This is a genomic window from Roseateles sp. UC29_93 (genome assembly GCF_042695725.1).
In the GTDB taxonomy this organism is placed as follows: Bacteria; Pseudomonadota; Gammaproteobacteria; order Burkholderiales; family Burkholderiaceae_C; genus Roseateles; species Roseateles noduli_A.
In genome coordinates, this window is record NZ_CP170545.1 from 4807486 (window position 1) to 4864004 (window position 56519).

Genomic DNA, 56519 nt, shown 5'->3' on the forward strand with positions numbered 1-56519 from the left:
CGTGACGTCGCAGGTCGCCTTGCCGTCCGGCTACTGGCTGGGCTGGGGCGGGCAGTTCGAGAACCTGCAGTCCGCCAGCGAGCGTCTGCGCGTCGTGGTGCCGGTGGCGCTGGGGCTGGTCTTCGTGCTGCTGTTCGCGATGTTCGGCAACGCGCGGGACGGGCTGCTGGTGTTCTCGGGCATCCCGTTCGCGCTGACGGGCGGCGTGCTGGCGCTGTGGATGCGCGGGATACCGCTGTCGATCTCGGCGGCGGTGGGGTTCATCGCGCTGAGCGGCGTGGCCGTGCTGAACGGGCTGGTGATGATCTCCTTCATCCGCCAGTTGAGGGAGCAGGGCCGGCCCTTGGGGGACGCCATCCATGAGGGGGCGTTGACACGGCTGCGGCCGGTGCTGATGACGGCGCTGGTGGCGTCGCTCGGTTTCGTGCCGATGGCGCTCGCGACCGGCACCGGCGCCGAGGTGCAGCGACCGCTGGCGACGGTGGTGATCGGCGGGATCCTGTCCTCGACGGCGCTGACCCTGCTGGTGCTGCCGGTGCTGTACCGGTGGGCGTATCGCCGCGACGAGGCCGATGCCGGGACCGGCATCGCGCGCGGCCGGGGCGAGGACGTGATGTCGGTCGCGACGTGATGTCGGCTGTCCCGCCCGGATGCGGGGGCGCCCCGGGGAGGGGCGCCTTCCCCTTTTTCCTAGAATCGCGCTTTCAAAAAGGACGAGTCTCCAGGAGGGAGCATGAAGAAGTTGGGAGTGGCCGCCGTGGCGGCCTTGGCGCTGAGCGGTTGCGCGATTCATCAGAACGTGACGCCGGTGCAGGTCCGTGTGGAGGATCGGCAGATCTGCGTGATCGACAACCCGTCGGTGCGCAAGGGCTTCAGCGACGGCTACAAGCGCGCCTTGGAAAGCAAGGGCTACGTGGTGCGCACGCTGCCGCAGGTGGCGGCAATCACGGACTGCGCGGTGACGAGCACCTACAACGCCACCTGGCGCTGGGACCTCGCGCTGTACATGGCGTATGCCGAGATCCGCGTCTTCAGCGCGGGCAAGCAGGTCGGCGAAGCGAAGTACGACGCCACGCACGGCAGCGGCAGCATGAACAAGTTCATCGACGCCGACAAGAAGGTCGTGGAGCTGGTGAACAGCCTGTTCCCGGGCGGCGCCGCCACGGCGGCTGCACCCACGGCTGCGGCCGCGGCTGCGGCGTCCGCGCCGCAATGAACGGACGCTGACCTTCGGGTCGGCAGGAAGGCGGAGCGGCCCGCGTCGCTCCGCCGGAACCTCGGGCGTCGGGAGACGCTCGCGGTTGTCATGCGGATCCACTCATCCGCGTGAGGGCGCTGCCTCGTGAAAGTGACGTCGACGCGATGTCGACAAGTCGAGGTCATGGAACCCGGATCGAGGTTTCCCTAGAGTGGCTGCATCGCCTCGCGAGGAGAGTGGTGTGCCGATGTCGAAGATGGAAATGAACGGGCGGATCGTCGTCCCCAAGGACATCCGCAAGGCCACGGGCGCCAAGCTTGGCACGCGCTTCATCTGGACGTTGATGGAGGACGGCAGCATCCACGTCGTTGCGAAGTCGAAAGGACCGGTCGCGGAAGAGATGCCGCAGCCGGATGCCGGTGATTCACTGAATGGAGAAGGCAATGCATGAAACGTTTCTGAGCGAGCAAGGCACCCTGCAGGTGCCCGCAGAGATCTTGAAAGAGCTGGAAGCAAAACCTGGCACCCCGTTCGTCTGGGATATCCGCGGCGATGGCAGTCTCTATGTTCGAGCCAAGACGACGTCGTTGGCGGAGTTGGCGGGGATGCTGAAGCCGCCCAACGGCAAGTCGGTTTCCATTGAAGAAATGAATCCGTTCCGTTGAGCAGGCCCGCGGAATCTCCCATCGCAGTGGTGATAAGGTCACTCACCATGACCCGCAAGCCATCAAGACCGACTGCCGTGGCGCGCAAGGGTGACCATGACGTGGTCCTGCTCTCCGGCGGCAACCCGCAGATCCCGAAAGGGCATGGCGACGCGCCGGTGCAGGCCTATATCGCCGCGCTCCAGGACTGGAAGCAGGCCGTCGTTCGGCGCATGGATGCGCTGATCGTCGAGGCCGTGCCCGACGTGCGCAAGGCCGTGAAATGGAACTCGCCGCTGTATGGCGTCGACGGCACGACCTGGTTCCTCGGCCTCCATGTGATGACGCGCTATGTGAAGGTCGCGTTCTTCAACGGCAAGTCGTTGGATCCGATGCCGCCCGTCGATTCGAAGACCGCCCACGCCCGTTATCTGCATGTGAGCGAGCAGGAGTCGCTCGATGAGGCGGCCTTCGTCGCCTGGGTGAAAGCGGCCAGCGCGATCCCCGGCGAGAAGATGTGAGTGGACTGAACCTGCTGAACCTGCTGAACCTGCTGGGCCTGCTGATGCGCGTCGCTCAGCTCGCGGCGCGCCATTCGAGCAGATCCTCGTAGGTCGCGCCGGCGCCGCCGCAGAGGATCACCAGCACGTTCCTGGCGTCCCGCAGCGCGGGTACCTCCCGCTTGAGCGTCGCCGCGACCGCGGCCCCGCACGCGGGTTCGACGATCAGCCGGTGTTCCTTCGCCACGTCGAGGCAGGCCTGCACCGCTTCCGCATCCGTCACCGTCGTGGCGACGACCGGATGCTGCTTCGTCCACGCGAAGGCCCGCTCGCTCACCCGACGGGCCCCCAGCGAGGTGGCGAGGCTCGTGATCGCGTCGAGCGTCACCAGCTCGCCCGCAGCGATCGCCGCTTTCAGCGAATCGGCCCCGAAGGTTTCCGCCGCCACCAGGGGCACGTCCTGCCACCCGACCGCGTGCATGCCCTGCAGCACGCCACTCATCAGCCCGCCGCCGCCGACCGAGAGCACCACCGCGTCCGGCTTCGGGCCTTGCGTGGCAGCCTCCGCGATCATCGTCGCGTGCCCGTCCCACAGCAGCGGATCGTCGAACGGGTGGATGAAGGCGTCGGTGGGCTGGCGCAGCGACATCAGGTGGTCGTTGGCTTCCATCCAGCTCTTGCCGTGGACGACGACCTCGGCGCCCTGGCGGCGGATCAGCGTCTTGGGCCACTCGCGCGTGGTCTCCGGCACGACCACGACGACCGGCAGTCCGAGCCGGCGCCCCGCATAGGCGACCGCGATCCCCGCATTGCCGCCCGAGGACGACAACAGCCGCGTCGCACCGCGCGACGCATGGACTTCGCAGGCGTGGCCGATGCCGCGCAGCTTGAACGAGCCGCAGGGCTGGAGGGCTTCGAGCTTCAACCAGACGCGCTGGTCGGGGGTACTGAAGGCATCGGACTCGACGGTCGGCGTGGTGATGTGGATGGCCATGCGGGAATCGTAGCCTGAGGTGGCCCGGGGGCCGCCAGCCGCTACCATCCAGCGCACATGAATGCTCTCTTCGAACGATCCTGGCAGCGTGCCTGGTCCGCACTCATCGGCGCAGGCCCCGGCGAACGCGACGGGCACGCGCTGCGCGACGACCTGCTCGCGCGCTACGCGGAGCCGCCACGCAAGTACCACACCCGTCAGCATCTCGAGGAATGCCTGGCGCTCTTCGACGAGGTCGGCGCGCTGGCCGTCCATCCCGCCGAGGTCGAGATGGCGCTCTGGTTCCACGACGCGATCTACGACGTGAAGGGCTCGGGCAACGAGGAACGCAGCGCCGAGTGGGCGCAGGAGGCGCTGCTCGCCGCCGGCGCGGAGCGCGACGTCGCCGATCGTGTCCGGCGACTGGTGCTGGTGACGAAACACGACGGCGTGCCGGCCAGCGTGGACGAGCAGGTGCTGGTCGACATCGACCTGGCCATACTCGGAGCCGGCCGCCCGCGCTTCGACGAGTACGAGCGCCAGATCCGCGATGAATACGCGTACGTGCCGGGTTTCCTGTTCCGTCGCAAACGCAGGAAGATCCTCAGGACCTTCCTGGAGCGGCCGGTGCTGTACAGCACGCCGGCGCTGCGCGAACTGCTGGACGCGCGCGCCCGGGAGAACCTGCGGCGCGCGATCGGCTGATCAACGCGACGCGGCCACGACCGCCTGCGGCACGTTGCGGAAACTGATGGCCAGCCGGTTGTACGTGTTCATGAGGCCGATCGCGATCGTGAGGTCGACGAGTTCCTTCTCGCCGAACACCGCGACGGCGGCGGCGTAGTCGGCATCGGGCACGCCGGTCGTCGCGACGCGAGTGACCGACTCGGCCCAGGCCAGCGCCGCGCGCTCGTGGGCGTCGAACAGCGCGCCGCCTTCCTGCCAGGCCTGCACCAGGGCGAGCTTCTCGACGGGCACGCCCTTCTTGAGCAGGTCGCGGGTGTGCATGTCCAGGCAGTACGCGCAGTTGTTGATCTGCGAGACACGCAGGAACACGAGGTCGACGAGCGCCGGCGGCAGGCCGCTCTGGGCGACGTAGGCGTAGACGCCGCCGAGCGCCTTCACGCCGGCGGGAGAGATCTGGCTGTAGTCGAGACGTTGGGTCATGGGGGGCTCCTTGGGATCGATGACTGGATTCTTCTCCCGCCGTGGTGCAAAGTGGAGTCCCAAGAATCGCAAAAATCGCTGTACCACGATGAGCCTGCCGCTGAGCCTGCCGCTCGACAAGTCCTCCGCCGTCCCGCTGGCGGACCAGATCCATCGGGGCATCGCGACGGCCATCGAGCAGCAGGTGCTCCTGCCCGGCATGCGATTGCCGTCCTGGATCGACCTGGCGGCGCAGGTGGGCGTGGCGCGCGGCACGGTGCGCGTGGCCTATGAGAAGCTGGCCGCCGCGCAGATGATCGAGGCGTCCCGCGCCGCCGGGACGCGAGTCGCGGAGCGGCCCGCCGCCTCACGTCGCGGCGAGGCGGCCCTCGACCCCGGCCCCTTCATCGCGATGTACCGCGAATTGACGGCCGGGCCGGGGATCTTCCAGCCCGGCATTCCGTCGCGCGACAACCTGCCGTCCAAGCTGATGCATCGTCTTCGCGCGCGGGCGCTGCTGGCGGAGACGACCGGCGCGGCGCTGTATCCCGACCCCCGCGGCGAGCTGGCGCTGCGGCGCGAGATCGTCGCTTACCTCGCGGTCGCGCGCGGCGTGGTCTGTTCGCCGGACCAGGTGCTGGTCACCGGCGGGTACGCGGCGGGGCTGGGGATCACGCTGCGCGTGCTCGGGCTCGACGGCGGGTCGGCATGGATGGAGGAGCCCGGCTTCTTCTTCACGCGGCACGCGCTCCTGGTCGGCAGGCTGACGCCGGTCCCGGTGCCCGTGGACGAACAGGGGATCGATGTGGAGGCCGGCTGGCAGCGCGCGCCGGACGCGGCGCTCGCCGTCGTCACGCCGGGGCAACAGGCGCCGCTGGGGGTGACGATGTCGCTGCAGCGCCGGCTGCGCCTGCTCGACTGGGCTGCCAGCACCGGCGGCTGGATCGTCGAGGACGACTATCTGAGCGAGCTGCAGCTGCAGGGGCGCGCCGCCCCGGCGCTCGCGTCGCTGGACCGGCACGGGCGAGTGATCCACATCGGCTCCTTCAGCAAGACGATCGATCCGCGGCTGCGGCTCGGGTTCGTCGTCGTGCCGGCGGCGATGGTGTCGCGCTTCGCGGAGGCGGTCGCCTGCCTGGCGCCGCCGCCGGGGCCGGCCACACAACAGGCGATCGCGGCGTTCATGCGCGACGGGCACTACCTGCGCCATCTGCGACGCACCAAGCGGTTGTACCTGGCGCAGCGCGACGGCCTGCTGAAGCGCTTGCACGAGCGGGGCCTGGAGACCCTGCCGGCGGCCCTGGCGGTGCTGGTCCGGACGCCGTCGGGGGTTTCGGACCTCGCGATCGCGCGGGACCTGTTCGCCTACGGCATCTCGCCGGCGCCGCTGTCGGTCTGGTTTGCCGAAGCCGGGCGGGCGCAATCGGGGCTGATGCTCAGCGTCGCGACGGCGCCGCAGTCGCAAGTCGCGCGCGCCTGCGACCGCCTGCAGGAGGTGATCGCCCGGCACGCGCCGCGCTGAAGGCGCCCTCGCGGCAGAAGGCGCCAGCGCTGCGATGCGAATACCGATCCGGCGCCAACGCTGTGGCCGATGCCGGCAACACGTCATCCCGGGAGGAACGACCCTTGCCACAAGGGCGGCTCCACTCCGACCTTGACGGGACTGCCATGGACCTCCACCACCGCCCGCCGCGCGACCTCTGCGTGGGCACCGCTTCCGGACTGCTCGGCGGCCTGATCGGCGCCGCCGCGATGACCGCCTTTCAGGCGGGGCTGGCGCGAGTCGGCATTACCTCGGGGGTGCGCGGCATGCCGTCGACCGAACGTGCCGCCGATCGTCTCGCGGCATTCACCGGCCGCCGTCTGCCGTCCCGCGAGCGCGCTGTCGCCGGCGAAGCCGTCCACTACGGGATGGGATCGCTGGTCGGCGGCCTGTACGGCGCGGCGGCCGAACTCGATCCCCGCGTGACCTGCGGGCGCGGCACCGTGTTCGGCGTGGCGGCGGCGACCGTCGTCGACGAGACGCTCGTGCCCGCGTTCCGCTTCGGCGACCCGGTCACGCGGGCGCCGCTGCCATCGCATCCGTACTCGTATGCCTCGCACCTGGTCTACGGCGCCTTCACCGAGTCGGCCCGCCAGCTGTTCCGCCGCTTCTTCGGCCGGGTGCGCGCGGGGGCGCAGGTCGTGCGCGAGGCGAGGGCGCAGGGCGTGCCGGTCGTCGCGGTCAAGCCGGCCGATTCCCGGCGCACGCTGCTGATGGCCTTCCTGCTCGGCAGCACCGCCGGTCCGCGGACCAGCGCGCCGCTCACCGTCACGAGCTGGGCCGCGAAGCTCGGCTGGATCGACGTGAAGGACTCGCCGCTGGCCTTCCTGGCGTCGACGCACGCGGTGGCGGTCACCACGCCGATGGCGATCGGGGAACTCATCATCGACAAGCTGCCGTCGACCCCCGATCGCACCGACCCGCCGGGGCTCGCGGCGCGTGCCGTCAGCGGGGCGATCTCGGGCGCGGCGCTGGCGGGCGGACGCTCCTGGCCGGCCGCCCTCGCGGGTGCGATGGGCGCCGTCCTCGCCACCTATGCGGGGTACACGCTGCGCGAGAAGCTGTCCGACGCACTCGGCCACGACTTCCCGGTCGCGGCCGTCGAGGACCTGATCGCCTTCGGCGGCGCGACGATGGTGTGCCTGGCGCAGGTGGGCAGCAGTGAGGAGGCGACGTCCTCATCGGCGGGCACGGCGGCGGCTCATGACGACGCCTACGACGACGCGCTCTCGGCGCTGGGCTGGCCGCACAGCTGAAGCGCTGCGCCATCCGTCCCCGCGGGGCGCGCAGGAGATGGTCGACGTGGCAGCGCGTCAAGCCATCAGGTCAGGTCCATCTGATCAGGGTGACGATCATCGCCACGCAGAGCGCCATCGCGCCGAGGTAGAGCCCCCAGCCGCGCAGGCGACGGCGACGGAGAAGACGCTCGCCGCGGTCGTCGCGAAGGACTTCTTCGTCGTCGCTTCGCGCCAGCAACGCGCCCGCCGCATAGAGCCCAGCGGCGATCACCGCTGCCGCGATCAGGTTGCGGCCTTCGCTCATGTCGTCGCTGACATCGAGCCAGATCGCCGACGCCACGCCGGTCATCACGACCACACTGACCGCGCGCCAGCGGTCCAGCCGGCTGACCGCCGGATCGAAACGCGGCTGTCGCAGCCGATCGCCGTCCGGCTCGGCGGTGGTCGACGTGCCCGGCGGCGACCAGCCGGGCGACTTGAACAGCACGCGGATCCGGTCCGACCAGCGCGGCGTGGCGCGGGCGCGGTCGAACAGCTCGCCGTAGAACTGGCCCACCGCCTTCAACGGGTTCCAGCTGTGCAGCGGCTTGACCGTGCCGTAGACGCAGGGCTCGGTCTCCTCGGCGAAGGTGCCGAACATCCGGTCCCAGATCACGAGCACCGCGCCGTAGTTCCTGTCCAGGTAGCCCGGATTCACCGCATGGTGGACGCGGTGGTTGGATGGCGTCGAGAACACCCGGTCCAGCCAGCCCAGTCGCCCGATGTGCTCGGTGTGGATCCAGAACTGGTACAGCAGCACGAACAGCCCCGCCGCGACGTACTGCTCCAGCGGCAGGCCCAGCAGCGCCATCGGCAGGAAGAACGGCCAGCCCATCACCGCGTAGAAGCTCTCCTGGCGCAGCGCGGTCGTCAGGTTGAAGTGCTCGCTCTGGTGATGCACGGTGTGGGCCGCCCAGAAGAGGGCGCTCTCATGGCTGACGCGGTGCAGCCAGTAGTCGCAGAAGTCGTAGACCACGATCGCGACCACCCAGCCCCACCAGCCGTCCCAGGCCGTGGTCGGAACGAGCGCCAGATGCGGCTGCAGCCACGCGTACATGCCGTTCTGGAACAGCGGCGTGATCGCGGCGACCGCCAGGCTCATCAGGCCCTGGCTCAGGCTGCTGAGCGAGTCGGACAGCCCGTAGGTGTCGCGCCCCTTCAGCCGTCCCCACAGCCATTCCAGGGCAATCAGGAGTCCGAACAGCGGGACGGCGATGAGGAGGACACGGTGCATGAAGGACGGCCGGGAAGGAGAGGGTCAGGACTTGCCTGCTCAGAACCGATACCAGAGGCTGGCGCTGAAGGTCTGCTGGGTCTTGGCGGTCGTCAGCGGGGACCGCGACGCGTCGCCCACCAGCCGCGCATTCAGCCATTGGCCGCTGACGGACCAGTGCTCGGAGAACTTGTGCTCGCCGCTGAGGGCGATGCTCCAGTCCATCAGGCCGGCGCGCGGACGCCATTCGGGCAGGCCGCTCGCGCGGGATTCGCCGGGACCGATGCCGTAGCTGCTGCGCAGGTGCGCGCCATTGGCCGCCGTGGCCCCCAGCGTGATGGCGATGAGGTCGTCGCCGACCGGGATGCCGGAGGTCAGACCCAACTCGAGCTGCTCGCCGTCATGCCGTCGGCCGCTGCCCCACGAGAAGCCCGACTGCAGCATGAGCCAGGAGGTCGCCTGGACGTTCGCGAACGCTTCCGTCGTGACGCGCGAGCCCAGCCGGTCGATGCCCTGGGGCGTGACCCGCGACGGCCGTCCGAACTGCGGCCACAGCCGGGCGCCGACCTGCCAGACCGAGGCCGTGGCGGCATCGGCCAGCACGGGCACGAGGTTCCAGCCGATGCCGAGGTCGGTGGAGACGAAGGCGCCTTCGGGCGTCAGCACTTCCAGGGCCGGCAGCAGGTCATTGCTCGCGCGCGCGGCTGCCGGGCGCGGAGGGCCAACTGCGCGTCGACGCGCCACCGGACCAGCTCGTCTGCGCCGGCGGCGCGTCCATCAGCACCAGGCTGCCCGCCGCCCAGGCCGGTACCGCACCGCCCGCCAGGCCGGCGCAGAGGAGCGGGATGAAAGACCGTGCGGCGCCGCGGGCCGCGGCGGGGCGGCGCGTGCGAGGCAGGGGGAGGGTCGGATGGACGGCGCGGCGCATGGGGACGGAAGCTGCCGGAATTCTAGGGAGCGGTGTCCGCCGCGACCTTGCAGGAATCTGTCGGTCCGCACTCCAGGTCCCGTGCGGAGTACGTTTGCAACTCCCACCAGATGGGGGATAGCGCATGCACCTGGGGCCCTATAAATAGGGATGGCGGGTGACAACGTTGCCGATCTATATCGGCAACATGTCGTCACAAGTGTTTCAGGCATCCCCCCTCAGGGTTCCCCCTGAAGAGGGGGCGACGCAAGTGACCATCGGCCTATTATCCGGGCCTTCTCCGGCGTGCAGTGAGGGGTAGCGACGACCGAGCCGGAGACCCATCGGTCAGTCGAAAAAATGGGAGGCCCTATGGAAACAGTGTCCGTTGCCCGCACGTTCGAGGCGGCTGGAAGTGGTGGCTATGCGATGCCGGCGGTGAAACGCCGGGTACTGCTGGTCGACGACCATGAACTGGTGAGGGCGGGGATCCGCACCCTGTACCAGTCGCTGGATGAGATCGACATCGAGTGGGTGGAGGCGGCGTCGCTGCAGGAAGGTCTGCAGGCCTACGTCGGCGGCGGCGCGGTCGACGCCGTGCTGCTGGATCTGAACCTGGGGGACTGCAAGGGCCTGCAAGGGCTGCGGCAGTTCATGGAGGCCTATCCCGAGGCCCGTGTCGTCGTCTTCAGCGGCACGCAGGATGAATTCGTGGTCCGTCAGGCGCGGGCGCTGGGCGCCGTGGGCTACCTGCCCAAGGGCGCGCTGATGGCCGAGATGCGCAGCACGCTGCGTGCGCTGCTGGCCGAGGGCCAGCGCCACCGGCAGTCGCAGTCGGGCACCTTGTTCCCGCGCTTCCCGTCGTCCGCGATGTACGACCGCGTGGCCGAGCTCGGCCCGCGCCACCTGGAGATCCTCGAACTGGTGCTGTCCGGTTGCAGCAACCAGGAGATCAGCAACTCGACGCAGCTGTCGCTGGGCACGGTGAAGAACTACGTCTCCTCGCTGCTGCTGGCGCTGGACGTCAAGTCGCGCTCGCACATGATCAGTCTCTTCCGCTGACGAGGTGGCCACGGTCCACCGAGGCGATCCGCGGGGCGATCACCGGGGCGAGGAACAAGCCCCCGACACCACCTTTCCGCCGACCGAGATCTTCATCGACTCGCCGGACGTCCCCGACGTGCCGGCGAGCGCCGTTTCTGGCGTGCCGTCAGGCGCTGCATCGAACGGCGGCCCCGCTGCGTCCGGCGCGGAGCGTTCAGTCGCGCCGCCGGCGTCCGGCACGCCAACGGCGCCGGGCCTGCGTCCGGGTGAGGCCGGTCCCGGCCCGTCCACGCCGTCGGGCGCGGGCGCTCCGCCGCCCGCCGACGGCATGGGCGCCCGTCCGAAGCGGTCGCGCCGCCCGCCGCGACCGAGCCTCTTCGTGGCGGTCGCCGGCGCGGTCCCGGAGAACGACGAGTCCGTCCAGGAAGGACGCCGCCGCGAACGGCGGGCGATCGCACGCCGGCTGCAGGATGCGGGCTTCGACGAAGCCTGGAGCCATTGGCCCTGGCTGCTGACGGCGGTCGCCGTGCCGCTGGTCTCGGCGCTGCTGCGCGGCATGCCCGCGACGGGCCTGGTGGTCTGGGTCTTCGGCGTCATCGCGCTGGCGGTGGGCTGTGTCTTCACCGCGCGGTCGCTCTCCCACCGCGGATCCCGGGTCGACAGCAGCCGCATGGCCTTCTCCGACCGCGAAGGCCGGCGCCTGCTCTACCTCCAGGCTGCGGGCTGCCTCGCGCTGCTGAGCCTGCACCCGTGGCTGGCCGAATCGCCGGGCGCGCGCGGCTTGCTGACCGGACCGCTGCTGGCGGCCACGGCGGCGGTGGTCGGCGTGCTGCTCGCGCCGATGGGGCGCTGGTCGGCCGTGATCGCGGTGCTGCCGGCGTCCGAGGGCCTGGCGCGGCTGTTCGATCCCGCCGCGCGGCCGGGGGCCGGTCCGGTGTGGTTCCTTGCCGCGGCGGTGGTCGGCGGGCTGGCCCTGCTCGAACACCATCGCTGGCAGCGGGCCAAGCGTCTGCTGATGGAGCAGGACCTGCACGTCAGCACGCTCGAACAGGACCGTGACGGCGCCATCCGGGCCGACCAGGAGAAGAGCCGTTTCCTCGCGATCGCGAGCCACGACCTGCGCCAGCCGGTGCATGCGCTGGGGCTCTTCGCCGCGAGCCTGGAGCGCCGCCTGCAAGGCACGGAGGAAGAGCCGCTGATCCGCAACGTGATGCGCTCGATCGAAGGCCTGGAGCGTTCCTTCAACGCGATGCTCGACATCTCCCGGCTGGACGCCGGCACGGTCGAGCCCAACCTCCAGCACTTCCCGCTGCGCGACCTGTTCCGGCGCCTGCACATGCACTACGCCGGCCAGGCGGAGGGGGCGGGGCTGGGGCTGCGCTTCTCGCCGGGCGGCAAGTCCGTCACCAGCGATCCGCAGCTGCTGGAGCGCATCCTGGGCAACCTGATCCAGAACGCGATCAAGTACACGGAGGAGGGCGGCGTGGTGGTGGTCGCGCGGTCGACCTCGACCCACCTGAACCTCGAGGTGTGGGACACCGGCATCGGCATCAAGTCCAGCGACCTGCCGCGCATCTTCGCGGAGTTCTACCAAGTGGGCCAGAGCGAGCGCAGCCGCACGCAGGGCCTGGGCATGGGGCTGGCGATCGTCAAGCGGCTGGCGCACCTGCTGGGGTACCGGCTGATGGTGGCCTCGCGGCCGGGTCGGGGGGACGATGTTCCGGCTCAGCATCCCGCTGGGCGGGCTGCCCGAGATCCCGGAGTTCACGACGGCGGCCGACACCGTGCCGATGCCGGTCATGGAGCCGCGCTCGGTTCTCGTCATCGACGACGAGGAGCCCATCCGCATCGGCCTGCAGCTGCTGCTGGAGGAATGGGGTTATGAGTCCATCATTGCCGCCACCGCGGCCGAGGCGGCAGAGGCGGTGCGCGCGCGGGCCGAGCCGCCGGACCTGATCCTGTCGGACCTGCACCTGGGCGACGGGCCGGACGGCATTGCTGCGATCCGCGCGGTGCGTGAGCTCTGCCGCACCGAGGTGCCGGCGATCCTCGTCACCGGCGACACCAGCCGCGAGGAACTGCGCCGTGCCACCGAAAGCGGCCACACGGTGCTCTTCAAGCCCCTGCAGCCGCGCAAGCTCTTCAACGCCCTGCGCGGCATGGTCTCCTGACGCAAGACCTGACCCCAGCCCGACAGCGACAGCGACAGCGACAGCGACAGCAACAGCGACAGCAACAGCGACAGCAACGTCGCATGTTCCAGCGTCAAGCGCAGGAGCGGTGTCAGCGAGCGCGAGTGGGGCCGGAATGAGGCTTGGGGTCCCTGGAGGGGTGCCCCATGCCTCGTGGAGAGCCCGCGCCTGGCCAACCGGGGGCGACATCCGCGCGAGGTGCGCCCGGTGGGGCCTACAGTAACGAGCCCTTCACGCCGTTCCACGATGACCACGATCTCTGACTCCTTGACGCCACGCCGCCTGACTTCGGCTGCCTGGGCGCTGCGCATCCAGTTCTTCGTGTCTGGGGCGTTGTTTGCGACCTGGGGTGTGCATGTGCCGACGGTGAAGGCGCATTACGGTCTGGGCGAGCAGTCGCTGGCGATTGCGATGCTGGCCTCGGGTGTTGGCGCGTTGCTGGCGTTGACGCAGGCGGGGCGCGTCGTGGCGCGATTCGGGCCTCGGGGCGTGGCGGGGCTGACCGGCGTCCTGTGTGCTGCCGGCGTATCGATGCTGATCGCGCCCAGCGTGTACCTGGGGCTTGTCCTGCTGCTGATGCTTTTCGGCGCGACGGCCAGTCTCTTCGACGTCGCCATCAACGCTGAAGCGACCGAGATCGAGCACCTGGCCGGCCGCCCGCTGATGAGCGGTTTCCATGCGATGTTCAGCCTCGGCGGCATGGTCGGCGCGGGTGTGGGCAGTCTGCTGCCGTTGCTGGGCTGGACGCCGCAGACGCATCTGCTGGTGGCCTGCGGCACGGGCATGGTGCTGATCCTGGGCGCCTGCGCCGCGATGCTGAAGATGAAGACCGATGCCGGCGAGTCACAGCCGCTGAGCCTGCCGCGCGGCGTGCTCGCGCTGATCGGCACGCTGGCGGCGCTGGGTCTGATCGCCGAAGGCGCGATGTACGACTGGAGCGTGCTGTTCATGAAGCAGGAGCGCGCCAGCGACGCCAGCCTGTCGGCGCTCGGTTATGCGAGCTTCAGCCTGGCCATGGCGCTGGGGCGTTTCGGCGGGGACTGGGTGCGGGCGCGCGTCGCGCCGGTGCCCTTGATGGTCGCGAGCGGGTTGCTCGCCGCTGCGGGCATGGCGACCGCGCTGCTGGTGCCGATCGCATCGGCGGGACTGCTGGGCTTCGCGCTGGTCGGGCTGGGCCTGTCGAACGTCGTGCCCGTGCTGTTCAGCGCGGCGTCGAAGGTGCCCGGCGTCAGCGCCGCGCACGGCATCGCGGCGGTCTCGTCGCTGGGCTACCTGGGCATGATGGCCGGCCCGCCGCTGATCGGCATGATCGCGGAACACACCTCGCTGACGGCCGGTCTGTCCTGCGTCGTCTTCTTCGCGCTGTTCATGGCCGCCAGCGCGCAACGCGCGTTGGGCGGCACGGCCCGAACGGCCGCGCCCGCGGCCGCTGATTGACCTCGCGTTCCGAGACCGCCTCGGACCGACTGCGAGAGGCCGGACAACCCGTGCGAGGTGTGTAGGCGAACGCCCGACACGGGCATCGGGCGATCACCGAGGCGACGATGCGCCGTTGGCCTCGTGTCGCCGAACGCCATCGTCCCTACAGTTGATCCTGACAACGGAATTCGAGCTTCCGTTGTCCATGCTTCTCTCTCGCATGGTCCGCCTTTTCCCTCTGCAGGCGGACGACTTTTCGGCCCCGGTCTCACGACCGGGGCCTTTTCTTTTTTGGGCCAGCCCGCCACGGCCACGGCCAAGGCGGTGGCGTCCGGCGCGGCGCGTCTGTGCTGACCTTGCCTAAGATGCGTGCCCATGAACAGCACGACTTCGACGCCGCGCCTTCGTATCGAATGGCGCGGCAGGGCCACCGACATCGAATACACCTGGGTGAATGGCGGGGTCGACGACGCAGCCGATGCCTCAGCAAGCGCCGCGCCGGTGATGGTCTTCCTGCACGAAGGCCTGGGCTCGATCGCCATGTGGCGGGACTTTCCGGCGCGCCTGTGCGCGGCGATCGGCATGCGCGGCCTCGTGTACTCGAGGCCCGGCTACGGGCGCTCGACGATGCGCGCGCCGGACGATCGCTGGGGCGTCGACTACCTGCATCGCCAGGCGCATGAGGTGCTGCCCGCCGTGCTTGCGGCATTGGGCGTGACGTCGCCGCCCTGGCTGTTCGGGCACAGCGACGGCGGCTCGATCGCGCTGCTGCATGCGGCGAAGCTGCCGACGGCGGGGGCAGTCGTTGCCGCGCCGCACATCGTCGTCGAGGATCTGTCTCTCGACGGCATCCGCAAGACCGTCGAGGTCTACGAGGCGGGTCCGTTGCGCGAGCGCCTGGCGCGCTTCCACGACGATCCGGATTCGCCGTTCGGCGGATGGAGCGGCACGTGGCTGAGCGCCGCCTTCCGCGACTGGTCGATCGTCGAGGAGATCCGCGCGATCCCCTGTCCGGTGCTCGCGATGCAGGGCGTCGACGACGAGTACGGCACGCTCGAGCAGATCCGCGGCATCGCGCGCGAAGTCCCCCAGACGCGTCTCTTCGAGATTCCCGCCTGCGGCCACTCGCCGCACAAGGACAAGCCCGCCGAAGTGATCAACGAAGTCAGCGACTGGTTGGGGACGGTGGTCCTTGGGGTTCCGGCCCTTGCGGCCGGGGCCCCATGGTCCAGCGGCCGACGCCCGAACGACGGCAGGTAGGCGGTCTCAGACCGTCAGCAACCCCATCGTCATCGCCTTCAACGTCGCCGCGGCCCGCGTGCTGCATTCGAGCTTGCGAAACGCGCTTTCCAGATGCGTCCGCACGGTCGCCGGGCTGATGCCCAGCACCTTCGCCGCTTCCTTGTTGCTTTCGCCGATGGCGATGCGGCCGAGCACCTCGGTCTCGCGCGCGGAGAGCGTGATCGCTCCGGGCGAGAAGGGCGGTGCGGCAATGCGGCGCCGTTCCGCGCCGCAGACGGCGTCGGCCGCTTGCGGGTCGAGGCGTCCGGCGGCCACTTCCTTGCCCATGGCGACGCGTGCCGCGTCGGTGTCGAGGGCCGGCGCTCCGGGGCGTGGTGTCCGCACGGTCACCCACGCGGCCGCCGCGGCCAGCACCCGGGCGGGCATCGGAATCGCGGCGCCTGCCGCGCTGCGGAACGCACCGGAGCCATCCATGCGTTCGTCGACATAGGACGCGAGCTCCGCTTCGGCGTGCAGCGCGGTCAGGCGCCGCGCTGCACGTCCGGTCCAGTACGGCATCAGGCGAAGCTTCTCGCGGTCGGCCTCGCCGAGCCGGCGGCCTTCGCTCCAGATCGCGTTCGGCACCGACGCGCGGCCGATGCCGTGCAGCAGCCCCGCGCGATGGAGCCGCTCCTGCGCCGCGGCGTCGAAGCCGAGCACGGCGCCCGCCTCGCGGGCTGCATCGGCCACGCGGCGTGACAGGCCGGTCATCCACGGCAGCTTGAGGTCGATGACGTCCGCGACCAGTTCGAGCGGTGTGTCGAGGGCGGCCAGCGCGGCATCCAGGTCGGCGGCCTCGTGGCGCGGGGCGCTGCCATGCCCGCTTTCCTGTGTGCTGCTTCCCTGCGCCCCGCCTTCATGCGCGCCGGCCTCCAACGCAACCATCCACGCCTGCGCGTTCCTCGTCACCAGGTCCACCAGCGCTTTCGGATACTTCGCCTCCGAGCGCTCGCCGATGTAGCGCAGGGCCGCGGACACGCCGTGCACGCGCGAGAAGATCTCCAGATCCCCCGCCAGCGCCACATGGAAGACGACGGCCGGGATCTCGTCGCCGCGCAGTCCGGCGGGTTTGCCGTGACCGTTCCAGGTCTCGAAGAGATGGCGCATCGCGCGCTCGATGTTGGCGGGCAGACCCAGCAGCCGGGCGATCTCGCCCGCGACCTCGCAGTGGATGAGCGCCGCCTCGCCGAGCGTGCCGGCCAGCGCCGACGCTGCTTCGGCCGATCCGTTGGAGAGCATCGCGTCGCGCCCCCCGACGTCGTCGCCCATCAGCACCGAGAACTCCGGCGCGTTGGCCGTGCAGCCGGACCATCGCAGCAGCGCCACGCAGGCGGCGTGGCCGGGCGCCTCGTCGGCATCGCGACCGAGCGCGAGGCCCTCGGCGCGGGCCGCCGCGGCGATGCGCGCGGCGAGCCACGCCGTCCGCGTCGAATGGTCGACCGGCTGGCCCATGCTGAGGTCGCCCACGAATGCGAGCGCGCGCACGGCGTCGAGCACCGGTACGCGCGAGGCCGCCGGGCCCGCCGTCGTGGCGGAGGGCGCGGAGGAAGTCGAGGGGATCGGAAGGAGCGGGGAGGAAGAGTCGGTCACGGCGTCCCAGGGGCAAGGTCGAGCGCGCCGCGGGCACCGCGCCATGGGTGCCCGCGGCCGGCGCGGACCTTACCGGGATTGCCGGACCGCGTCCAGGATGACCTTGGCGACCGCTTCCGGCTGGGACTGCTGCGGCACGTGCGAGCTGTCGACCTTCGTCACCTTCGCGCCGGCGCGCTGCGCCATCGCGGCCTGCGCCTCGGGCGCGATCATGTGGTCGGCGGTGGCCAGCAGGTAGTACGAGGGCTTGGTCTTCCACGCCGCGGCGGACACCGTCTGCTCGAAGGCCTTGGCCTGGATCGGGCCTTGCGTCGCCGTCATCACGGCGGTCGTCGCGGCGGGCAGGTCCTGCGCGAAATGGTTCTTCATGCCTTCGGCAGTCAGGCTGAGCCAGCCTTGCGCGTCGGCCTTGAAGTGGGCCGAGCCGGACGGCGTCGGGAAGCCCTTGCCCTGTTCCGCGGTGTTCTGGCCGACGTTGGGTGCGAACGCGGCCACGTAGACCAGCGAGGCGACCTTGTCCGAGGTGCCGGCTTCGGTGATCACCGTGCCGCCCCACGAGTGGCCGACCAGCACGACCTTGCCAGGCTGGGCGTCGATCCGCGCGGCGCGCGGCGGCGACGTCGTCGGCCAGCGAGCTGAGCGGGTTCTGCACCGCGGTGACCTGCACGCCTTCGCGCTGCAGCAGCGGGATGACCTTGGCCCAGTCGGAGCCGTCGGCGAAGGCGCCGTGGACGATGACGACCGAGGGCTGGGCCGAGGCCGCCGGCGTGGCAGCCAGTGCGGCGGTCGACAGTCCGGCCGAGGCGGCGAAGGCGCTGGCGGCAATGGCGGTGGCGATGAGGCGGCGGGTGATGTTCATGGTCTGGCTCCTGGTGGTTGGGAGGGTGTCGGGACAGGGCTCTACTGTCGCGATTGACGCCCCGCACCGGTATCGGACGAATGTCCGAGGGCCCGACCGCCGGAACGCCGGAGGCGGTCGACCCTGTGACACGGCAGGGGACAGCGCGCCGCCTTGCCCATCGGTATTTACGCTGAGGCCGCCACAGTCCCTGCGGGCGATGTCGTCATGGCGTCAAGCGCCCATCGCCCTGCGTGGGCGGAGCTCGCCACCGTCGAGCGACCGGCGCGCGGGGACATGCCTTCCCGCATCCCCAATGCGGATGCGTTTGCGCGGCGTTTGCGTCCCGCCGCGGGGGGCGCCTCCCGGCAAGTCCTGACCCCACCCCCTGCGCGGCGACTGCCTCCAAAGGGTGATCCCTTAGGGAAAGAACCACCCCCGCACCGAGGGGGAAACGCGGCCCGACCCCCTCGTGCTCTCCGTGACAAGAGTCACAGAATCGACACGCCCGAAGGTCGTCCTCCCGCCGGCCATCAGCAGTCGAGACGGCGCCCCGCATCACGGTGCGCCGTCGTCCAAGTCCAGGTGGACATCCCACCTTCATCCTGAAAAGGACGCAGCAATGTTCAAGAAGACCTGTCTGGCCCTGGCGCTCGTCGGCGCCGCGGCCGCGGCCCACGCGGGGCCCACCCTCATCAACGAGGGCTTCGACGACGTCACCGCACTCCCAGGCTGGATCATTTCCAACCAGGGCACGCCGGGCGGAACGACCCAGCCGTGGGTGCAGGGCGATCAACAGATCTTCACCGCGCTGAGCGGTGCGGCCAATTCCTACATCTCCTCCAACTACAACAACGCGCCCGCCGGCGGCACGTTGTCGAGCTGGCTGGTCAGCCCCGTGTTCTCGACCGCCGAGAACCTGGAAGTGTCCTTCTGGGCGCGCGGCGACATCCAGCCCGGCTTCTTCGACCAGCTGACCTACGGCCTGGTGAATGCCGCGGGCGTCTTCAGCAGCTTCGTGCCGCAGGCGACGGTGACGGTGGCGGGCGCATGGACCCAGTACAGCTTCCTGCTGGCGGGTCAGGGCGCCGGTTCCACCTCGCGCTTCGCGATCCAGTATTTCGGTGACGCGGACAGCGCGAACTACGTCGGCGTCGACAACGTCAGCGTCAACGTGCCCGAGCCGTCGACCTGGGCGCTGGCCGGCGTGAGCCTGCTGGGCCTGGTGGCCGCGCGCCGCCGCCGCGCACAGTCTTGAGCCGCGTTTCGAGTCATCGGAACCTCCGAGTCATCTCCGCAAGGACAACGACCATGATCACCCGCATTTCCCTGGGCCTGGCGATCGCCGCGGCCCTGCCGCTGGCGGCGCAGGCTCACGAAGCCGCCGCTCCGGCATCGCTGCCCGTGGCCGACGCGGCCGCCATCGCGGCTGCCGACACCAACCAGATCGTCATCGTGCGCGACGCCGATACCGGCCGCCTGCGTCCGGCGACCCCCGAGGAGCACAACGCCCTCAAGGCGCTGCCCGCCAACGCCAACGCCCGGGCGCGCGTCGCCTCGCGCGCGGCCGCGATGACGCCGCTGCTCAAGCAGCATCGCAGCGGCGCTGTCGGTGTCCGCCTGACCGACGACATGGTGAGCCAGTCCGTCATGGTGCGCGGCGCCGACGGCAAGCTCATCGAAGCCTGCTTCGCCAGCAAGGAGGAGGCCGAGGCCTTCATGAAGAACGGCGGCGCGGTCGCCAAGTCGGCCCTGCCCACGGAGTAAGCCATGCAGACATCCTTCAAGAAGACCGTCCTTCGCACGGCCCTGCTGGCCGCGCTGTGCGGCGCCGGCGTCGCGCAGGCCGCCACCATCGTCATCCAGAGCCGTGACCCCGCGGGCGTCGGCTTCAACGACACCACGCCGGTCGCGCCCGTCGGCGGCAACCCCAAGACCACGTTGGGCGAGCAGCGCATGTACGTCTACCGCTACGTGGCGGACGTGTGGGAAAAGGCGCTCGACAGCGACGTCACGATCACGGTGAACGCCGGCTGGGAAGCGCTGACCTGCACCTCGTCGCAGGCGGTGCTGGGCAGCGCCGGCGCCTGGAACATCTGGCACGACTTCCCCGGCGGCACGCCCGGCACCTGGTACCCGCAGGCGCTGGCCAACAAGCTGGCCGGCGAGAACCTGAGCGCGGATCAGCCTCCCGGCCCTTCCGGCTACGACAACGTCGACATCAAGACCCAGTTCAACATCAACCTCGGCAAGACGGGTTGCCTGGACGGCTCGCCGTTCTACCTGGGGCTGGACGGCAACTTCGGCACCGGCGTGAACTTCGTCGAAACGCTGCTGCATGAACTGGGCCACGGCCTGGGCTTCTCGGTGCTGACGGTCTACACCGGCTCGGTGGCGTCCGCGGTCGGCTACCGCCTGAATGCGGACGGCACCGCCTACGTCGCCAACGGTGGACTGCCCAGCGTCTGGGAGCAGTACATGTATGACAACACGGCGGGCAAGAGCTGGCTGACGATGACCAGCGCCGAGCGCCGTGTGTCGGCGGTCAACCCGCTGGGTCTGGCGTGGACCGGTCCGAACGTGCTGGCAGGCGCCGGCATGCTGTCGGCGACGCCGGTGCTGAAGGTCGCGTCCTCGGCGCCGGGCCAGTCCGGTCAGTATGCGTATGGCACGGCCTCCTTCGGTCCGGCGGTGAGCAGCGGTCTGACGCTGGGCGCGCTGGCGACGGTGTCGGCGGATGCGGTCAACGGCGCGGGTTGCCTCCCGTTCAGCCCGGCCGACACCACGGCGGTGGTGGGCAAGGTGGCGATCATCGATCGCGGCACCTGCGGCTTCGCGGTCAAGGCCAAGAACGCGCAGAACGCAGGCGCGATCGGCGTGATCATCGCCAACAACGCGGCCGGCGCTGCGCCGGGCCTGGGGCGGCGCGGACCCGACGGTGGTGATCCCGACGGTCAGCGTCTCGCAGGCCGACGGCGTCAAGCTGCGCGCGGCGATCATCGCGTCGGTGCCGTACGGTACCCGCGGCAAGCCGGGCCTGGCGACCTCGTCGTTGTCCACCGATCCGAGCAAGCGTGCCGGCGCTGACGTGCTGGGCCGCCCGCTGCTGTACACGCCGAACCCGATCGCCTCGGGCTCGTCCGTGTCGCACTGGGATGTGTCGGCCTCCCCGAACCTGCTGATGGAGCCGAACATCAGCCCCGACCTGGGCCTGATCCTGGTGCCGCCGAAGGACCTGACCAAGCCGCTGCTGAAGGATCTGGGCTGGTAATCTGCCCTTGTCCTGACGCCGGACCGGCCACCGACCGTTGAGTGGGTGGCCGGCGCGGTAGGATCCCCCTCGAAAGCCTGGTGCGCGAGCGCCAGGCTTTTTTCTTGCAAGTGGCCGCCCGAAGTGGGCTTCGATTCGCTCGAAGGTCGTCAGCAGGCGCGGAGATGTCGCTCAAACGGGCGATGAAATCCGCCATGCGGACGTTTGAGCGGGGTGAAGGGGGCGGCTGGTTGCGTCTTCAAACAGGCGGGTGGTCAGGACTGACTGATAATCGCCGGCCCCGGCTAGCCGGACCCTGGTTTTTTACTGGAAGCATTGATGAACAAGAGTGAACTGATCGAAGGCATCGCCACCAAGGCTGGCGTGACCCGTGCCGTGGCCGCGACCGCCCTGGACGCGACCCTGGAAACCATCACCGAAGCGCTGGCCGCTGGCGACCAGATCGCCCTGGTGGGCTTCGGCACCTTCAAGGTGAGCGACCGTGCCGCGCGCACCGGCAAGAACCCCGCCACCGGCGAAGCGCTGGACATCCCGGCCTCGAAGGTCGCGAAGTTCACCGCCGGCAAGGCGCTGAAGGATGCGGTGAACAAGTAAGCCTCCCGGCTTCTTGTCACTCAGGCGGCGCCCGCTCCTGCGAAAGCAGGGCGGGCGTTGTCGTTTGTGGTTCAGCCCTCGCGGAAGAACTTCAGCGCCGCCAGATCCGGAAACGCCGTCGGCCTTTTTGCCTGAGCGGCCGCGAACGCCTCCATCAGGTTCTTGTTCTGCCAGATCGCCGCCTGCAGCCAGCCCATCTGCTGGAGGCTGTCCTTGACGCCGTGATCGCGGGCGTAGTGGATCGCCTGCTTGCTGCCCCAGATCGCGACGGGCGGCTTCTGCGCGATCTCGCGCGCGCATTGCAGCGCGGCTTCGACGCATTCCGCCTGCGTCGCGAAGACGTCGTTCACCAGGCCCACCGCCTGCGCCCGCGCCGCGGGCATCCGGCGGCCCGTGTAGGCCAGTTCCTTGACCACACCCAGCGGCACCAGCTTCGGCAGCCGTTGCAGCGTGCCCAGGTCCGCGACCATGCCGATGTTGATCTCCTGGATGCAGAAGAACGCGCCGGTCTCCGCATAGCGGATGTCGCACGCCGCCACGAGGTCCACCGCGCCGCCGATGCAGCCACCGTGGATTGCCGCGATCGTCGGCACGCGCAGGTCGTCGAGCTGGTTGAACGCCCGTTGCATGTCCGCCAGCAGATCGACGATCGCCGCGCGGCCTTCGGCGCTGCGGTCGTCGAGCTGGATGCCGCCGTTCTGGAAGACCTCCAGCGACATCCCCGCGCTGAAGTGCTTGCCCGTCGACGAGACCACCAGTGCTCGCAGCGTCGGGCTGCGATGCAACTGCTCGAGCACCGCTTCCAGCTCGCGCCACAGCTGCGGCGACATCGTGTTCATCGCATCGGGCCGGTTCAGCACCAGGTGGCCGACGCCGGCTTCTTCGGTCAGGGTGAGGCAGTCCATTCGAGTCTCCTGTTGTTGTTCCGATCGTTCCCGGCGTCCCGGTCTTCGTGTTGAAGCGGGCGGGGGATCGGACGATGCTAGCGGGAGACCGATGGACGCCGCGTCAAGGACGCGACGCCCGATGCCGATTGGAGAGCGCTCTCAAGCGCCGACCAGCTCCTCCGCCGGGCCGAAGAACTCGTAGCGGAGCTGCTCCGTCGGCACGCCCAGCGAGCGTCCCGCCCGGTATACCGCCTGCATGAACGGCTTCGGGCCGAGCAGGTACAGGTCGACGTCGCGATCCTCGGGCAGGTGTCGCGCGAGCAGCGCATCGGTGACGTAACCGATCTCATGCGGTTCGTCGCCGTCGCGCGGCGCGTCGTAGACGTAGAGCGCCTCGACGTTCTCGTGCGCGGCGGCGAGCACATCCACGCGCTCCCGGAACGCATGCACGCCGCCGTGACGCGCCGCATGGATGAAGCGGATCGGCCGCCCGCTGGCCGCGGCCGATTCCAGCATCGCCATCGCCGGCGTGATGCCCACGCCGCCCGTGACCAGCACCAGCGGGCGGGTGGCCCCGGCGTCGAGCGTGAACTCGCCCGCCGGCGCTTGTACGTCGATACGGGTGCCGACCTCGGCCACGTCATGCATCCAGTTGGAAACCAGTCCGCCGTCCTCGCGCTTGATGCTGACGCGGTACCAGGGCTTGCCCGGCGCGTCCGACAGCGAGTAGTTCCGCCGCACCGTCCTGCCGTCGATGGTCAGCACCAGGGTCAGGTATTGCCCAGGGTGGAAAGGCGGCAGCGGCTGGCCGTCGACCGGCTCCAGGTAGAACGAGGTAATCAGCTCGCTCTCGCGTTCCTTGCGCGCGACGACCATCTCGCGCTGTCCGCGCCAACCGCCCGGCAGCGCGGCCGTGGCGGCGTAGACCTGCTCCTCGGCGTCCATCAGCAGTTGCGCCAGGGCGCCGTAGGCCTCGGCCCACGCGTCGATGATCTCGTCGGTGGCGACGTCCGCGCCCAGCACCTCGCGGATCGCGCCCAGCAGGCATTGACCGACGATCGGGTAGTGCGCGGGCTGCACGCCCAGCGCCACGTGCTTCTGGATGATGCGGGGCAGGGCAGGGGCGAGTTCGTGCACGCGGTCGATGTGGCTCGCGTAGGCCAGCACCGCGCCAGCCAGCGCGCGCGCCTGCGTGCCCTCGGCCTGGTGCGCTTCGTTGAAGAAGGCCTTCAGCTCAGGATGGTCGGTCAGCATCACGCGGTAGAAGTGCCGCGTGATGTCCTCGCCGCGCGACTTCAGCAGCGGCACCGTGGCCTGGATCAGGGCGATGGTCTGGGGCTTGAACATGAGCTTCTCTACTCCGGATTCGTTGAGGATGGCTTCCTCTACTCACGTTCCATGCCAGCGCGATTCGACTTTCAAAATCATCCATAACCCATTGATATGAAAAGTGACAAATGACCCTGATGTCAAATCGATGTCGAAATGACCGATGATGCGCCCATGTCCGATTGACAACACGCAGGTCGAAGTGACTCCAGATTCCCGCTACCGCCAGCTGCTCGCCGCCGTGCGCGGCCTCGTTCGATGCGACGCCGCCGCGCTGCTGCGGCTGCTGCCCGACGAGGGCGCTCCGGTGCTGCAGCCCGTGGCCGTCGACGGACTGGCGGAAGAGGCCCTCGGCCGGCGCTTTCCGGCCGCGGCGCATCCGCGTCTGGCGCGCCTGCTGGAGAGCGGCCACGGCCTGCGCTTCCCGTCGGATGCCGGTCTGCCCGATCCCTACGACGGGCTGCTGGAACACCAACAGGAGCTCGAGGCCGTGCACGACTGCATGGGCGCGCCCTTGCGCGTCGACGGACGGATCTGGGGCCTCGTCACGCTGGATGCGCTGGATCCCCACGCGTTCGACGGCGTCGACGACGGCCGCCTGCAAGGCATCGTGCGATTGCTCGAGGCCGGCGTCGTCGCCGAGGAAACCATCGCCGAGATGGCGCGTCGCGCCGAGCAGGAACAGGCCCTGGCCCGCGCCGCGTCACGCGGCGGATCGCGCGAGCTGCTCGGCCGCAGCGCCGCGATGGTCCGGCTGCGCGAGGAGATCGACACCGTCGCCGGCTCCGACCTCACCGTGCTGATCCTCGGCGAGACCGGTGTCGGCAAGGAACTGGTCGCGGAGCGGCTGCATGCGCGCTCGCCGCGGCGCGATCGACCGCTGGTGCAGATCAACTGCGCGGCGCTGCCGGAGACGCTGGCGGACAGCGAGCTCTTCGGCCACAAGCGCGGCGCATTCACCGGCGCGGTCGCGGATCGCAGCGGCAAGTTCGAGCTGGCCGACGGCGGCACGCTGCTGCTGGACGAGGTCGGCGAGCTGCCGCTGCCGGTGCAGGCCAAGCTGCTGCGCGTGCTGCAGAGCGGCGACGTGCAGCGGCCCGGCAGCGATCGGGTGCAGAAGGTCGACGTCCGCGTGATCGCGGCGACCAACCGCGACCTGCGCGAGGAAGTCGCGCGGGGCCGCTTCCGTGCCGATCTGTATCACCGGTTGTCGGTCTACCCGTTGCGCGTGCCGCCGTTGCGCGAGCGCGGCCGCGACGTGCTGGCGCTCGCCGGCGGCTTCCTGGAGGAGAACCAGCATCGCCTCGGCGCGCGCAACCTGCGCCTGTCGCCGGCGGCCTCGCAGGCGCTGCTGGCCTACGACTGGCCGGGCAACGTGCGCGAGCTGGAGCACCTCGTCAGCCGCGCGGCGCTGCGCGCCTTGTCGTCGGCCACAGGGGCCGGGCGAGGCGGGCGATGGATCGCGATCGAGCCGGAGCATCTCGGATTGAGCCTCGCTCCAGGCGCGGGCCAGGGCCTGGGACCAAATCCCGGCGTCGGCGTCGGCGTCGGCGTTGGATCGGTCATTCCTGCTCCCGGCGCCGGGGTCGGGGAGGCATCCGGTATGCCCCTGGCAGAGACACCCGCCACGCAGCCGGTAATCGCTGCCGGTCCCGGGCTGCGCGAGGCGACGGACCGCTTCCAGCGCCAATGGATCGAGGACGCGCTGCGACGTCACGACGGTGCCATGGCCGCCGCGGCGCGGGACGCCGGCATGGATCGGAGCAACTTCCTGAGACTGCTGAAACGGCTCGGCGTGCACGCGCCGTCGCGATAGCGTCGTCCGCCCGGGGCGGTCAGGACTCACGGTACAGTGGGACGGACAAGGGACGACATGACGGCTGACAGGCGAGAGGACGATCAGATACCCGGCGAGGCCGACGACGTCAGGCGTCTGCAGCAGGCCGGTGACGCGGTCTACCGCCGCCTGGTCGAGGGCGTGCTCGACTACGCCATCTTCCTGCTGACGCCCGCGGGCCGCATCGCCACCTGGAATGCCGGCGCGCAGCGCATCAAGGCTTACGCGGCCGACGAGGTCATCGGCCGCCACTTCTCGATCTTCTACACGCCCCCGGACATCGACCGCGGCTGGCCCGCGGAGGAACTCAAGCTGGCCCGCGCGCACGGCCACTTCGAGGATGAAGGCTGGCGCGTGCGCAAGGACGGCTCGACCTTCTGGGCCAACGTGGTGATCACCGCGATCATGAATCCGGACGGCGAGCTGCTCGGTTATGCCAAGGTCACCCGCGATCTCACGGCCCGCATGCAGCAGGAGGCCGAACGTCTGCGCATGGTCGAACTCGTCGACGAAAGCCGGCGGATGACCGAGTTCATCGCGATGCTCTCGCACGAGATCCGCAACCCGCTCGCGCCCATCATGAACGTGCTGTCGATCATGGGCCGCGAGGCGCTCAGTCCGCGCGGCGAGTGGTGCCTGTCGGTCGCCAACAAGCAGGTGCGTCAGATCAACCGGCTGGTCGAGGATCTGCTCGACGTCAGCCGCGTCACGACCGGCAAGGTGCGCTTGAGCGTCCAGCCGCTGGAGCTCGGCGTCGTCGTCGATGAAGCCGTCGAAGGCATGCGGCCGGCGGCGGACGCACGCGGGCATCTGCTCCACGCGACGCTGCCCGGCGAGCCGATGCGCCTGAACGGCGACCGCACGCGGCTGATCCAGCTGGTGTCCAACCTGCTCAACAACTCGATCAAGTTCACGCCGGCGGGCGGGCGCATCGACCTGAGCCTGCGCCGCGAGGAGGACGTTGCCGTGCTGACCGTGTCGGACAACGGCATCGGCATGACCGAGGACACGCTGAGCCACGCCTTCGAGCCGTTCTCGCAAGGCGAGGACCACGCGCGCGGGCACGGGGTGCACGGCGCGCAGGGTGTGCAGGGCGGGCTGGGCGTCGGGTTGGCCCTGGTGCGCAGCATCGCGGAACTGCACGGCGGCATCGCCGTCGCGAGCAGCGCGGGGACCGGGCAGGGGAGCTCGGTGACGGTCCGGCTGCCGTTGCGCGGTGGCGAGCGGCCCCAGCATCACGCGTGACTTCAGGGCTTGCCCAGGTCCGGCGCCTATAACGATTTCAGCCAGGCCAGCAGCGCGTCGCGATCCGCCTTGGACAGCTGCTCGAAGCGCTGACGCGACTTCTCGCCTTCGCCGCCGTGCCACAGGATGGCTTCGGTCAGCGTGCGGGCGCGGCCGTCATGCAGATAACCGACCGGCTGCGACTGCGCGATCTTCGCGGTGTAGCCGATGCCCCACAGGGCCGGGGTGCGCCACATCGCGCCTTGCGCCTGGCCTTCGGGCAGGTTGTCCGCCAGGGCCGGACCCATGTCGTGCAGCAGCAGGTCGGTGAAGGGATGGATCGTCTGGTCGCGCAGTTCCGCGAACGGATGGTTCCTGCCCGTCTTCATCTCCGGCGTGTGGCAGGCCGCGCAACGCAGCGCGTCGAACACCTTGCGGCCATTGGCCACCTGGACCGCGTCCACGCGATGCTCTTGCGTCGGCGCCACGCCCTTCGGGAATCCGCTCGGGAGGCTCCGTTGAGCCGGCACCGACAGCAGCTGCAGGTACTGCGTCAGCGCGCTCAGGTCCGCTTCCTGGATGCCCTTCTGCGCGGGCGCCGTGCGACAACCCACCGGGTCGGTCGTGCAACTGCGGTTCGGATACACCGGCGAGGTCACCGACATCTCGTTCAGCAGCGCATGAGCCACCTGGTGACGGACGCTGGCCTTGGACGCCTTCCAGCCGAAGCGGCCCAGACGCGTCGCGCCGGTTTCCGGATCGAAGCTGAAGTTGGCCTTGCCGAGCACACCGTCCTGATCAGGGGCCGATCGCACGCGAGCCAGGATGTCCGCTTCAGGCACCGCTTCCAGCAGGCCGACGCCGATCAGCGCTTGAGCGGCGCGCGCCGACCACAGCTGCGGCATCGGGCCGTCGAACCTGAATCTCGGCTTGCGCAGCTCGACCTGGGTGCCGTCCGCCAGCGTGACGCTGCGGGTCTCGAAGCCCACGACCCGGACGACATAACCCCCTTCCTCCGGCGCGCCGGAGGACGACATGGCGTTCATCTGGATCGACGCGCCGTAGAGCGGGTCGGGACGGAGGCCGCCGCCGGCGTCCTTCATGGCCACGCGGAAGGCCATCCGGTCCAGGCGCTGGTGCAGCGTGGACGGCGCCGGACCGCGGCCGTTGTTGACGTGGCACTGGACGCAGGTCGTGGCGTTGACGTGCGGCCCCGCCAGGCCGGCGATGGCGGCCATCGGTTCGTTGCCGGGCTCGATGTGCGCCCCCGTCATGAAGCTGCTGTGGGCCGTGCGGCGACCTTCGACGAATCGCTGCATGTTCCGCATGCCGGTGTTGTTGGCCGGCTGCTGGAACATCCGGAAGCCTTCGTCCGAATAGTTGTACGAGACGGACCCGAGGCCGCCCGACAGCGTGGAGGCCGGCAGCGGCGCGCTGTTCAGGCGCGGTGCCACGCCGTACCACGGGGTCAGGCCTTGACCGACGACGTAGACCCATTCGTTGGCGTAGTAGCGGGTACCGCCGTTGTCGCCCCTGGCCTGCATCGACGCCGTCGTCGTGAACATCGACGGCGCCATCTCGATCGGGTCGCCGACCTTCAGCGGCCGTGCGTCGACGCGCGTGCCGTCGGGGAATCCGTCGGCGCCCAGGCCCGCGTGTCCCGGGTAGTCCCTGATCACGACCGTGCAATGGTCGGTGCCGGGCTGACCGTTGGCCGGATAGTCCACCGGCGAGCAGACCGAACCCGTCGTGTCGAGCAGTTCGCCGTTGTCCATCCACCCGTAGCCGGTCACGCCGACGCGGTCGAAGGCGCGGAAGAACGCGGTGCCGCCCGGCAGGAAGTCCACCGTGGGGTTGTAGGTGTTGACCTTCAGCGAGGGCCTGGCGATGCCGGCCACGCGGCTGTTATCGATGATCTCCATGCCCCAGGTGCGATTCCTGAAGGAGTTCGGCACGAAGCTCAGGTAGGCCCCCTGACCCTTGTCGACGGGGGCGCCCGACGCATCGACGGTCTCGTTGGGGCCTTGGCCGATCTCGTTCCACTCCTCGCCGCGCTCGCGGGCGTGGTGTCCCACGCCGCGGTTGCCGAAGCGCGTGATCAGCGTGCCGTCGGGCAGCGTGAACTGCAGCGTCTCGATCGGCGACTGCGGCGCGAACAGCGGCGCCAGGTGCGCGCCGTCGGCGGGCGCGAGGAAGGGCGTCGTGGTCGTGGTGTCGCCCGGTACGGTGTCCGAGGCGATCTGGATGCCGCCGTCATGCGGCCCGTGGCCGCCATCGCCGCCGCAGGCGGCCAGCAGCGCGCTGCCCAGGAGGGCGCGGACGAATGCCTTGCCCATCGTGGTGACTCCCTCCCGTGTCCGTGCCTGTGTCCGTGCCTGTGGGTGTGATTGGTGATGTCCCTCCTGGGGAGGGTCAGGCGGCAGGAGTGTCCACGTTTGTTTTGCCGGTCGGCAAGTTTTAATGTGTGTCGAATTGATGCGCCGTCATGCGCGGCTCATGCGCGGCTCATGCGCGGCTCATGCGCGGCTCATGCGCGGCTCATGGGCGGCCCATGAGCAGTTGATGGGCGTGTCAGGCATGGGAGAGCGCCGCCGGATCCGGCGCCCTGGGGCCTCCGACCGCGCCGAGCGCGCCGCCCCACACGTGATAGAGCGCCTGCAGCACCACGTACTTCAGCATCTGCGTGGTGATGTTGGCGTCCTTCTCGCTGAGGCCGTGCTGCTGCATGAGCGTCGTCGGCAGGCTGGCCACCATGGCCGTGAGGCCGCCGAACCCGGCGCTGAGGATGGCGTGGGAGGTCCAGCCGACCTTGCTCGCGAAGACATCGCCGAGCGCCTCGGGGAAGGTGTCCTTGAGGTTCTTCACGTGGGCGCCGACGCGCGCGGCGGCGCTGAAGATCTGCTCCGCCGCCGGCTTCTGCAGATGGTCGAGGCAGGCGCCGAGATCGTCGCGCGCCAGGAAATGCTGGAAGCCCGCGCGGCCGGCGCTGACGTCGAAGTCGTTCTTGATGACCCGCATGCCGCCGCCGCCCACCGGCATGCCGAAGGCCGGATCGAGGATCCCGTCCATGGCGGCGCGCTGCTTCGGCTGACCCTTGAGTTCGTAATTGAGCATCGCCGGGATGCGCACGAGGCCGTTGCGCGCGGCCCCGTAGCTGAGGCCTGCGGCGATCGAGTTGTCCGCGGCCAGGCTGGCCTTGGTCGGCGGGTTGGCGCTGGCGATGGGTTCGGGCAACTGCTCGCCCGGCGGGCGGGTGAAGTAGGCGTCCTGGAAGGTCTTGCCCGCGGCGGCGCCGGAGGCGACATCCAGCATCGACAGCGCGAAGCCCATCACCGCGCCGGTGATCAGCGCCGGCACGGCGACCGGCAGGGTGGGCATGGCCTTCATCAGACCGGCCAGGGTCAGGTCGGCGAGCTTCAGGTTCGCCGGAATCGTCCCGAGGTTGAAGCCGCTGGCCGAGGCCATGCCATGCATCATGGCCGTGCCCTGGTCGCGCCACTGCACCTGCTTGAGCACGGAGACGAGATCGTCGCGGGTGTGGATGCCGCGCGATTCCAGCACGGCGGCCTGCTGCGTGGCCAGGCGCTCGAGCGCGGGGATGTCGTCGGGCTCTTGCGCATTGCGCTGAGCATGTAGGCGACGCAACCGGTGATGTCGTCGGGCAGCTTCTGCGCGAGCGAGTCGATGTCGATGCGCGGGTTGACGTCGCGCGGGCTCGGCACGGTGGCCGCGTGCAGCGACGCGAGCCCGCCGGGCGCGCGGGGGCCGCGATCCGGCGCCGTGCGGGCAGGGGATCGAAAGAGCCCGGCATGCTGCGCGTGAGCTGGGAGATCTCGTCATGCGCGTCGTGGCGTGGGAGCGCGGCCGAGTGTTCGGTCTCGGTGGCCACGGAGCGGCGCTGCTCGGCGATGGAAGGCGCGCCGCCGGCCGGCCGTTGCGCGTCGCTGGACACCGAGCTGCTGTTGCCGTTGAGGTTGGGGGTCAGCGGCGTCATGGGGATGTGTTCGCCGCTGCCCTGCGGATCCGGCAACCGCCCGGCGCCGCCGGTGCTGTTCGTGGACGACGTCCGGCTGAGGACCTTCGGCGCCGACTGGCGCGGCGCAGAGGACGGCCGGGAGCGGACCGGCGCGGCGTCGGCGCCGCCGTCGCTCTTCGCCGCATCCACGGAGGAACGACGCGAGGACAGCCCCTCGGGGACGATGTGCTCGCTCGAGGGCTTGAGCTGCGGATCGACGGCCGGCATCACGGGAAGCGTCGGCGTCTGCGGGCCCGACAGCGTCTCGGCCGACGGGGGAGGGACGCTGATCGCGCGCCCGGTGGGAATGGTGCTGCTCATGACGCCTTGAGTGCCGTTACATCAGGGCGATATCGTCGGCAGGACGTCCCTTGTCGGAGTGCCACGTCCGAAACCGTGCGCGGGGATGCGAATCAGGCGGGCTCCGCTGGAAGCCCGCCCGTCCATGTGCAGTCGGCTGGACTCAAGCCGCGAAGCCGCCATCGATCAGCAGGTCCGCCCCGGTGACGAAACCCGCCTCCGGCCCGGCCAGGTAGGCCACCATCGCGGCGATCTCATCCGCCTTGCCGTGACGCCGCAGGGCCATCAGGTCGTGCAGGCTGGCGCCGAACTCGGTGTCCGCGGGATTCATGTCGGTGTCGACCGGACCGGGCGCCACGTTGTTGACCGTGATGCCGCGCGGGCCGAGGTCGCGCGCCAGGCCCTTCACCAGTCCGATCAGCGCGGACTTGCTCATCGCGTAGACGGCGCCGCCGGCGAAGGGCATGCGCTGGGCGTTCGTGCTGCCGATGTTGATGATGCGGCCGCCGTCGCCCATGTGCCGGGCTGCCGCCTGCGAGGCGACGAAGACCGAGCGCACGTTGACGGCGACGGTGCGGTCGAAGTCCTCCAGCGTGAACTGGTCCAGCGGCGCAACGGCCAGCACGCCGGCGCTGTTGACCAGGATGTCCAGGCGGCCGAAGCGTTCGGCGACGCCGTCGATGGCGCGGGTGAGGGCGGCGGCGTCGGTGGCGTCCGCCTTGACGGCGATCGCCTGGCCGCCGTTGGCCTTGATCTCTTCGACCAGCGCTTCCGCGGCGATCGCGGACGACGCGTAGCCGATGGCCACGGCCGCGCCTTCGCGGGCCAGGCGTCGCGCGGTGGCGGCGCCGATGCCGCGCGAACCGCCGTGGATGAAGGCGACCTTGCCGGTCAGGCGGGCGGTCGAGGCGGTGTTGGTCGTGTTGCTCATCATGTTTCCTTTCGAAGCGGGGTGGTTGATGAGCTCAACTATGGTCGTCGCCACCTGATTACGGTAGTTGGAAAGCGGCGTGTTCAGTTTCAACCACTGGTATAAGCTGAACGCATGTCGACCGAACTCCGCAGCCACCTCGATGCCTTCATCACCGCTGCCGACGAGGCAGCTTTTCTGCTGCCGCGCGCCGGCTGGGGCTGACGCCCGCCGCGGTCAGCAAGAGCGTGGCGCAGTTCGAGGCGAGGCTCGGCGTGCGCCTGTTCCAGCGCAGCACGCGGAGCCTGGCGCTGACCACCGACGGCGAGCGGCTGCACGGCCAGGTGAGGCGCCCGTGGAGCGAGATCGGCGACGCCTTGACGGATCTGCGCCAGGGCGCCGGCAAGCCGGCCGGCACCTTGAAGGTCGCTTTGGCGCACACGGTGGGCCGCGAGTACTTCGTGCCGATGATGGACGGCTTCGTGCGTCGCTATCCGGACGTCGTGCCGGACCTGCATTTCGACAACCGCCAGGTCGACCTCGTCGCCGAGGGGTTCGACGTCGCCATCGGCGGTGGCATCGAGTTGACGGACGCCTTGATTGCCAGGGAGCTGGCGCGCCTGCGGATCGTGCTCGTGGCGGCGCCGGCGTATCTGGCGGCGAATCCGGTGCCGAAGCATCCATCGGATCTGGCGCGGCATCGCGGGTTGCTGCGCCGATCGCTGGGGTCAGGGCGGCTGGCGCCGTGGGCCTTGAAGAACAAGGCCGGCGAGCAGGTGGTGGCGAGCGTGCGTCCGGTGATGGTCCTGGACGATCCGGAGGCCATGGCTCGCGCGGCGGCGAGCGGCATGGGCATCGCTTTGCTGCCACTGCCGCATGCCTTGCCACAGCTGGAGCGCGGCGAGCTCGCGCGCGTGCTGCCGGCCTGGTATGCGGAGGCGCTGCCGCTGTCGATCTATTACTCGAGCCGAAGGCTGCTGCCGGCCAAGGTCCGCGTGTTCGTGGACCACGTCGTCGAGGAATTCCGCGCGCAGGGACACGCGGCGAGGTTCAGCCAGGGCTGAGGCTGCTCAGGTGCGGGACGAAAAAAAACCGACTCCGGGGAGTCGGTTTCTTTTCACGGGGCGCTGCCGGGTTCAGTAGCGTCCGCCGCCGAAGCCGCCCGAGCCGTAGCCGACGTCCGAGCGCTTGGTGGAACGGAACTCACCCGTGCTGTGACCGCCGCCCGAGCCGCTGCCTGCCTCGCGAGGACGCGCCAGCGTGACAACGATCGAACGTCCATCCACCGACACGCCATTCAAGGCGGCGATGGCGGCCTGGGCCACTTCGGCCGACGCCATTTCCACGAACCCGAAGCCCTTGGAATTGCCGGTTTCCCGGTCCATCATGACCCGGGCCGAGGAAACACTGCCGAACTCCGCAAAATTGCTTTTGAGGCTGGAATCGGTCACCGAATAGGCAGATTGCCCACGTAGATTTTGCTGCTCATGGAAGAGCCTTTCTGGATGGTGGCGCACCGTCGACGGAGGGATGCGCAAATCGGGGGGCGCGGCGCGGACGCGGCGCGGAGAAAACGCGGACTGAATCTGGCGTGGCGCAGATTAGTCACTACGCCGGGGACTGCGGCATGGAGGTTTCCAGCCAGCCCTGGGTGACTGCGAAGAGCCGGGCGGCGTGACAGGAGGCGAAGGTCCTGTCGAAGCGGAACACACGGCAGTAGGTGCCGTTGCCCTCCGAGCGGCGAACCGAGAAGGAGGCGCTGAAGCGGCCGCAATCGGTTCGGTGTGTCGCGGGCGAAACGACGTAATCTGCCCATGGAAATGGCGTTGTTCGGAATCTTTTTCAATCAGTGTCGCAGGCTCAAGCTCGACCTGCGGGAGCGTGGTGCTGCTCAATCGACTGCAAATTTGCAGGCCAAAAGAGCAAATTGAGGTCACAAAATCGTGACCCTTGAGAGGGGACCAGTTTCGTAAAACGTCTGGTCGCTTATCCCGAAAATGGTTATACCACTTCGGCGGTAAGCGAGTCAATTTATATAAACTTCATATCTGGATTCAACGCGAAAATCCCGCGCCCTGCGACGCATGGGAAGCGGTCAAGGTAGTGACCAGTTCCGCGACGAACGGGTTGTGCAGCGTCTGCTCCCGCAGGCACACCTGCAGGTGACGCAGGGCCCAAGGCTCCACGAGCCGTAGCACGGCGACACGCGGCAGGTCCGTCGCTTCCAGCGCGGACCGGGGCACGATCCCCAACCCCGCGCCGGTGGCGACGAGCTGGGCAATGGCGCGATACCCCGAGACCTGGACCCGCACGTCCAGTTGCCCGCCCAGCTGGGCGGCGTGGTTGACCAGGAAGGTGTGCAGGGCCATGCCGCTCTGCAAGCCGACGAACGGCTCGTCCAGGCAGACCTTGAAGCTGGCCTGCTTGCGCCGGGCCAGGCGCGATGACGTGGGGACCAGCAGCACCAGCTCGTCTTCACGGTAGGGGAGGTAGAGCAGGTCCGGATGCGCCTGCTCGACGGCCACGACGCCCAGATCGGCGCGGCCGGCGACCACCGCGCTGACGATGTCCTGGCTCGGCCGCTCCTCCAGTTGGATCCGCACGCCCGGATGCAGCACGAAGAAGCGCGCGAGGTCCGGGGGCAGGTGGCTGCTGATGGCGTTGTTGTTGGCGAAGAGGGTGATGTGCCCCGCGAGGCCCTGTGAGAACGGCAGCAGATCCGCATGCATCTGCTCCAGTTGCGCCAGACACCGCCGGACGTGCTCGAGCATGACGGCACCGGCGCGCGTGAGCGTCACGCCGCGGGCGCGACGCAGGAACAGCGGGCTGCCCAGCGACTCCTCCATCGCCTTGAGCCGCAGGCTCACGGAGGAGGGCGACAGGTGGCAGCGGGCCGCGCCTCGGGAGAGGTTGAGCTCCTCGGCCACGCTCAGGAATACCCGCAGATCGGTCAAGTCGTAGTGCACGGTGGCGGTCCTCGATGCGGCGTCCATCCGCGTGCGTTCTCCTCTGCGGACGGCGCACGCGGTCGGCGGAAGCATCCGGTGGTTTTGTCTGCGACAAACGATCAGTTTGCCAGAACTCGCTTCTGCTCAGAGAGGCGCCTTCCCATACTGCGCCGCATGACTGAGCAGCTTTCACAAACACTCAACGCTCCGGAGCCCTCAAGGCCGCCGGTCGGAAAACCCCTGGCAGGCCTTGTCGTCGTCTCGCTGGAGCAGGCGCTGGCCGCGCCGCTGGCCACCTGCCGCCTCGCGGAGATGGGCGCGCGCGTGATCAAGGTCGAACGGGAGGAGGGCGACTTCGCGCGGGGCTACGACCGCGCCGCCTGCGGCGAAGCGTCCTACTTCGTGTGGATCAACCGCGGCAAGGAGTCGGTGGTCCTCGACTTCAAGCAGGCGGAGGATCGCGCGTTGCTCGACGCGCTGCTCGCGCAGGCCGATGTGTTCATCCAGAACCTGGCGCCAGGCGCGCTGGCACGTGTCGGACTGGACAGCGAGACGCTGCGCCGGAAGCACCCGCGGCTGGTCACCTGCGACATCAGCGGCTACGGCGATGGCCCGGCCAGCGCGCTCAAGGCCTACGACATGCTGGTGCAGTGCGAGAGCGGCCTCGCCGGCATCACGGGCACACCGGAAGCCTGCGGCCGGATCGGCGTGTCCATCTGCGACATCGGTGCGGGTCTCAACGCCACGATCGCCATCCTGTCGGCGCTCGCGTCCCGAGAGCGGACGGGCGTGGGCTGCGGCGTCGCGGTCTCGCTGTTCGACGGCGCGGCCGATTGGATGACGGTGCCTTACGTGCATCAGGTGTATGGCGCGGGCGCGCCGACGCGCCAGGGCCTTCAGCATCCCTCCATCGCGCCGTACAGCGCCTTCGCGACGAGCGACGGCGGCAGCGTGGTGATCAGCATCCAGAACGAGCGCGAGTGGGCCAGCTTCTGCGAGGGCTTCCTGGCGCAACCCGCGCTGGCCAAGGACGAACGCTTCAACAGCAACGACCGGCGCGTGACCCACCGGGAGGCGCTGCACGCCATCCTCGACGCGGCCTTCGGATCCTTGCCGCTGGACGAGGCGCTCGCCCGGCTGCAGCGCGCCAGGACCGCCTACGGGCAGGTCCGCACGGTGGCCGAGATGGCGACGCATCCGGCGCTGCGCACGTGGCCGATGCCGGTGGGCGACCGGCAGCTCGATCTGGTCGCACCGCCGGTTCGCGCGCCATGGGACAGCGGGCGTTTCGATCCCGCGCCGTCCCTCGATCAGCACGGCGCTGCCATCCGCGCCGAGTTCCTCCGCATCACCGACAGGGCCATCGCATGAGCCGCATCACCCACCACATCAACAGCGCCAACGACGCCACCAACGACCCCACGAACGGCGGCGACGAGGGCGGCGCCGTCATCGACCTGGACCATCTCCGGACGTGGATCGGCCGCGACACCTGGTCCGAAGACCACCTGTCGGTGCGACAGGCCCGACTCATGGCCGCCACGCTGGGAACGCCTCAGGATGAACTCGTCGTCGGCACGCCGTTGCCGCCGCTGTGGCATTGGCTGTACTTCCTCGAGGGACTGCCGCCGAGTGAACTCGGCCGTGACGGTCACGCCGCGCGCGGCGGTTTCCTGCCGCCGGTGCCGCTGTCCAACCGGATGTGGGCGGGCGGCGAATTGACCTTCCACCGGCCGTTGACCTTGGGGTCGTCCGTCGGGAAACGGTCCAGCGTCCGGTCCGTCGAGCACAAGCGCGGTCGCAGCGGCGACCTCGTGTTCGTCACTGTGCGCCATGAGCTGTTCAACGGCGACGAGCTGGCCGTCACCGAGGACCACGACATCGTCTACAAGGCGCCGACGCCGCCCGGGGCCTCGCGTGCCGCGCCGGTCACGATGCCGGAGGCGACGCATCGCGAGTCCTTCGCGCTCAACTCGACGCTGCTCTTCCGATATTCGGCGCTGAGCTTCAACGGTCACCGCATCCACTACGACGTCGACTACTGCCGCGAGGTGGAGGGCTACTCGAACCTGGTCGTCCATGGGCCGCTGCAGGCCACGCTGCTCTCAGCGCTGGCGCGGCGCCTGGGCGACCGACCGCTCCGGCAATTCCGTTACCGAGGCATCCAACCCTGCGTGCTCGGCGCGCCCCTGACCCTCAACGCCGCCCCATCGCCGGAGGGGCTCACGCTCTGGACCGCGTTGGCGGACGGGGCGCCGTTCATGACGGCCGAAGCTTCCCACTGGAGACAACAACCATGACCTCATCGATCCGTCGCCGCTTCCTGTCCCGTGCGCTAGCCCATGCGCTGGCCCTGTCCGCGCTCGGCGCCTCGGCCGCCTTGTCGCTGGCCGCGCCGGCCTTCGCGCAGACCTTCCCCAGCAAGCCGATCACCCTGGTCGTGCCCTTCGTGGCCGGCGGGACGACCGACATCCTCGGACGCATCGTCGCGGAGGCCCTGGGCAAGCGCCTGGGGCAGGTCGTGCTCGTGGACAACCGCGGCGGCGCCGGAGGCAACCTCGGCGCGGCGCTGGTGGCCAAGGCCGATCCCGACGGCTACACGCTGCTGATGGGCTACAACGGCACCAACGCCATCAACCCGTCGCTGTATCCCAAGCTGTCCTGGGATCCGCTCAACAGCTTCAGTCCGATCTCGCTGGTCGCGCGGGTGAACAACGTCGTCGTCGTGAACCCCGCGCTGCCCATCAACAGCCTGCAGCAGCTGGTGGCGTATGCCAGGTCCCATCCCGGGAAGGTGAACTACGGATCGGCGGGCGCGGGCTCGATCTTCCATCTGGCGGGCGAGATGCTCTCGCAACAGACGGGCGTGCAGATGACGCACGTGCCGTACAAGGGCGCGGCGCCGGCGCTGACCGACCTGATGGGGGGGCCAGATCGATCTGATGTTCACCACCATCCCGAACGCGCTGCAGCACATCAAGACGGGGCGCCTGCGCGCGCTCGGCGTGACCGGCGAGCAGCGCTCGCCGCTGTTCCCGGAGCTGCCCACGGCCGCAGAGGCTGGCTACAAGGGCATGGTCGTGGATTCGTGGTTCGGGATCTTCGCGCCGCACGGACTGCAGCCGGCCGTGCAGGCGAAGCTGAACCAGACCCTGCGCGCCGTGCTGGCCGACCCGGAGGTCGTCAGGCGCATGAAGGAACAGGGCGCCGAGCCCCGGGCGTCGTCGCCGGCCGAGCTGCAAGCGCTGCTGCAGACCGACCTCAAGAGCTGGAAGGCCGTCGTGACGGCGGCGAAGGTGTCGCTGGACTGAGGCGCGTTTCGCTCAGGTGACCGGGGCGAAGCCGCCCCCCGCCGATCCATCTGAAAGACGGACAATGTGCATTATGTGACTATTGGGATAGAGCCCCGCCAGACTGCGACAAGCAAGGCGCAGCCGCGCCCCGCTTCAATCCATTTCAGCCGGAGCCGCCCGCCTGAGGCTGACCTGCACCCGGCCCGCGACGTTTCTCAAGAGACCACGTCCGCACTCACCTCGGGAGGCAGCGCCACTCTGATGTCGGCGCTTTCGGGCAACGGAACATGAATGTCAGCGTCCGGCGCGCATGCACCGACGAAGCGCAGCGCATGCGCGGGGCTACGACCAGGTACCGGCACCTTCGGCCGCATACGATGGACGTGATACTCGCCAGGCAGGATTGGAACGCGCCGACCGGCTACGGTGTAGCCGGCCAGCCGCACGCCTGGTGGCACCTTGACGCGATAGCACTCCATGGTCGTGCCGACAGCAGTCAGCTTGGTCTGTCCCTTCAGGCCGTCGACACGGCGATGCGACGGGGTTGCGCATGCGCCTGCTTCGGGATGCGCAGCGTCAACACGCCGTCCTTCACCCCAGCCTCGATCCGAGCCATGTCGAGTTCGCGACTGAGGGTGAAGGCGCGACGATAACGAGGCACATTGACCTCCGCCCACACGCCGCGCATGCGCTCCGGGGCTGCGACGGCGACTTCGCCTTCGATCACCAGCGTCTCGCCGTCGAGCCGGACATCCAGGCCGTCGCGCGGAACGCCCGGCATGTCGGCCAGGAGCGTGATGCCCCCCGCGTCCTCGAAGATCTCAACGGCGGGTTCCGCGACCTCGCGGGACGTCGCCCGCTGTCTGGCCGCCGGCGAACTCGCATCGGACGAGGAGACTTGCGCGCGGTCGGGCTCGGTGCGGGTGAGTTGGGTTTGAGCAGACATGGTGGTTCCTTCCGATGGTGATTCAAGCGTTCACTGGACGTTGATGCGCTGCGGCTGAGCCGCTTCGCGCAGCCCGACGCTGACGCGCAGCACGCCGTCGCGGTATTGCGCCTCGACGCTGCCGGTATCCGCCTCATCGGGCAGCGTCACCGCGCGGCTGAAGCGGCCATGCCAGCGTTCCGCGGCGTACACCTGCACCGAATCGGAGGAGCCGCGATCGGTCGGTTGGCGCTCTCCGGAAATCCGGAGAACGCCGCGCTCGACGGTCACGTCGATCGACTGGGCATCCAAGCCCGGCGCGAAGGCGAAGACCTCGATGGACCGTTCGCTGTGCCCGATGTTGATGGTCGGAAAGCTCCCGGCCATCGAGGAACGAATGCCGTCCGCAAGTCCGTCGGCCGACCGCGAACGCGAGAGCGCCTGTTGCAGTTGGGCAAGCTGCTCCAACAACCCCTGGGGACGGTGGAACACGGTGTCGAACATCAGAAACTCCTTTCCTTGGTCGATGAGTCGATGATGGAGGCCGACGCTGGCGCGTCGACTCGCGAGATCCCTTTGGTGAGTAGACGAAGGCGTGGGCCGTCGATGGCCCGCGAGGCAAGAGCCTCGTGACCGGGCCCGTGCAGCGGTCGACGGTCAGGGGTCAGCGTTCTGCGGGCGGGCGCCTGTTGGCGCTCCTCAGTGCTGACGGGTCGCGCGCGAAACATGGGCGCGACGACGACTTCAGGCGACGCAGCGTCTCGCGTGCGATCAGATAGGCTTGAAGTTGCGACGGGCTCAGCGGGAGCCGAGGCCGTCGAGAGGCGCGCGCTTCTGGCGCGGGGGAGTTGTCGGGCAGTTGTTTGGCCATGATCCAGTCCTCATCCGAATCGATTGATGGCGGTTCGACACGGATTTAGGAACTCGGAGCGGCGAGTTCAAGGGTGAATCGATTAGGTAAAAACCCTGAATCCCTGCGAGGGCGATCGTTGGCCCGCGAATTGCGGTCTTTCGCGCGCGCGGCCAGCGAGGCCCCTTCTCCCTCCCCGGTTGACATTCCTTGGCTGCGATCGATGACAACGCTGACGAATTTTGTCAGTCCGGTTCGTCCGCCAGCGGGAACGTCGCCGCCTCCCGTGCATCGACGCTTCACCTCATTCGAAAGGCATCCATGTCGTCCACTCCGAACGCCACGCCTGCGGTCCAGCGGCTCGCGCTCATCCTCCTGGTGGCAGGTCTTGCCTCCTGCGGTGGAGGCGGATCGACCTCCTCGCCAGGCACCGATGCGACAACGCCACCGCTCGGAACCGCTCCAGCGCCCTCGCCTGCGCCTTCACCCTCTCCAACGCCACCGCCCGCATCGCCGATCACGACGGCCCTGGGCGTTCCCAGCCGGATGCTGGGCGGCCTGGGCGCCGGCAATCCGATCGCGGAGATGACGAAGCAGCAGATCCGTCCGGACATCATCGACACCTACCTGGTCGGCGTCGGCGGCGGTTCCTGGCCCACCTGGAACAGCCCCGATGGCGCCTACGTCACGTATGTCTCGGCGAATGTCTCGGCCGCGGGCGCGGTGCCGATGTTCACGCTCTACCAGATGGCCTCCCGGGGTGAAGGCAACCTCGCCGCGATCAATGACGCGTCCTTCATGGCCAGCTACTGGGCCCAGGTCAGGCTGATGTACCAGAAGATCGGCGCGACCGGCCTGCCGACGCTGGTCAACCTGGAGCCGGACTTCTGGGGTTTCGTGCTCACGGGCGCGCCGGGCGCCGATCCGGCGAAGCTGCCGGCGCGCGTGAGCCAGGTGGCGGAATGCGCGAGCCAGCCGGACAACGCCGTCGGCATGGCGGGATGCCTGCTGGCGCTCGGACGGACCTACGCGCCCAAGGCCAGGATCGGCTTCCCGCCGTCCTTCTGGGGCCGCGATGCCGCCACCGTCGGCGCCTTCATGCTGAAGCTGGGCGCGGACAAGGCCGACTTCGTCGTGGGCCAGACCAGCGACCGGGATGCCGGCTGCTTCGAGGTCTCTCCGCCGCCGGCCGAATGCGCCGGGCGTGGCAACGGCCCGTTCTACTGGGACGAGACCAACGCGGCGACGCCCAACTTGAGGGTCGGCCGTGATTCCTGAAAAATCCGCAGGAAGCTACCTAAGTGCTTGTCAGGACTTCAGAATCTAATCTTGTAGTCGATCGGCTCGACGGGCTTTGACAGGTCCAGTGTGTAGTCGCCGAACCTATTGATGTGGGCGGTTCTGTAAGGCGACAGCCCGCGAAGCACTGGCTCGCCAAGCAAAAAGCCTTCGGCCTGTAGTTCCTTCAGCTTCCGCGACATCCATTGGACGTTGTGAAGGATGACCATGTTGGCCACCAACTGGCTGTACTTGATGACCTTCCGCTGCTCGTGTCGGAGGTTCTCAGCAATGATCCCCTCCCCTCCGAAGAACAGCCACTTCACGAAGTTGTTGAATTCCTCGCTCTTGTTGGTGGCGGCGTGGATGGAGCGCCGCAACTCGATGTCGTTAACGTAGTTCAGGAGAAACATCGTCCGGATCACTCTGCCCAGTTCTCTGAAGGCGAAGTAGAGCTTGTTCTTACGGCTAAACGTCCCCAGGCGGCGCAGGATCATCGACGGCGTGATCTTCCCCAATTTGATCGATACAGCGACACGCAGCATGTCTCGATAGTGCAAGGCCAGCAGATCCCAGTCGATGGTCCCGCGGAACAGGCTCTGGATGTGCTTGTATGGGACACCGGCCTCAGCCTTATAAAACACGAGATCCTTGATGTTCCGGATGCGGGGCATGAGCTTGATGCCGAGCAAGTGCGCAAGTCCGAAGACCGGCGCGCTTTGAGCCTGCGTGTCGCCGTGTAGCGTATCGGGCTGGATGTCCGACTCGTTCTTGACGAGTCCATCAAGGATGTACACCGCTTCATATACGCCGCAGGGAATGAAGTTCCCGAACAAGGCGATGTACATGTCAGACACGTGGTAGTAGCCGATGCCGCCGTAGCCCCCATACCTCAGGTGGGACTCGGACATCAGGTTCTGCTCGTAGACGTTCCACTTGGTGCCATCGGCAGAAGCCGACTTGCCCGTGCCCCAAAACTGGGGAAGCGCGAACCGGTTGTAGGCATTGACGACCTTGAAGATGGCTTTGTCCAACCGCTCCTCGGTCACGTGGTGAAGATTCAGCCAGGCCACCTGTTTTCGCGAGAGTCCCTTGACCGACAGGGCCGTTTGGGTAGGGCCGAGATTGCAGCCGTAGCAGAACAGCGTGGTCAGAAACCGCTTGCGCGGATCGTCAACCTTGCTTTCGAACCCGGACAGCGGTCCGAACTGCTTGTGCAGGTCTAACCATCGCTCGGTCTCGGTCAGCACGTCGAGAATGCTCGTCGTGGCCATGGAGTTCGTGATCGCTTGATCGAGCTCAGGCAAGCCATCTGGCGGCGGCGCTCGATCGGCGCGCCTGAGGAGCAGGCCGTTCTCCGAGATAGCGACGTGCTCGTTGTCAGGAAAGCGATCGTCGACCTTCTGAGCTACTTCAAGCAGTTGTTGCTTCAACAGCGCCACCAAGGCGTCACCGTCGGTTGGCAGTCCCACCATGCTGGCGTAGTCGGTCACTTCAGCGTCAAACTCGTCCCAACCAACCAAGTGATCACGATAGTCGTCAAACTGATCGCTGTTCTGGACATACAGGTCACCTGACTTCAGTTCCTCCATGACATGGGAGAAGACGCAGAGCTCAAGGTACTTTCGGTGCAGCAGACCTTCATTGGGCCCGACACCCGCGATCAAGTTGCGCCACCGTCGCTCTGAGAGCCACGACAGTTCAACGGCTTCAAGTCCGGCATCCGCCCGTACGAACTCCTTGTGGCTGGAGCGGAACTGCATCATCCAGGCAACGGTCTTCAGAAGACTCTCATCCGGAGACGATGACTTCAGCTGCATGGCATCGAGGCACTGAAACAAGAGCGCGCGTTTGCTGCGGTACTGCTGCAGCATGAACGGGTAGTAGTTATTCCCAGCGAATGCCATGTGTTCATCGCATCGCTCGATCCAGATTGACGGCTCCTCGTCGAGGATCTTGCGCATGCGCTCGACGCGGGCCGGATCGCTGCCATCTTCTTCGAAGGCCGTGAGGACATCGCGGAACTGCGCAATGAGGGCCTCACCTTGGGCGACGTGCTCAAGCTGGTACTCCTTCAGCCGCTCGCGCGCCAGGTTGTGCATGTTCCTGACGGATCGAATGAAGATCTCGGCCACGTCATCCACGGCCTTCTGAAGCTGGGCGTGAATGAGAAGCACAGCGAGTGCATAGCGCTTCACCGGCTTGAGCGCGGCCATCTCTCGCACGTTCAAGGCTCGGGCTTCGAGCACAAACTGCGTGCGCTTCGACACGGGCATCTCGTTGGCCGTGGGCAGCGCATCTGCCAGCTTGCGAACCGCCTCAATGTGAGTCAGGTAGCTGGCCACCTCTCGAACGCTTGGTTGCTTGGGTTCGCGTTTGAGTTGTTCCCACTGGCTCTTTCCAGAGTGCGTTCTGAAGAGGCTATCGATGCGTTCACGCTGGTGCTCGTCCAGCCGGGAGGCGATCGCTTGCTGCAGGCTATCGTTGACCCGTGATCTTGCCCTTGCGGCAGCGCGAGACAGGGTCACGAAGCCCGGCAGCTCGAAGCGGTGATGAAGCAACTCTTCGAGCAACACGTTGATGATGTCGGGCAACTCCTGCTTCGTCTGGGCCGCCTTGATCGCTTGCTCGTCCAGCCACTCGCTTCCGTCAGCTCCCAGGACCTTCAGGCCTGCGTACTCGCGGAGGAGCCGATGGTGGATTGACTTGCTCCCCGACTCGTCGTAGGCCTTGAGATCTCGGGCTCCAAAGACTGGCACTCCAAAGTGCCTGCAGATGTGGCGCACGATCACCGAAGGGATATCCGCCGCCATCGGGAAATAACCCAATCGCTGAAGCACCTTCAGCTGCATGGTGATGAGCGCCTGTGTCGTTGCACGACGGTAGGCGTCAGCAACAAACTGACGCTCCTTCTGCGATGGAGTGAACAACGCCAGGAGATCCTTCTCCGGGACCTCTTCTCGAAGCTGAGGATACGCAGTCTCGGTGATGTTGCTCATCGGTCAGGACCCCGGGGTGGTGCAAACGACGCCGACTGGCACGTCGATCGCGGCCCTGGAAGGTGTTGCCCCAATCCGTCGTTGGGCGAAGATGGTAGTCAGAAACACGGAAGAAGGCGATGCCGAACAACGGGCGTTTCGCATTCGAAGCGACCAGCGTGTCGACTTGGCTTGCTCAAGGCGAGACCTGACCCCCAGCTCCTCCGTGGCGAGATGACTTCGCGTTCGATGTTGGCGATGGGCTTAAAGAACTAGGAAACACCCTACCCGAAACAGTTGGGGCTTTGCGGGGTCGCCTGCATTCGCAGCACGGCGCCCCATCCAGCGTCTGTTCATCGGAGCACCGACGCCCTGTAATGAAGTGCCACCGAATTGAGATCAGCGCCGCTTGAGCTCCGTCACCGTCGCCTTGCCCTTGATCATTTCGGCCTGGAACTCGACTTGATCGCCGACCTTGAGGCCGTCGAGCAGCTTCTTCTCTGCAACGTCAAACCCCATGGTCATCCCCGGCATCGCGAGATTGGGAATGTCCCCATGCCGCAGGACGACTTGGCCCTTGGCGAGGTCGACCTTGCGCACCTCGCCCTGCACCAGGGGCATGGCGGCCGACGCAGCATTCTTGCTCGGCATCGGCATGGACATCGTGCCAGACGAGCCCTGAGCATGAGCCTGCATCCCGGCGAGGGCGAACAGCGCGGTGGCAAGCATGTTGATGGTCTTCATCGATGAAACTCCTTCAGAGTTGCGTGGGTTGGAAAGGTGAAACGATGGGAGGCGAGTCGGAGACTTGCGGCGCCGCGGTGCGTCGACGCCGTAGCAGGTACCAGGCGGCCGGAACGACGAGCATGCTGAGCAGCGGTGCCGTGACCATGCCGCCCACCATCGGCGCGGCGATGCGCCCCATGACTTCGGATCCCGTCCCGCTGCCGAGCAGGATGGGCAGCAGTCCCGCCATCACCACGGCGACGGTCATCGCCTTGGGTCGCACGCGCAGGACTGCGCCTTCGCGGATCGCCGCGAGCAGCGTGGCGTCGTCGTCCGGCTCGCCGGCCGCCAGACGCTCCGCATGGGCGTTCTTGAGGTAGACCAGCATGACTACGCCGAACTCCGCCGCCAGTCCGGCCAGGGCAATGAAGCCCACGGCGGTAGCGACGGAGACCGCGTGTCCGAGCGTCCACACCAGCCAGAAGCCGCCCACCAGCGACAGCGGCACCGCTGCCATCACGAGCAGCGCGTCGCCCGCCGAGCGGAACAGCAGGTAGAGCAACACGAAGATCACGACCAAGGTTGCCGGCACCACCACCTTCAACCGCTCGGTGGCACGCTCCAGGTACTCGAACTGACCGGACCATGACAACGCATACCCCGCCGGCAGAGCCACGCGCTGCGTCACTGCCGATTGCATGTCGCGGACCACCGAGCGCAGGTCCCGTCCGCGGACATCGACGTACACCCAGCCGGAAAGCCGGGCGTTCTCGCTGCGCAGCATGGGCGGCCCCTCTTCGACAGTCACGCGCGCCACGTCCTGCAGCAGCACGGTCGCGCCCTGGCCTGTCACGAACGGCAACCGGCGCAGTTGCTCCAGCGAATCCCGGATCTCTCGCGGGTATCGAACGTTGATGGGGTACCGCTCGCGTCCCGCGATCACCTCGCCGACGTTCTCGCCGCCGATGGCTGTGGAGACGATGCCCTGCACCGCGGCCACGGACAGTCCATACCGCGCCGCGGCCGCGCGATCGACGTCGACATCGATGTAGCGGCCGCCCGTCAGCCGCTCCGCCAACGCGGACGACACGCCGGGCACCGGCTTGACCACGGATTCGATCTGCGTCGTCAGCCGGTCCAGCGTGGCCAGGTCGGGCCCGGACACCTTGATGCCGACGGGGCTCTTGATGCCGGTCGCCAGCATGTCGATGCGGTTGCGGATGGGCGGCACCCAGACGTTGGACAGTCCGGGAACCTTGACGACACGGTCCAGTGCCTCGACCAGTTTCTCCGGCGTCATGCCGGGTCGCCATTGCTCGCGCGGCTTGAAGCGGATCGTCGTCTCGAACATCTCCAGCGGGGCGGGGTCCGTCGCGGTGTCCGCGCGGCCGGCCTTGCCGAAGACACGCTCCACCTCGGGCACCGTCTTGATCAGCCGGTCGGTCTGCTGCAGCAGTTCCGCCGCCTTGGACGCGGACAGCCCGGGCAGCGCGGACGGCATGTACAGCAGATCGCCTTCATCCAGCGGCGGCATGAACTCTCCGCCGAGCCGCATCAGCGGCACCGCCGTCATCGCCAGCACCAGCGCCGACGCCACCAGCGTCGCCTTGGGAAATCGCAGCACGGCCTCCAGCGCCGGCCGGTAGATCGCGATGAGCAGCCGGTTGATCGGATTGGCGGTTTCCCTCGGGATGCGGCCCCGGATCAGATAACCCATCAGCACGGGCACTAAGGTCACGGACAGGCCTGCGGCCGCGGCCATCGCATAGGTCTTGGTCAATGCCAGCGGCGAGAACAGCCGCCCCTCCTGGGCCTCCAGCGTGAACACCGGCAGGAAGGACAGCGTGATCACCAGGAGGGAGAAGAACAGCGCCGGTCCGACCTCGACCGCGGCCTCCGTGATGAGCGCCCAGCGCTCGGCGATGTCGGCCGGCCGACCCTGTCGCGCTTCGAAGTGCTCCAGGTGCTTGTGAGCGGCTTCGACCAGCACCACGCTCGCGTCGACCATCGCGCCCAGCGCGATCGCGACGCCGCCGAGGCTCAGGATGTTGGCGCTCAGACCTTGCCAATGCATCACGATGAAGGCCGTCAGCACCCCCACGGGCAAGGTCACGACCGCGACCAGCGCGGAGCGCAGGTGGAACAGGAACACCGCGCAAACCACCGCCACGACGATGAACTCCTCGATAAGCTTGTCGCGCAGATGGTCGACCGCGCGATCAATGAGGGTCGACCGGTCGTAGGTCTCCACGATCTCCACACCAGGCGGCAGACCCGGCTTGAGTGCGGCGATCCTGGCCTTGACCGCCTCGATCGTCGTCCGGGCGTTCTTCCCCGAGCGCATGACGATCACGCCGCCGGCGACTTCACCCTCGCCGTCCAGCTCGGCGATGCCGCGGCGCATCTCGGGCCCGATCTGCACGAACGCGACCTCCCGCAGCATCACCGGCGTCGCCCGAGCGACGCGGATCGGGATGTCGCGGAAGTCGTCCAGCGACTTCAGGAAGCCGCGCGACCGCACCATGTACTCGCTCTCCGCCATCTCCACGACGGAGCCGCCCGACGCCTGATTGGCGTTGCGCAACGCGGCCAGGACGGCCTCCTGCGTCACCCCGAGCGCGCGCATCCGCTCCGGATCAAGGACGACCTGGTACTGCCGGACCATGCCGCCCAGGCTGGCCACTTCGGCCACGTCCGGAACGGTCTTGAGTTCGAACTTCAGGAACCAATCGTTGAGCGCGCGCAGCTGCCCGAGGTCGTGCGCGCCCGTGCGATCGACCAGGGCGTACTCGTAGACCCAGCCCACGCCCGTCGCGTCCGGGCCGAGCACCGCGGTGGCCCCTGCGGGCAGGCGGCCCTGGACCTGGCCTAGCGCCTCGCTCACCCGGGACCGGGCCCAGTACGGGTCGGTCCGGTCATCGAAGAGCACGTAAACGAAGGAGTCGCCGAAGAAGCTGTAGCCGCGGACGGTCTTCGCGCCGGGGACGCTGAGCATCGTCGTGGTCAGCGGATAGGTGACCAGGTCCTCGACCACCTGCGGCGGCTTGCCCGGGTAACTCGTGCGCACGATGACCTGGGTGTCCGACAGATCGGGCAAGGCGTCCACCGGGGTGCGGGCGACGGACCACACGCCCGCGGCGACCAGCATCGCGGTGGCGATCAGCACCAGGAAGCGGTTGCCGATGGACCAGCGGATGAGCGCGGCGATCATGGCGCACCTCCCATCTTGCGCACCGAGACCAGCTCCCAGGCCATGGGTCCACCCTGCCTGAACTCGACGCGGACCTTGTCGCCGGGCTTCACGTCGGCGAAGGCGCGAGGATCGGGCCTGCCGAACCCCATCGTCATGCCGGGCCACTTCAACGCCGGCACGGGGCCGTGAGACAGGGTGATGCTGTCGGCATCGATGCTCTCGATCGTGCCCTCGGCGTGATACGTGGTCGCGGCGGCAGCGGATTTCGGCGTTGCGACAGGGCCGGAAGCCATCGACGCCATGGAGGCGGAAGGCACGGCCGGCGCCGCGCTCATTGTCCCCAGCGAGGACTTCAAGTTCGCCTCGGAATCGATGAGGAACTGACCGCTGGCCACCACCTCTTCACCGGGACGCAGCCCGTCGAGGACCTCGACGTCGTTGCCCAGATCCACCCCCAGCTTGACCTCCCGCGGCTCGAAGGTGCCGCCGCCCTGTTGGCGGATGATGACGACGGCACGTGCTCCGGTGCGGATCACGGCCTCGGCGGGCACAACCAGCCGGGATGCGGTCGCGCCCGCGATCCGCAGGCGCAGCAGCATGCCGGGCACCAGCTTCCCGCTCCGGTTGTCGACCTCGAAGCGCGCCTGCAGCGTGCGCGTGTCGGCGTTGACCTGCGGAAGGATCTCCTTAGTTCACCGTCGAACACCTGCGTGGCATCGGACTGCAGCGTCGCGCTGACCTTCTGGCCACGAGCCAAGCGGACCGCCTGGACCTCCGGCACCTCGATCACCGCCCACACCCGTTCCAGGCCGGCGATGCGGAAGAGCGTGGTTCCTGACGCCACCGCTACACCTTCGCGAACGCCCAGTTCCGCCACCACGCCGCTTGCAGGCGCATCGAGGGTGAAGCGTGCCTGGGCCGTCCCTGCCTCCTCGCTGTGCCGGACCAAGGTCTCGGGAATGGACATCGCCCTCAGGCGATCCCTTGCAGCCGCGATCAGTTCCGGCGCGGCGCCAGCGCGCTTCAGCGCGAGCAGTTCGTTCAGGGGTCCCAGCCAATCCGGCGCGAAGATCATGACGAGCGGCTGCCCCTTCTGCACCGTGGACATGGGCGCCCGCACAAGCAGGCGTTCGACGTAGCCCGCGACGCGCGTCTGCACGGCGACGTTGAGCCTCTCATCGAACTGCACCGCGCCGACCGCGTCGAACGACGACGACACGTCGGCCATCTTCGCGGCGACTGTGCGTACGCCCAGGTTCTGCAGCACCGTTGCGCCGATCCTGACTCCGGCGTCCGCGGCCTCGTCGGCGTACACCGGCACGAGCTGCATGTCCATGAACGGGGATTTGCCGGGCTTGTCAAAGCGACGTCCCGGCACCATGGGGTCGTGCCAATACAGCACCTTGCGATCACTCCCGGCGGCGGAGGCCGCTGCAGGTCGTCCGTCATCCGCGCGGACGGCGCCGTCGACCGTTCGTCCCACATAGAAACCACCCAGCGCGAGCGCGGCGCCGATCGCCGCCACCAAAACAACGACTGCTGCGCGCTTCATGGACGGTCTCCTTCGACCACGGCCCTGAACGCCAGCGACGCTTGCGCCCTGGCCAGATCGCGCTGGAGCGCAAGGAGCTTGCGACGCGCCTCCAATTCGGCGTGGCGCGATTCGAAGAGCGTGGTCAGCGGCACCTGGTTCGAACGATAGGCGGCCATTGCCACGGCGGTGCGTTGCTGGGCCGGCAGGACGACCGCCGTCCGATAGCGGTCCACGCGTCCGGCCAAGCGCGCCGCTTCGGCGGCGAGCATGCGGTACTCGGCGGTGGCCATGCGGGTCGTCTCCGCAAGCTGTGCCTCAGCCTTCTCCGCGAGGGCGAGCCGGGCCGCGAGTTCGCGGTCCTGGCGTTGCGCCGGCGCAATTGCGAGCGGGATGCTGATGCCTACGGACACCATGTCTGGATAGCCCGACCGCTGCCCGTAGCTCACCTCCCAAGACCAGTTCGGGTGGCGATTTGTTCGCGCCGACTCGGTGTCCGCGCGAGCCAGATCGACGTCCCGCTCCGCAGCGATGACGGCAGGATGATTCGCAACGTACGCGGACTCGGTAGGCGCCGGCAGCGCCTCCGGTGCGGCCAGGTCATCGACGGAAGCGCCGATCCAGCGTGTCAACGCGACACGCGCCACTTCCAATTGCTGACGCGCCTCGGCGGTCTCTTCCTCCGCCATGCCGCGAGCACCGGACAGTCCGAGCACTTCCTGGCTGGTCGCCGTGGCCGAAGCCAGCCGCGCGTGGGCGGCCTCCAGCTCGTCATGGGCGTGATGTTCCGCCTCCGTCACCAGCTCCAACTCCGAGCGCGCGAAGTAGACGTCCAGGTACGCCAAGCCGGTCTGCAGGCGTACGTCGGTCTGCGAGGCACGCGCGACCGCGGCCTCGCGTTGTACTGTGGCGTCTGCCACGGCTTGTCGAGCGGCGCGCTTGCCGGAGGACAGCCATTCCTGGGAGATTCCTACACGCTTCATAGTCATCGAATCCCGGCCGCTGAAGCGGTCGCTGCCTGAAATGGGCAGGTTGTCGATGCCGGCGCGCAGCACGGGATCGGGCAACTGGGCGGCGGCGCGCGCGGTTTCGGCGGCGCTGGTGACGCCGGCCCGGGCGGCCCGGGCGGCTTCCGACTGCTGGACCGCCAAGCTCATGGCCTGGTCAAGCGTGAGGGTGGCACCCTGACTGAGCAGGGGCAGCAATGCGGCAGCCAAGGCGGCGGCTCGCAGGGTGATTCTTGGGTTCACGAAAGCTCCGAAGACGAACGACAGCGAGGCCGGGTGGCGGACATGCCGCACCGGCGCCAGTCAATCGACGGAGCTGATCAGACTCGGAGTCTGAGCGTGGAAAGGAAGATGGGATCGGGCGGAGGTCGATTCTCGGCTGGCGTCGTCACCGAAGCCGCCAGGAGGCCATCGTCGCCCAGGTCGAGGCGCACCTCCAGGATCGACACCACCAGGGCCGGCGCGAGGGTCGGCAGCTTGATGGGCTCGAAGGACTGGGCGTGTTGGACGAGTGTTCCGCACACAGCGCGGGCTGGTCCATGTCCATGCCTTCGCATGGCGTACCGGAGGCCACCATGTCTGCCATCGCCGCCATGTCCTGCTCCTGCGGACAGACGTAGTTGGCCAACGCCAGCTGCGAGAACAGCAGCGACAGCGCCACGTAGCACGTGACGGTCAGGCGATGGGCGAGGCGGCGAAGCATGAGTGGGCGAAGTGTAGCGGCACCTCGGAGTCGTCGCACGCAACCAAGCGCTGGTTCTATCGAGCCGCGATCGCCGTCTTCGGGCGAGCATTGCGCAGGAAGAAGGCAACGACGAGCAGAAGCACAGCGCCCTGCGCCGTCAGGCCGATGACAGAAGGATAGACCCCCAGGACTTCCAGGCGGGGAGCGGACAGCGCACTCGGCGCGATCCAGCCAGCCTCTTGCAGCGCAGCCACGCCCTTGCCCGTCAGGACCACAGCGAGGATGGCCACAAGCCATGAACTCACGGAGAAGAATTTGCCGATCGGAAGCCGGGCGCTGTACCGTAGCAGGAGCACCGTGATGAGCGCCAGGCAAAGCACGCCGACGCCCAGACCCGCAAGAATGGCACCGTCGTTCCCCTGGCCCCACAACGCGGCGTAGAACAGGATCGTCTCGAACACCTCGCGGTACACAGCCACGAAAGCCAGACCGAACATGAAGAAGGCAGATCGTCGGTTCAACGCCGCGGACATGCGCTCGCGCAGGTAGGCCTGCCATTGGCCGGCCACGCTCTTCTGATGCATCCAGATGCCAACGCTCAGGAGCACGATGGCCGCGAACAGGCTCGACAGCCCCTCGGTGACCTCACGGTTGGCGCCGCTGATCGACACCGCATACGTCGCGATGGCCCAGGTGACGCCTCCGGCCCCCAAGGCGCCAATCCAGCCCGCATGAACGTACGGCAGCACGTCGGGACGCTTGGCCTGTCGCAGGAAAGCGATCATCGCGACCACGACCAGCAGCGCTTCGATGCCTTCGCGCAGCAGGATGGTCAGGCTTCCGAAGAATGCGGCCGTCGAGTCAGCGCCTGCGGATGCCAGCACTTGATCTGCGGCGTCGAACAGCCCGTCAATCTTGGCGGCCGATGCTTCGATTTCTTGAAGCGGAGCTTCGGATGCGATCAGCGAGCGGTACTGCCCCATCGCCACTTCGATCTGATCCTTTAAGGAGCCTTCACGGGCTGCCAGCGCTTGCTCGTAGGGTTCCACGCCGTCGAGATAGGACGACAGCGCCAGCTCGGCGGCGTCCTTGGGCTTGCCCGCCTTGAACGCGTCAACGCTTTGATGCAACCGCTCGCGCGCCAGCGTGAGGCTGTTCGCGCGCGGCGCCGCAAGGGCCTCGGGGTGCGCGTGGAGATAGGCCATCGTCGCCGCAGCTTGGGCCTCCCCGAGGGCGCCCGCGAGTTCGGATTCAGTCAAACGAACGAAGTGATCGATTCCGCTGACCTCGCTGCGCGCCTTATCGGATTCCTTCCAGATGCGCTGCCCCTGCTCGCGCTGCTTGTCGTCATGGGCGAAAGTGCCCAAGTACATCGCGACCGCCCAACGATCTTCCTCGGAGAGCTGACCAAACGCAGGCATCGCAGTTCCGGCGATCCCCTGGCTGGCCGCCTGGTACAGCGCGAACACGCTGCGCTGGCGAGCCCGGTCGTGGTCAGTGAACGCGATCGGCTTGGGATCGAGCTGCTTAGCCAGAGGGCCGTCGCCGTTGCCTGAAGCGCCATGGCAGGCCGCGCAGTTAGCCGCGTAGACCGAGGCGCCCAGCTTCAGGTCAGGCAGCGCGGTGGGTGCAAGTGGGACCGGGTAGACCGCGATCAGGTGATTCGCCAACGCCTTGGCCAAACCACCGACCTTGGTGGCATCGGATTTGGCAGCAATCTCCGCTTGAAGGGCTTCGCTTTCGCGCAGCAAGGTCGCGCGTTCGGGCTTGTCTTCCAAGGCAGCGATCTTGTCGTGCGCGGTCTTGGCGAACTCCCGCATCTCGTCGTACTCGGACTGCGCAACGATCTTGCCGTCCTGCACCGCACCCGAATAGTCGACAGCCAAGTAGTCGAGGATCTGCCATACGCGGCGCACGTCAGCCTCCGCAGCACTCGCAGCGCCGCTGGCCACCATGCTGAAGAGGATCAAGCCCGCTGTGAGGATCTTGCGCGCCATGCTGAGACCGGCGTGTAGAACGCCGTGAGTGCGACTCATTGTTGTTCCCGAACGAAAAGGCGGCCCGTCGAGCGGGCCTAAGGATTGCGTTAACTACTGCTTAGGCGAGCTAACGATTGGGCAAAAGGATTGGGTCAAGCGCGAAGCGGTTTGAGAAGTCGCAGCCCGTTGAACACCACCAGCAAGCTGGCCCCCATGTCGGCGAACACGGCCATCCACATGGAGGCGCTACCGAACACCGCCAGGACGAAGAAAACGGCCTTGATGCCCAGCGCGAGCGTGATGTTCTGCCAGAGGATCGAGTATGTCCGCTTCGAAAGCCGGATGGTTTCAGCAACCTTGCGGAGGTCGTCGTTCATGATCAAGACGTCGGCGGCTTCCTTCGCGGTGTCCGTGCCCGCAGCGCCCATGGAGAACCCCACCGAGGCGGCAGCCAGCGACGGACTGTCATTGACCCCGTCGCCGACCATGCCTACATCCTGAGCCGCAGCGGTTTGGGTCACCCATGCCTGCTTGTCTTGGGGCAGCAAGTTCGCGCGAACCTCGTCGACGCCGACCTCCTGACCAATCGCCTTGGCCGTCGCCTCGTTGTCCCCGGTCAGCATGACCGTGCGCACGCCTACGGCCTTTAGTTCGGCGATCGCCTGGCGGGTCGTGTCTTTGGTGGTATCTGCAACGGCAAAGATCGCAAGCACTTGGCTGCTGCTGGCAAGCAGGGACAGCGTGCGGCCTTGCGACTCGTGCTTGTGCAGGGCCGCCTCCAGCTCGGCCGAACACTGTCCGCGTTCGTGGATCCAGCGGTGGTTGCCCAGGACGTACTCGACACCGTCGATCGTGCCGTGAACGCCTTTGCCCAGTTCAGCGCCGAAGGCCGTCACCTCAAGGGGCTCGCCGGCCAGACCGTCCACGACAGCCTTGGACACCGGATGATCGGATCGGGCCGCCAAGCTCTTGGCCAAGCGAAGGACCTTGCCCTCGTCGCCGCTGTCAACAACGACCTGGCTCGCCACCAACTTGGGCCGTCCCTCGGTCAGGGTGCCGGTCTTGTCCAGGCCAAGGACGGAGAGTTTGCGGGCATGCTCCAGGTAGGCGCCCCCCTTGATCAGGATGCCGCGGCGCGCAGCAGCTGCGAGGCCGCTCACAACAGTCACCGGCGTGGAGATCACCAGCGCACACGGGCAGGCGATGACAAGCAGCACCAGTGCTTTGTAGACGGCGGTCATCCAGTCCCAGCCAAGCAGAAGCGGCGTACCCAGCGCCACCGCGAGCGCCAATACGAAGATCGCTGGTGTGTAGACGGCGGCGAACTTGTCGACGAACCGCTGCGTCGGAGCGCGTTGGCTCTGGGCCTCTTCGACTGCGTGGATGATTCCAGCAAGCACCGTGTCGCTGGCCGGCTTGGTGACGCGGAACTCCAGTGAGCCGCTCTGGTTGATCGTTCCCGCAAAGACGTCGTCGCCTGGCGCCTTGTCCACCGGCACGCTCTCGCCCGTCACCGGCGATTGGTCCACGGCGCCATGGCCAGCGCTCACGCGGCCGTCCAGTGCAAATCGTTCGCCAGGCTTGACCCGTACGAGCGAGCCGACCTGGACAAGCTTGGCTTGTTGGAGCGTCCAGGACCCATCCGGCTGCTGGACTTCCGCTTGGCTGGGTGAAAGCGACAGCAGCCCTGCGATGGCGTTTCTTGCCCTGTCGACCGAGCGGGCTTCGATCAGCTCGGCCAGCGAGTACAGGGCCATCACCATGGCGGCCTCGGGCCACTGACCAATGAGGAAGGCGCCGATCACGGCCACGCTCATCAGCGCGTTGATGTTGAGTTGCCCGCGCAGCAGCGCGGACAGCCCCTTCTTGAACACAGAGAGGCCGGAGAGCGCAATGGCCGCAGCCGCCGCGCCCATGCCGACTACCTTCCAGACGGTGGTGTCGGGAGCGAAGAAATGGAAGCCTTCCGCGAGGATGGCCACCGCCAGCGCGGCGATCAACCGCGTCAACTCGACGCGTTGGGATTTCGCAGTCAATTCGGCCGACGGTGGCTCGCTGAGCACCTCAGACTTGAAGCCGGTTGCCAGCAGCGCTTGCACCACGGCATCCGTGGCCGAAGCCGGCGCGTCCACCGACAGAGTGCGTGCGGGAAGGTCGAACTGTAGGCGACGGACATCTGGGACCCGCTCAAGCGCGCGTCGAATCTGCGCCTCCTCGGTCGGGCAATCCATCGCTGGCACGCGTAGCAGCAGGCCTGCGAAGGCGGTGCCGCCGTGCGGCGCCGCCTCGCTGGAAACGGCGATCGGCTCCGAGCACGAGGGGTCACGACATGCCGTGGGCCCAGCGGACACCGCGGCCGTCTCGACGTGCGTCTCAGATCCCGACTCGGGCGATTGCGCCGCAGGATCCGTAGCGAAGCCCAAGCCGTTGATGGCCGCGATCACATGAGGCCAGGCGTCTTGAGGAGCGTCGACAGCTAAGCCGCGCTGAGCCAGATCGAACCGCATGCCCCGAACGCCGGCGATCTTTTTCACCGCTGCTCGAATGGAACGTTCCTCGTTGGGGCAGTCCATGGAAGGGATGTGCAGGTCGAGGACGCTGGTGCGTGTGCTGGCTAGCGCCGACGCCTTGGAGACCTCGGACTGGCCACCGCAACCTGACGAGAAACAGCCGCCCGCGCAGGCGGTTGTGCCTGCCGTAGCCTGGGAAGCAGCGATGTCGTTCAGCGATGTGTTGCTCATGGCACTATTGGAAAACCTATACCAACTACAGAGTCAACCCAATGACCCCTAGAATCGAGATGACTTATCCGCTGCCGTGAGCCCCCATGAAGATTGGCGAACTCTCTTCCGCCGCATCGACGCCGATTGAGACGATCCGGTTCTATGAACGGGAAGGTTTACTTCCGGCGCCGGCGCGGACCTCCGGAAACTTTCGGATCTACGAAGCGGGCCACCTGGATCGCCTTCAAATGATTCGGTACTGCCGTAGCCT

At 68.2% G+C, this 56519-nt stretch carries 47 protein-coding genes and 6 pseudogenes (2 of these 53 only partly in view); 28 read left to right on the top strand and 25 right to left on the bottom strand.

The window, feature by feature from the left end; genetic code table 11:
• The 5 genes from ACFJIX_RS22435 to ACFJIX_RS22455 all read left to right on the top strand — a co-directional run.
• Positions 1-631, top strand: partial view of an efflux RND transporter permease subunit gene (locus ACFJIX_RS22435; protein WP_377154913.1) — the 3' end only. Its footprint begins 2555 nt before the window's first position; only the last 631 of its 3186 coding nucleotides appear in the window; its start codon lies beyond the left edge, outside the window; it ends in the stop codon at positions 629-631.
• Between the two features lie 102 nt (positions 632-733).
• On the top strand, positions 734-1216 hold the full coding sequence (locus tag ACFJIX_RS22440; RefSeq protein ID WP_377154914.1) for an Sbal_3080 family lipoprotein: 483 nt from the start codon (positions 734-736) through the stop codon (positions 1214-1216).
• A 229-nt stretch (positions 1217-1445) separates the two neighbouring features.
• Positions 1446-1649, top strand: a complete 204-nt coding sequence (locus ACFJIX_RS22445; protein ID WP_377154915.1) for an AbrB/MazE/SpoVT family DNA-binding domain-containing protein — start codon at positions 1446-1448, stop codon at positions 1647-1649.
• A complete protein-coding gene (locus tag ACFJIX_RS22450; RefSeq protein ID WP_377154916.1) occupies positions 1642-1863 on the top strand; it encodes an AbrB/MazE/SpoVT family DNA-binding domain-containing protein in 222 nt (73 codons plus the stop codon). The genes ACFJIX_RS22445 and ACFJIX_RS22450 overlap by 8 nt, the downstream gene beginning before the upstream one ends.
• A gap of 47 nt (positions 1864-1910) precedes the next feature.
• A complete protein-coding gene (locus ACFJIX_RS22455) occupies positions 1911-2363 on the top strand; it encodes a DUF1801 domain-containing protein (RefSeq protein WP_377154917.1) in 453 nt (150 codons plus the stop codon).
• A gap of 55 nt (positions 2364-2418) precedes the next feature.
• Here ACFJIX_RS22455 and ACFJIX_RS22460 read toward each other — a convergent pair whose 3' ends face one another.
• Positions 2419-3336, bottom strand: a complete 918-nt coding sequence (locus tag ACFJIX_RS22460) for a pyridoxal-phosphate dependent enzyme (RefSeq protein ID WP_377154918.1) — start codon at positions 3334-3336, stop codon at positions 2419-2421.
• A 57-nt stretch (positions 3337-3393) separates the two neighbouring features.
• Between ACFJIX_RS22460 and ACFJIX_RS22465 the strand changes: the two genes are divergently transcribed.
• Positions 3394-4020 (top strand): N-methyl-D-aspartate receptor NMDAR2C subunit, encoded by a 627-nt coding sequence (locus ACFJIX_RS22465; RefSeq protein WP_377154919.1) that lies wholly within the window; start codon positions 3394-3396, stop codon positions 4018-4020.
• Here ACFJIX_RS22465 and ACFJIX_RS22470 read toward each other — a convergent pair whose 3' ends face one another.
• Positions 4021-4482 (bottom strand): carboxymuconolactone decarboxylase family protein, encoded by a 462-nt coding sequence (locus ACFJIX_RS22470; protein ID WP_377154920.1) that lies wholly within the window; start codon positions 4480-4482, stop codon positions 4021-4023. It lies immediately after the preceding gene.
• A gap of 88 nt (positions 4483-4570) precedes the next feature.
• On the opposite strand from ACFJIX_RS22470, the gene ACFJIX_RS22475 reads away from it, so the two are divergent.
• Both ACFJIX_RS22475 and ACFJIX_RS22480 read left to right on the top strand, forming a co-directional pair.
• Positions 4571-5983 carry a PLP-dependent aminotransferase family protein gene (locus tag ACFJIX_RS22475; RefSeq protein WP_377154921.1) on the top strand — a complete coding sequence of 471 codons (1413 nt, stop codon included), beginning with the start codon at positions 4571-4573 and terminating at the stop codon, positions 5981-5983.
• Between the two features lie 146 nt (positions 5984-6129).
• Positions 6130-7260 (top strand): DUF4126 family protein, encoded by a 1131-nt coding sequence (locus ACFJIX_RS22480; protein WP_377154922.1) that lies wholly within the window; start codon positions 6130-6132, stop codon positions 7258-7260.
• Positions 7261-7330: 70 nt separating this feature from the next.
• Here the strand turns inward: ACFJIX_RS22480 and ACFJIX_RS22485 are convergent, their stop codons facing one another.
• From ACFJIX_RS22485 to ACFJIX_RS22495, 3 genes are read right to left on the bottom strand one after another with little or no spacing between them, the layout of a single operon-like run.
• On the bottom strand, positions 7331-8515 hold the full coding sequence (locus tag ACFJIX_RS22485; RefSeq protein ID WP_377154923.1) for a sterol desaturase family protein: 1185 nt from the start codon (positions 8513-8515) through the stop codon (positions 7331-7333).
• Between the two features lie 39 nt (positions 8516-8554).
• The gene (locus ACFJIX_RS22490) at positions 8555-9160 is read right to left on the bottom strand and encodes a MipA/OmpV family protein (protein WP_377154924.1); all 606 of its coding nucleotides are present in this window, start codon (positions 9158-9160) and stop codon (positions 8555-8557) included.
• A 19-nt stretch (positions 9161-9179) separates the two neighbouring features.
• Positions 9180-9422: a hypothetical protein gene (locus tag ACFJIX_RS22495; RefSeq protein ID WP_377154925.1), complete on the bottom strand. Its 243-nt coding sequence runs from the start codon at positions 9420-9422 to the stop codon at positions 9180-9182.
• A gap of 351 nt (positions 9423-9773) precedes the next feature.
• On the opposite strand from ACFJIX_RS22495, the gene ACFJIX_RS22500 reads away from it, so the two are divergent.
• From ACFJIX_RS22500 to ACFJIX_RS22520, 5 genes are all read left to right on the top strand, one after another.
• Positions 9774-10463, top strand: coding sequence for a response regulator (locus ACFJIX_RS22500; RefSeq protein WP_377154926.1), 690 nt, complete (start codon positions 9774-9776; stop codon positions 10461-10463).
• A 4-nt stretch (positions 10464-10467) separates the two neighbouring features.
• Positions 10468-12330 (top strand): ATP-binding protein, encoded by a 1863-nt coding sequence (locus tag ACFJIX_RS22505; protein WP_377154927.1) that lies wholly within the window; start codon positions 10468-10470, stop codon positions 12328-12330.
• Positions 12245-12616, top strand: coding sequence for a response regulator (locus tag ACFJIX_RS22510; RefSeq protein WP_377154928.1), 372 nt, complete (start codon positions 12245-12247; stop codon positions 12614-12616). Before ACFJIX_RS22505 ends, ACFJIX_RS22510 begins: the two co-directional genes overlap by 86 nt.
• Positions 12617-12883: 267 nt before the next feature.
• On the top strand, positions 12884-14074 hold the full coding sequence (locus ACFJIX_RS22515) for an MFS transporter (protein WP_377154929.1): 1191 nt from the start codon (positions 12884-12886) through the stop codon (positions 14072-14074).
• Between the two features lie 357 nt (positions 14075-14431).
• Positions 14432-15316, top strand: coding sequence for an alpha/beta fold hydrolase (locus ACFJIX_RS22520; RefSeq protein ID WP_377154930.1), 885 nt, complete (start codon positions 14432-14434; stop codon positions 15314-15316).
• Between the two features lie 6 nt (positions 15317-15322).
• Here ACFJIX_RS22520 and ACFJIX_RS22525 read toward each other — a convergent pair whose 3' ends face one another.
• Positions 15323-16927: an HD domain-containing phosphohydrolase gene (locus tag ACFJIX_RS22525; RefSeq protein ID WP_377154931.1), complete on the bottom strand. Its 1605-nt coding sequence runs from the start codon at positions 16925-16927 to the stop codon at positions 15323-15325.
• A gap of 69 nt (positions 16928-16996) precedes the next feature.
• Positions 16997-17786, bottom strand: a pseudogene (locus ACFJIX_RS22530) (alpha/beta fold hydrolase).
• Positions 17787-18387: 601 nt separating this feature from the next.
• On the opposite strand from ACFJIX_RS22530, the gene ACFJIX_RS22535 reads away from it, so the two are divergent.
• From ACFJIX_RS22535 to ACFJIX_RS22555, 5 genes are all read left to right on the top strand, one after another.
• Positions 18388-19023 carry a choice-of-anchor J domain-containing protein gene (locus ACFJIX_RS22535; protein WP_377154932.1) on the top strand — a complete coding sequence of 212 codons (636 nt, stop codon included), beginning with the start codon at positions 18388-18390 and terminating at the stop codon, positions 19021-19023.
• Between the two features lie 53 nt (positions 19024-19076).
• Positions 19077-19532, top strand: coding sequence for a post-PEP-CTERM-1 domain-containing protein (locus ACFJIX_RS22540; RefSeq protein ID WP_377154933.1), 456 nt, complete (start codon positions 19077-19079; stop codon positions 19530-19532).
• Positions 19533-19535: 3 nt separating this feature from the next.
• On the top strand, positions 19536-20852 hold the full coding sequence (locus ACFJIX_RS22545) for a PA domain-containing protein (protein ID WP_377154934.1): 1317 nt from the start codon (positions 19536-19538) through the stop codon (positions 20850-20852).
• Positions 20818-21036, top strand: a complete 219-nt coding sequence (locus ACFJIX_RS22550; RefSeq protein WP_377154935.1) for a hypothetical protein — start codon at positions 20818-20820, stop codon at positions 21034-21036. The genes ACFJIX_RS22545 and ACFJIX_RS22550 overlap by 35 nt, the downstream gene beginning before the upstream one ends.
• Before the next feature lie 318 nt (positions 21037-21354).
• Complete coding sequence (locus tag ACFJIX_RS22555; RefSeq protein ID WP_297524037.1) at positions 21355-21630, top strand: HU family DNA-binding protein; 276 nt, start codon at positions 21355-21357, stop codon at positions 21628-21630.
• Between the two features lie 71 nt (positions 21631-21701).
• Here ACFJIX_RS22555 and ACFJIX_RS22560 read toward each other — a convergent pair whose 3' ends face one another.
• Both ACFJIX_RS22560 and hmpA read right to left on the bottom strand, forming a co-directional pair.
• Complete coding sequence (locus ACFJIX_RS22560) at positions 21702-22535, bottom strand: enoyl-CoA hydratase-related protein (protein WP_377154936.1); 834 nt, start codon at positions 22533-22535, stop codon at positions 21702-21704.
• Positions 22536-22676: 141 nt separating this feature from the next.
• Positions 22677-23864 carry an NO-inducible flavohemoprotein gene (gene hmpA, locus ACFJIX_RS22565; RefSeq protein WP_377154937.1) on the bottom strand — a complete coding sequence of 396 codons (1188 nt, stop codon included), beginning with the start codon at positions 23862-23864 and terminating at the stop codon, positions 22677-22679.
• Positions 23865-24009: 145 nt separating this feature from the next.
• Here hmpA and norR point away from each other — a divergent pair, with 145 nt between their 5' ends.
• Together norR and ACFJIX_RS22575 are read left to right on the top strand one after the other, a co-directional pair.
• Complete coding sequence (norR, locus tag ACFJIX_RS22570) at positions 24010-25662, top strand: nitric oxide reductase transcriptional regulator NorR (RefSeq protein WP_377154938.1); 1653 nt, start codon at positions 24010-24012, stop codon at positions 25660-25662.
• 57 nt (positions 25663-25719) lie between these two features.
• The gene (locus ACFJIX_RS22575; RefSeq protein WP_377154939.1) at positions 25720-26928 is read left to right on the top strand and encodes an ATP-binding protein; all 1209 of its coding nucleotides are present in this window, start codon (positions 25720-25722) and stop codon (positions 26926-26928) included.
• Between the two features lie 26 nt (positions 26929-26954).
• Here ACFJIX_RS22575 and ACFJIX_RS22580 read toward each other — a convergent pair whose 3' ends face one another.
• Both ACFJIX_RS22580 and ACFJIX_RS22585 read right to left on the bottom strand, forming a co-directional pair.
• On the bottom strand, positions 26955-29243 hold the full coding sequence (locus ACFJIX_RS22580; protein WP_377154940.1) for a di-heme oxidoredictase family protein: 2289 nt from the start codon (positions 29241-29243) through the stop codon (positions 26955-26957).
• Positions 29244-29478: 235 nt separating this feature from the next.
• Entirely contained in the window at positions 29479-30552 is a 1074-nt protein-coding gene (locus tag ACFJIX_RS22585) for a hypothetical protein (RefSeq protein ID WP_377154941.1), read from the bottom strand.
• A gap of 164 nt (positions 30553-30716) precedes the next feature.
• On the opposite strand from ACFJIX_RS22585, the gene ACFJIX_RS22590 reads away from it, so the two are divergent.
• Positions 30717-31253 (top strand): hypothetical protein, encoded by a 537-nt coding sequence (locus ACFJIX_RS22590; protein WP_377154942.1) that lies wholly within the window; start codon positions 30717-30719, stop codon positions 31251-31253.
• A gap of 132 nt (positions 31254-31385) precedes the next feature.
• On the opposite strand, the gene ACFJIX_RS22595 is transcribed toward ACFJIX_RS22590, so the two are convergent.
• Positions 31386-32153: an SDR family oxidoreductase gene (locus ACFJIX_RS22595; protein WP_377161894.1), complete on the bottom strand. Its 768-nt coding sequence runs from the start codon at positions 32151-32153 to the stop codon at positions 31386-31388.
• Positions 32154-32267: 114 nt separating this feature from the next.
• Here ACFJIX_RS22595 and ACFJIX_RS22600 point away from each other — a divergent pair.
• Positions 32268-33196 (top strand): annotated as a pseudogene (locus ACFJIX_RS22600) (LysR family transcriptional regulator).
• 72 nt (positions 33197-33268) lie between these two features.
• On the opposite strand, the pseudogene ACFJIX_RS22605 reads toward ACFJIX_RS22600, so the two are convergent.
• The 3 genes and pseudogenes from ACFJIX_RS22605 to ACFJIX_RS22615 form a co-directional block, all read right to left on the bottom strand.
• A pseudogene (locus tag ACFJIX_RS22605) lies at positions 33269-33621 on the bottom strand (RNA recognition motif domain-containing protein).
• Between the two features lie 119 nt (positions 33622-33740).
• Positions 33741-33948, bottom strand: a pseudogene (locus tag ACFJIX_RS22610) (hypothetical protein).
• Between the two features lie 238 nt (positions 33949-34186).
• The gene (locus tag ACFJIX_RS22615) at positions 34187-35098 is read right to left on the bottom strand and encodes a LysR family transcriptional regulator (RefSeq protein WP_377154943.1); all 912 of its coding nucleotides are present in this window, start codon (positions 35096-35098) and stop codon (positions 34187-34189) included.
• Between the two features lie 156 nt (positions 35099-35254).
• Here ACFJIX_RS22615 and ACFJIX_RS22620 point away from each other — a divergent pair, with 156 nt between their 5' ends.
• From ACFJIX_RS22620 to ACFJIX_RS22635, 4 genes and pseudogenes are all read left to right on the top strand, one after another.
• On the top strand, positions 35255-36451 hold the full coding sequence (locus ACFJIX_RS22620; RefSeq protein ID WP_377154944.1) for a CaiB/BaiF CoA transferase family protein: 1197 nt from the start codon (positions 35255-35257) through the stop codon (positions 36449-36451).
• On the top strand, positions 36448-37380 hold the full coding sequence (locus tag ACFJIX_RS22625) for a MaoC family dehydratase N-terminal domain-containing protein (protein WP_377154945.1): 933 nt from the start codon (positions 36448-36450) through the stop codon (positions 37378-37380). The genes ACFJIX_RS22620 and ACFJIX_RS22625 overlap by 4 nt, the downstream gene beginning before the upstream one ends.
• Positions 37377-37934 (top strand): annotated as a pseudogene (locus tag ACFJIX_RS22630) (Bug family tripartite tricarboxylate transporter substrate binding protein); the annotation flags it as partial. The gene ACFJIX_RS22625 and the pseudogene ACFJIX_RS22630, both read left to right, overlap by 4 nt.
• A gap of 88 nt (positions 37935-38022) precedes the next feature.
• Positions 38023-38391 (top strand): tripartite tricarboxylate transporter substrate-binding protein, encoded by a 369-nt coding sequence (locus tag ACFJIX_RS22635; protein WP_377161896.1) that lies wholly within the window; start codon positions 38023-38025, stop codon positions 38389-38391.
• Between the two features lie 496 nt (positions 38392-38887).
• Here ACFJIX_RS22635 and ACFJIX_RS22640 read toward each other — a convergent pair whose 3' ends face one another.
• Positions 38888-39319, bottom strand: a complete 432-nt coding sequence (locus ACFJIX_RS22640; protein ID WP_377154946.1) for an Hsp20/alpha crystallin family protein — start codon at positions 39317-39319, stop codon at positions 38888-38890.
• Between the two features lie 30 nt (positions 39320-39349).
• The gene (locus tag ACFJIX_RS22645; RefSeq protein ID WP_377154947.1) at positions 39350-39802 is read right to left on the bottom strand and encodes an Hsp20/alpha crystallin family protein; all 453 of its coding nucleotides are present in this window, start codon (positions 39800-39802) and stop codon (positions 39350-39352) included.
• An 892-nt stretch (positions 39803-40694) separates the two neighbouring features.
• Between ACFJIX_RS22645 and ACFJIX_RS22650 the strand changes: the two genes are divergently transcribed.
• A complete protein-coding gene (locus ACFJIX_RS22650) occupies positions 40695-41426 on the top strand; it encodes a hypothetical protein (RefSeq protein WP_377154948.1) in 732 nt (243 codons plus the stop codon).
• A gap of 38 nt (positions 41427-41464) precedes the next feature.
• Here the strand turns inward: ACFJIX_RS22650 and ACFJIX_RS22655 are convergent, their stop codons facing one another.
• The 8 genes and pseudogenes from ACFJIX_RS22655 to ACFJIX_RS22690 form a co-directional block, all read right to left on the bottom strand.
• On the bottom strand, positions 41465-44425 hold the full coding sequence (locus ACFJIX_RS22655; RefSeq protein WP_377154949.1) for a Tn3 family transposase: 2961 nt from the start codon (positions 44423-44425) through the stop codon (positions 41465-41467).
• Between the two features lie 378 nt (positions 44426-44803).
• The gene (locus ACFJIX_RS22660; RefSeq protein WP_377154950.1) at positions 44804-45148 is read right to left on the bottom strand and encodes a copper-binding protein; all 345 of its coding nucleotides are present in this window, start codon (positions 45146-45148) and stop codon (positions 44804-44806) included.
• Between the two features lie 13 nt (positions 45149-45161).
• Positions 45162-48341, bottom strand: coding sequence for an efflux RND transporter permease subunit (locus ACFJIX_RS22665; protein WP_377154951.1), 3180 nt, complete (start codon positions 48339-48341; stop codon positions 45162-45164).
• Positions 48338-49875, bottom strand: a pseudogene (locus ACFJIX_RS22670) (efflux RND transporter periplasmic adaptor subunit). The gene ACFJIX_RS22665 and the pseudogene ACFJIX_RS22670 overlap by 4 nt, the downstream one beginning before the upstream one ends.
• On the bottom strand, positions 49872-51071 hold the full coding sequence (locus ACFJIX_RS22675) for a TolC family protein (RefSeq protein ID WP_377154952.1): 1200 nt from the start codon (positions 51069-51071) through the stop codon (positions 49872-49874). The pseudogene ACFJIX_RS22670 and the gene ACFJIX_RS22675 overlap by 4 nt, the downstream one beginning before the upstream one ends.
• Positions 51072-51249: 178 nt before the next feature.
• A complete protein-coding gene (locus ACFJIX_RS22680) occupies positions 51250-51564 on the bottom strand; it encodes a hypothetical protein (RefSeq protein WP_377154953.1) in 315 nt (104 codons plus the stop codon).
• A 56-nt stretch (positions 51565-51620) separates the two neighbouring features.
• Entirely contained in the window at positions 51621-53543 is a 1923-nt protein-coding gene (locus tag ACFJIX_RS22685) for an FTR1 family protein (protein ID WP_377154954.1), read from the bottom strand.
• Between the two features lie 134 nt (positions 53544-53677).
• Entirely contained in the window at positions 53678-56266 is a 2589-nt protein-coding gene (locus ACFJIX_RS22690) for a heavy metal translocating P-type ATPase (protein WP_377154955.1), read from the bottom strand.
• A gap of 86 nt (positions 56267-56352) precedes the next feature.
• On the opposite strand from ACFJIX_RS22690, the gene cadR reads away from it, so the two are divergent.
• On the top strand, positions 56353-56519 hold the beginning of the coding sequence (cadR, locus tag ACFJIX_RS22695; protein ID WP_377154956.1) for a Cd(II)/Pb(II)-responsive transcriptional regulator. It continues 280 nt past the right edge of the window; the window shows 167 of its 447 coding nt (coding positions 1-167); it begins with the start codon at positions 56353-56355; its stop codon lies off the right edge, out of view.

Excerpts from the sequence above, each read along its gene's own strand:
- ACFJIX_RS22440 (WP_377154914.1), top strand. The coding sequence starts at position 734 with ATGAAGAAGTTGGGAGTGGCCGCCGTGGCGGCCTTGGCGCTGAGCGGT.
- ACFJIX_RS22445 (WP_377154915.1), top strand. The coding sequence starts at position 1,446 with ATGTCGAAGATGGAAATGAACGGGCGGATCGTCGTCCCCAAGGACATC.
- ACFJIX_RS22450 (WP_377154916.1), top strand. The coding sequence starts at position 1,642 with ATGCATGAAACGTTTCTGAGCGAGCAAGGCACCCTGCAGGTGCCCGCA.
- ACFJIX_RS22455 (WP_377154917.1), top strand. The coding sequence starts at position 1,911 with ATGACCCGCAAGCCATCAAGACCGACTGCCGTGGCGCGCAAGGGTGAC.
- ACFJIX_RS22460 (WP_377154918.1), bottom strand. The coding sequence starts at position 3,336 with ATGGCCATCCACATCACCACGCCGACCGTCGAGTCCGATGCCTTCAGT.
- ACFJIX_RS22465 (WP_377154919.1), top strand. The coding sequence starts at position 3,394 with ATGAATGCTCTCTTCGAACGATCCTGGCAGCGTGCCTGGTCCGCACTC.
- ACFJIX_RS22470 (WP_377154920.1), bottom strand. The coding sequence starts at position 4,482 with ATGACCCAACGTCTCGACTACAGCCAGATCTCTCCCGCCGGCGTGAAG.
- ACFJIX_RS22475 (WP_377154921.1), top strand. The coding sequence starts at position 4,571 with ATGAGCCTGCCGCTGAGCCTGCCGCTCGACAAGTCCTCCGCCGTCCCG.
- ACFJIX_RS22480 (WP_377154922.1), top strand. The coding sequence starts at position 6,130 with ATGGACCTCCACCACCGCCCGCCGCGCGACCTCTGCGTGGGCACCGCT.
- ACFJIX_RS22485 (WP_377154923.1), bottom strand. The coding sequence starts at position 8,515 with ATGCACCGTGTCCTCCTCATCGCCGTCCCGCTGTTCGGACTCCTGATT.
- ACFJIX_RS22495 (WP_377154925.1), bottom strand. The coding sequence starts at position 9,422 with ATGCGCCGCGCCGTCCATCCGACCCTCCCCCTGCCTCGCACGCGCCGC.
- ACFJIX_RS22500 (WP_377154926.1), top strand. The coding sequence starts at position 9,774 with ATGGAAACAGTGTCCGTTGCCCGCACGTTCGAGGCGGCTGGAAGTGGT.
- ACFJIX_RS22510 (WP_377154928.1), top strand. The coding sequence starts at position 12,245 with ATGGAGCCGCGCTCGGTTCTCGTCATCGACGACGAGGAGCCCATCCGC.
- ACFJIX_RS22515 (WP_377154929.1), top strand. The coding sequence starts at position 12,884 with ATGACCACGATCTCTGACTCCTTGACGCCACGCCGCCTGACTTCGGCT.
- ACFJIX_RS22520 (WP_377154930.1), top strand. The coding sequence starts at position 14,432 with ATGAACAGCACGACTTCGACGCCGCGCCTTCGTATCGAATGGCGCGGC.
- ACFJIX_RS22535 (WP_377154932.1), top strand. The coding sequence starts at position 18,388 with ATGTTCAAGAAGACCTGTCTGGCCCTGGCGCTCGTCGGCGCCGCGGCC.
- ACFJIX_RS22540 (WP_377154933.1), top strand. The coding sequence starts at position 19,077 with ATGATCACCCGCATTTCCCTGGGCCTGGCGATCGCCGCGGCCCTGCCG.
- ACFJIX_RS22545 (WP_377154934.1), top strand. The coding sequence starts at position 19,536 with ATGCAGACATCCTTCAAGAAGACCGTCCTTCGCACGGCCCTGCTGGCC.
- ACFJIX_RS22555 (WP_297524037.1), top strand. The coding sequence starts at position 21,355 with ATGAACAAGAGTGAACTGATCGAAGGCATCGCCACCAAGGCTGGCGTG.
- ACFJIX_RS22560 (WP_377154936.1), bottom strand. The coding sequence starts at position 22,535 with ATGGACTGCCTCACCCTGACCGAAGAAGCCGGCGTCGGCCACCTGGTG.
- hmpA (WP_377154937.1), bottom strand. The coding sequence starts at position 23,864 with ATGTTCAAGCCCCAGACCATCGCCCTGATCCAGGCCACGGTGCCGCTG.
- norR (WP_377154938.1), top strand. The coding sequence starts at position 24,010 with ATGATGCGCCCATGTCCGATTGACAACACGCAGGTCGAAGTGACTCCA.
- ACFJIX_RS22575 (WP_377154939.1), top strand. The coding sequence starts at position 25,720 with ATGACGGCTGACAGGCGAGAGGACGATCAGATACCCGGCGAGGCCGAC.
- ACFJIX_RS22580 (WP_377154940.1), bottom strand. The coding sequence starts at position 29,243 with ATGGGCAAGGCATTCGTCCGCGCCCTCCTGGGCAGCGCGCTGCTGGCC.
- ACFJIX_RS22590 (WP_377154942.1), top strand. The coding sequence starts at position 30,717 with ATGCTGCGCGTGAGCTGGGAGATCTCGTCATGCGCGTCGTGGCGTGGG.
- ACFJIX_RS22595 (WP_377161894.1), bottom strand. The coding sequence starts at position 32,153 with ATGAGCAACACGACCAACACCGCCTCGACCGCCCGCCTGACCGGCAAG.
- ACFJIX_RS22620 (WP_377154944.1), top strand. The coding sequence starts at position 35,255 with ATGACTGAGCAGCTTTCACAAACACTCAACGCTCCGGAGCCCTCAAGG.
- ACFJIX_RS22625 (WP_377154945.1), top strand. The coding sequence starts at position 36,448 with ATGAGCCGCATCACCCACCACATCAACAGCGCCAACGACGCCACCAAC.
- ACFJIX_RS22635 (WP_377161896.1), top strand. The coding sequence starts at position 38,023 with ATGTTCACCACCATCCCGAACGCGCTGCAGCACATCAAGACGGGGCGC.
- ACFJIX_RS22640 (WP_377154946.1), bottom strand. The coding sequence starts at position 39,319 with ATGTCTGCTCAAACCCAACTCACCCGCACCGAGCCCGACCGCGCGCAA.
- ACFJIX_RS22645 (WP_377154947.1), bottom strand. The coding sequence starts at position 39,802 with ATGTTCGACACCGTGTTCCACCGTCCCCAGGGGTTGTTGGAGCAGCTT.
- ACFJIX_RS22650 (WP_377154948.1), top strand. The coding sequence starts at position 40,695 with ATGCTGGGCGGCCTGGGCGCCGGCAATCCGATCGCGGAGATGACGAAG.
- ACFJIX_RS22655 (WP_377154949.1), bottom strand. The coding sequence starts at position 44,425 with ATGAGCAACATCACCGAGACTGCGTATCCTCAGCTTCGAGAAGAGGTC.
- ACFJIX_RS22660 (WP_377154950.1), bottom strand. The coding sequence starts at position 45,148 with ATGAAGACCATCAACATGCTTGCCACCGCGCTGTTCGCCCTCGCCGGG.
- ACFJIX_RS22665 (WP_377154951.1), bottom strand. The coding sequence starts at position 48,341 with ATGATCGCCGCGCTCATCCGCTGGTCCATCGGCAACCGCTTCCTGGTG.
- ACFJIX_RS22680 (WP_377154953.1), bottom strand. The coding sequence starts at position 51,564 with ATGCTTCGCCGCCTCGCCCATCGCCTGACCGTCACGTGCTACGTGGCG.
- ACFJIX_RS22685 (WP_377154954.1), bottom strand. The coding sequence starts at position 53,543 with ATGGCGCGCAAGATCCTCACAGCGGGCTTGATCCTCTTCAGCATGGTG.
- ACFJIX_RS22690 (WP_377154955.1), bottom strand. The coding sequence starts at position 56,266 with ATGAGCAACACATCGCTGAACGACATCGCTGCTTCCCAGGCTACGGCA.